Here is a 54,208-nt window from a genome sequence, read left to right on the forward strand (position 1 = left end):
TAGAAGATCGCAGTGTCGGCCTGGTTCGGGTCCATCACCTCGGCCTTGGGATCGAGCAGCGCCTGCACCGAGCCGGCGAGGCCCTTCATCAGCGCGATCTCGACGAAGATCAGCGGCTCCTCCGGCATGCGGGGGTGGAAGAAGGCATAGCAGCGGCGGTCGGAATCCAGCCGGTTCTTGAGGTCGTCCCAGCTTTCGATGCGATGGACCGCCTCGTAGCGGATCAGCTTTTCGAGCAGGGCCGCAGGCGAGTTCCAGTCGATCCGGCGCAGCTCGAGGAAGCCCAGGTCGAACCAGGAGGTGAGCAGCGTCTTGAGATCGGCCTCCAGAGCCTCCAGCAGCGGGTCGGTCTCGACGGCGCGCAGCAGGTCGGCGCGGAGGTCCACCAGCAGCTTCATGCCGTCCGGGATGGCGGTGAACTGGGTCAGCAGCCTGACACGCGGGCTCTCCAGCGCGCGCCGCAGCCGGACCTTGGCCGCGGCCTTGGCGGGGGCGTCGGCGGCCTGGGTCCATTCGGCGATGGCGCGCTCCACCGCCTTCGGGTCGGCGTCGAAGCCGGCCAGCACGCGCAGGAAGTTCACGCGCTCCGCCTCGGAGAAGCCGCGATAGGCGGCGGCAAGCTTGGCCGCGCGGGCCCGGGCCGAGACCTCGCCCCCGCGCGCGGCGAGGCAGGCCTGCATCTGCCCCGCGATGTCCTCCGCCTCGTCGCGCCCGCCGACGCGGTCGGCCATGTCCCGCCAGAGTCCGGTCACGCGGCGGAGCGCGCGGTCCACCAACGAATCCGACAATGACAAAGCGGCATCGGACATCAGCACTCTCCCAAGGTGGGATGGGATGCTACCGTGGAAACATTCGGAAATAAAGCGCGATCCACCGCGGACGGCGCATTTGCGCGAGGCGCAACATGTTCATCCGCCAAGGGATGCGGCCGCGCGGGCCGCTGCCTCCGGCAGGTCCTCGGCCACCAGACCGGGGCCCGCCAGCCGCGCGGCCTCGCCCTGCAGCCAGGCGGCGGCGGAGGCCGCCTCGAAGGGCGGCAGGCCCTGCGCGAGAAGGGCCGCGGCAAGTCCGGCCAGCACATCGCCGCTGCCGCCGGTCGCCAGCGTGGGCGGCGCATTGTGGTTGATCGCGGCCCGCCCATCGGGGGCGGCGATCACGCTGTCCGAGCCCTTGAGCAGCACGACCGCCCCGCTCTGCCGCGCCGCCGCCCGCGCCGCCGACAGGCGATCCCCGCCCGGCGCGCCGAAGAGGCGGGTGAACTCGCCCTCATGCGGCGTCAGGATGGCCGCCCCCCGCAGCGCCTCCGGCGCGCCCGCGCAGGCCGAGAGCGCGCCCGCATCCAGCACGAGCCGTCTGCCTGCGCGCAGCAGCATGGCGACCGCGCCGCGCGTCGTCGCATCCGGTGGCAGGCCGGGGCCGAGCAGGATCACCTCGCGCCGCGGGTCATCGGTCAGCGCCGCCAGCAGGTCCTGCATGCCCGCTGCCTGCAGCACCAGCGCGCCCGGCTCGGCCAGGCGATGCAGCAGGGCGCTGCGTCCATCGGCGCAGGCCAGCGTGACCAGCCCTGCGCCGATCCGCCGCGCCGCGCGGGCGGAGAGCAGCGCCGCCCCCGCCATCGCCGTGCCCGAGATGATCGTCACATGGCCACGGCTGTGCTTGTGGCTCCCCGCATCCGGCCGTGGCAGGCGCCAGAGCGCCGGGCCATTGGCGAAGCTGTCGGGCCGGATCCGCTCCAGCACCGCCGCGGGCAGGCCGATATCGGCGAGGACCAGCTCCCCGCAAAGGTCGCGCCCCGGCTGCAACAGGTGGCCGGGCTTGCGACGGAAGAAGGTCACGGTCAGCGCGGCCTGGGGCGCGAAGCCGCGCACCGCCCCCGTCGCGCCGCAGACTCCCGAGGGGACATCCACGGCGATGAGCGGCACGCGCACGGCGGCCAGGAGTTCCGCCGCCGCGCCTTCCACCGGGCGCGAGAGCCCGGCGCCGAACAGCGCATCCACCACCAGCCCCGCCCGCGCCACCTCCGCCACGGCGAAGGGGCGCATCGGCCCGCGCCAGGCGGCGGCGGCCAGCGCGGCGTCCACCTGGGGCGGGGCCAGCGCCGCCACGCCCACATCCCAGCCCGCGCGCTCCAGCAGTCGGGCCACGACATAGCCATCGCCGCCATTATTGCCCGGCCCGGCCAGCACCAGGACGCGGCAGGGCCGGAGGCGCCGCTGGATCGCCATTGCGACCGCCCGGCCCGCCGCGCGCATCAGCGCGGGGCCGTGACCGGCCAGGCGATCCGCCATCGCCATTTCGCGCGGCGACAACAGCTCAGGGGGGATTGCAGCGTTGAAAGGCATGGCGACATACTGGCTCAACAAAGGGAGACGTCACATGGTGCAGAAGCGGGAACGCTCGATCCAGGAACTCTATCGCGATGACCCCGAGCGGGCCGATGCCCTCGCATGGGGCCGGCGCGGCATGCTCAAGGGCGCGGCGCTGGCCTCGATGGGCGCGGCGCTCGGCGGCTCCATCCCCTTCGCGCGGCACATGCCGGGCGGCCTGCTTCCGGCCCTCTTCGCCCGCCCCGCCGCCGCGCAATCCGCCCCCGCCGTCTTCCGCATGGAAGGCAAGGCGGAGCTGATCCTCCAGGGTGACCGGCCACTGGTGGGCGAGACGCCGGAGCACATGCTGGACGAGGCGGTGACGAGCTACCGCTACTTCTTCGTCCGCAACAACGGTCAGATCCCCGAGCCGCTGACGACCGACCCGAATGCCTGGCGCCTGACCATTGATGGCGAGGTGAACACGCCCCTCACTCTGACGCTGGGCGAGCTGCGCTCGCGCTTCCCCAGCGTCACGCGGCAATTGCAGATGGAGTGCGGCGGCAATGGCCGCGCCTTCTTCACGCCGCAGACGCGCGGCAACCAATGGGGCAATGGCGCGATCAGCAATGGCGAATGGACCGGCGTGCGCCTGCGCGACGTCCTGGCCGCCGCCGGCCTCAAGCCCGGTGCCGCCTTCACCGGGCATTTCGGCGCGGACCCGCATCTCTCGGGTGCCACCGACCGGCAGGCGATCAGCCGCGGCATGCCCATCGCGAAGGCGATGGACGAGGACACGATCATCGCCTTCGCGCTGAACGGCCAGCCGGTGCCGCATATCCATGGCGCGCCGGTGCGCCTCATCGTCCCCGGCTGGCCCGGCAGCCTCAGCCAGAAATGGCTGACGCGCATCACCATTCTCGACAAGCCGCACACCGGGGCGGGCATGGGCGGCACCAGCTACCGCATCCCGGTGCGCCCGATCGTCCCGGGCAGCAACAACAACGGCGCCGATTTCGTGGACATGACGAGCATGCCGGTGCGCTCGATCCTCTCCTCACACGCGCATGGCTCGCGCCTCGCCGCCGGCACGCGCAGCCTCGATCTGCGCGGCGCGGCCTGGGCCGGCGACCTCAGCGTGCGCGCGGTGGATGTCAGCGTGGATTTCGGCGCGAGCTGGACGGCGATGCAGGTGGCCGCACCCGCCAATCGCCATGCCTGGCAGCGCTGGCAGGGCCGGGTGGCGCTGCCCTCGGACGGGTATTTCGAGGTGTGGTACCGCGCGACCGACAGCGCGGGGAAGATGCAGCCCTTCGCCGCCGCCAACTGGAACCCGCAGGGTTACGGCGCGAACCCGATCAGCCGCGCCGCCATCCTGGTGGGCTGATGCGGAACGTTCTTCTGCTGACCCTCGGCCTGCTTGGCGGCGCGCTGACCCTGGCCCAGGCCACCGAGGCGCCGGGCGGCGAGGAACCCTCCGTCCTCCCCGCCGGCCCGGGGCAGGAGGAGGTGTTCTACGCCTGCACCGCCTGCCACAGCACCGCGATCATCCGGCGGAGCAGTTTCCGGCGCGATCAATGGGACGGGCTGATGGACTGGATGACGGAGAAGCACGGGATGAACCCGCTGGAGGGGGCGGAGCGCACCCTTATCGTGGATTATCTCGCCCAGCATTACGGCCCGCGCACCGCCCCCGCGCGCGGCCGCAATCCTTTCCTGAACTGAGCATATGGCCGGGCGGCCCACCCCGCCCGGCCCCGGCACCCCTCAGGCGACGCGGCCCAGGCCGTAGCCCCGCCCGATCACATAGGCCTGCAGCGATTCCACATCGCTCTGCTGGCTGTTGATGCGATAGCGCACGAGGTCGCGGATGGAGACGATGCCGCAGAGCCGCCGCGCGCGATCCACCACGGGCAGGTGGCGGAAATAGCCCGCATCCATGATCTCCATCGCCTCATCCACCGAGGTCGAGGCAGTGACCACTTCGACCTCGCGCGTCATCAGCGCCGAGACCGGCAGGGCCAGCAGCCCCGCGCCATGCTGCGTCAGGCCGCGCACCACGTCGCGCTCGCTGAGGATGCCGACCAGCATGCCCTCGGCGTCGCAGACGACGACGGCGCCGATGCGCCGCTGGGCGATGATCTCCGCCGCCTCGGTCACCGGGGATTCCGGGAGGACGGAAATCACGGCGGCCCCCTTCTGGTTGAGCACGGCACCGACGGTCATGGCTGCATCCTTACGGCAAGGGAACGAACACGCGGGCTATAGCCGACGTATGCAGTCGGACATCACGAATTCCTTCAATCTGTCCAAGACTTCATGTTTCGCTCATGCAACGCGGGGGAGCGTGGCCGGTAGCATCCCGCATGCCCTTGACCCTGGCCTGCCTGCACACGGCGGAAAGCAACGCCACCCTCTTTCAGGCAGCGGCCGAGGCTTTGCCGGGCGGCGCGCTCACCCTCACCCACCGGATCCGTCCCGACCTGCTGCGCGAGCCGACACCCGCCACGCTGGAGGCCGTCGCCGCCCTGCTGCGCGAGATGGCGGAGGGGGCGGATGCCGTGCTGCTCACCTGCTCCACCATCGGGGGGGCCGCGGCGCGCGCCCAGGATGCGGCGCGGCCCGTGCTGCGCGCCGATGCCGCGCTGGCCGAGGCCGCGACGCGGCGCGGCGGCATGGTCGAGGTGCTCTACGCCGCCCCCACCACGGAGGGACCGACGCGCGCCGTCTTCGAGGCCGCGGCCGCCCGGACCGGCGCCCAGCTCCGGCTGCACTTGGTGGAGGGCGCCTGGCCGCTCTTCCTGGCCGGTGAGGCCGAGGCCTATCACGCCCGCATCGCCGAGGTGGCGCGCGGACTGTCCGGGCGGGTGGTGCTGGCCCAGGCCTCCATGGCCGGCGCCGCAGCGCTGCTCCCGGAGGCGCCGCCCCTCACCGTGCCGGCCATCAGCGTCATGGCGGCGGCCCGGGCCGCCCTCAAGGCGCGGGATTCGCGCTAGACTGCGCTTCCACGATTCGCCGGAGCGCGGAAATGGCCTTCATCATCGCCGTCGCACAGCAGAAAGGGGGGGCGGGGAAATCCACCCTCGCTTCCAATCTCGCCGTGGCCCTGCTGCAGGGGAACCGGCGCGTGGCCCTGCTCGACACCGACCCGCAGGCGAGCCTGACGCGCTGGCATGCGCTGCGCCCCGCCAGCGCGCCGCGTCTGATCTTCGACGCGCCCTCGGGCTGGCGCGTAACGGGCGCGCTGGACAAGCTGCGGCGCGAGGCCGATGTCATCGTGATGGACACGCCGCCGCATGCCGACACGGACAGCCGCATCGCCATCCGCGGCGCCGACCTTGTCCTGATCCCTCTGCAGGCCTCCCTGCCCGACCTCTGGGCGAGCGAGGCGACCATCGCGCTGGCCGAGGCGGAGAAGCGCGCCCATCGCCTCGTGCTCAACCGCCTGCCCGCCTCGGGCCGGCTGCGCGATGTGGTGATGGAGGAGCTGGCGCGCCGCAAGGCGCCCGTCATGGCACAGACGCTGGGCAACCGCTCGGCCTTCGGCGCCGCCTTCGCCCTCGGCCAGGGGGTGACCGAAAGTGCCGCGCGCAGCCCCGCCGCCGAGGAGATCCGCGCGCTCGCCGCCGCCATCGGCAAGCTCGCGGCTGGCAAGACGAAAGGGAAGTGATGGCGCATCTCGCCTTCGTGCTGCATGTGGGCTTCGCCGCGCTATGGGTGGGGGGCATGGCCTTCGCCATCCTGGCTCTCCGCCCCGCGCTCGCCGCGCTGGAACCGCCGCAGCGCCTGGCCCTGATGGGCCGGGTCCACAAGCGCTTCTTCCTGATCGTCTGGCATGCCATGCCGATCGTGATGCTGACCGGCTATTGGCTGCTCTTTGGCCATTTCGGCGGCTTCCGCGGCGCGGGCTGGCATGTGCACCTGATGCACCTGACGGGCCTGCTGATGTCCGCCATCTACCTCGCCATCTTCTTCGGACCCTGGCGCCGCATGCGCCAGGCGCTCTCGGCGGGCGACCTGCCCGCAGCGGCGGCGGCCAATGAGGGCATCCGCCGCCTGGTCACGGGCAATCTCCTGCTCGGCCTCTTCACGCTCGGCATCGCCGCCTGGGGACGCTTCGGTTGACCCACAACCTCACCATCCGCGACGACGACTATCCGGAGCTGGAGGCGGTGGCCGCCATCCAGCGCGGCCTGCACAGCTACAACCAGGAACGCGGCGGCCCCTATGACCGCGAGCCGGTGACCGTCCTGGCCCGCGACGAGGATGAAGTGGTGAAGGGCGGGCTGCTCGGCCTCACCTACTGGAACTGGCTCTTCATCGACTGGCTCTGGCTCGCGCAGGACCAGCGCGGCAAGGGGCTCGGCACCGAGCTTCTCGCCCGGGCCGAGGCGGTGGCCCGTGCGCGCGGCTGCACCGACGCCTATACCGACACCTTCAGCTTCCACGCGCCGCATTTCTGGACACGCAATGGCTGGGTGGAGGCGGGGCGGCTGGATGGCATGCCGCCCGGCCATGCGCGCATCTGGTATCGCAAGAAGCTCTGACCCCCCTCCTCAAGAGGCGTGACCCCGGCGCGAAAGCGGGACATGCTGGGCGCAATCAAAGCCCCGAGGAGGAAGTCCATGCCCATGATCGCCCGGCGTGCGGCGCTGGCCCTGCCCATGCTGCCGCTCGCCCTGCCGGCCCGCGCCGATGGCTGGAAGCCCGCCCAGCCCGTCCGCATCCTGGTTCCGGCGGCACCCGCGGGAACGACGGACATCATGGCCCGCCTGCTCGCGCCGCGCCTTCAGGCACGCTGGGGCGTGAACGTGGTGGTCGAGAACCGCGCGGGCGCGGGCGGCACCATCGGCACGCTGGAGCTGGTGCGATCCCGCCCCGACGGCTTCACCCTGATGTCGGGCAATATCGGCCCGCAGGCCATCGCCTATTCGCTGTTCCGCAACCTCGCCTACCGGGCGGAGCAGATCGCCTGCATCGCCGGCACCATCCGCGGCCCCAATGTGCTGGTGGTGAACAATGACGTTCCGGCGCGCAGCGTGGCGGAACTCGCGGCGCTGCTGCGCGCGCGGCCGGGGCAGATCCCCTACGCCTCCACCGGCGTCGGCCAGTCCACCCATCTCTCGCCCGTGCTCATGCTGCAGATGCTGAACGCCCAGGCGATCCATGTGCCCTTCCGCGGCTCGGGCCCCGCCCAGGTGGACCTGCTGGCCGGGCATGTGGCCTTCATGATCGACAACCTGACCGGCGTGATGGAGCACATCCGCGCCGGGCGCGTCCGCGCGCTCGCCGTCACCAGCGCTGAGCGCAGCCCGCAGCTGCCCGACATCCCCGCGATGCGCGAGACGCTGCCCGAGCTGGCCAGCTATGAGGTGAACACCTGGTTCGGCATCTTCGGCCCCGCCGCCCTGCCGCCCGCCATCGTCACCGCCGTGAACGCGGAGGTGAATGCCTGGCTCGACCTGGACGAGACCCGCGCCCGCTTCACCGAGCTGGGCGGCGTGCCGCTGCGCCTCAGCCCCGAGGAATTCGCCGCCTTCGTCGCCGCCGAGACGCGCAAATGGGGCGAGGTGATCCGCCGCGAGGGGCTGCAGATGGATGCGGGCTGAGGCGTGATCCGCCCGGCGGGGGCTGGTCCTCGCGGCCGGCCTCCCCCATCTGGGACAGCATCGCCACCAGGTGCCGGGACCACGCCACCGCATGACCGACGACAAGGAAGCCCGCCGCGCCGCCGCGCTGCGCGCGAATCTCCGCAAGCGCAAGGCGCAGCAGCGCGCCCGGGCCGAAGCGCCCGAGCCCGCCGCCCATGGACGCGAAGGGCTGAACGAGGCTAGACCCCCCTCCTCCGAGCCAGCGCCGAGGAAGCCCTGACATGCCCATCATGCCCGACCACTGGATCCGCCGCATGGCGACCGAGCACGGCATGATCTCGCCCTTCATCGAGGCGCAGAAGCGCGAGGGCGTGATCTCCTACGGCCTCTCCTCCTACGGCTATGACGCGCGGGCGGCGGATGAGTTCAAGGTCTTCACCAATGTGGACAACGCCGTGGTGGATCCCAAGGAATTCTCCGAGACGGGCTTCGTCACCCGCAAGGGCCCGGTCTGCATCATCCCGCCCAATTCCTTCGTGCTGACCCACACCGTCGAGTGGTTCAAGGTGCCGCGCGACGTGCTGGTGATCTGCCTCGGCAAGTCCACCTATGCCCGCTGCGGCCTGATCGTGAACGTGACGCCGCTGGAGCCCGAATGGGAAGGCCAGGTCACCATCGAGATCAGCAACACCACCCCCCTCCCCGCCAAGGTCTATGCCAATGAGGGGATCTGCCAGTTCCTCTTCCTGCAGGGGGCGGGCGCGCCGGAGGTGAGCTATGCCGACCGCGCCGGCAAATACATGGGCCAGCGCGGCGTGGCGCTGCCCCGGCTCTAGAGGCGCGGGCCCGCCCCGGAGCCGGAGGGACGCGTGACCCCTTACCCCTGGCGCAACGTGCTGATCACCGGCGCCGCCTGCGGCCTCGGTCGCGCCCTGGCCGAGGCCTGCGCCGCCCCCGGCGTATCGCTGCATCTGGGCGATGTGCAGGCTGAGGGGCTGGCGGAGGCCGCCGCGCTCTGCACCGCGCGCGGCGCCCGCGTCACCACGGCCGTGATCGACGTCTGCGATGCCGCCGCCATGGCCGCCTGGATCGGCGGCGCGACGCCGCTCGACCTCGTGATCGCCAATGCGGGCGTGCTGGGCGCGATCGGCGCGCCCTTCGAATGCCCGCACCAGGCGCGCCGCATCCTGGAGACGAATGTCACCGGGACGCTCAACACGGCGCTGCCCGCCATCGCGGTGATGGCGGCGCAGGCCCCCGGCGCCGGCGGGGTGCGCGGGCGCATCGCCGTGATCTCCTCCATCCTGGCCTTCGTGGCGGCGCCCATGTCGCCCGCCTATTCGGCCAGCAAGTCCGCCCTCCAGGCCTGGGCGGAGGCGATGGACGGCAATGAGCGCGCCCGCGGCATCCGCATCCATGCGGTGGCGCCCGGCTATATCCGCACCGAACTCAGCGCCGCCAACACCATGCCGATGCCGCTCATCATGCGGCCCTCCCGCGCCGCACGGCTGACGCTGGAGGGCATCGCGGCCGGCCGGACCCGCGTGTCCTTCCCGCGGCGCGTTCACCTCGGCGTGCGGCTGATCGGCGCCCTGCCGCCAGATCTGCGGAATGCGCTGATCAGTCGGGTGCAGCGTTGGCACCTCAAGCGGATGCGCAAGGGCAGCGCGGGCTGATGCGCGGCGGCAGGGCGGTGCGGGCCTTCCTGCGCCGATGCGAAGGCCATAGTCTCACCGGGGCGGCCTCCGCCCGACAGCACAAGAAAAGCCGCCCATGAGCACGCCGACCGCCATCCACCCGGCCGCCCCGCACCACCTGCCCATCTTCATCCCCGGCCCGGATGGGAGCGACGGGCTGATGTGGATCACGGCCGGCATCCTGCTGGTCTCGACCGTTTCCTTCGGCCTGCTCTTCCTCCGGCTGCACACCCTGCCCGAGCGGATGGCGCACCGCACCCACAAGCTGCAATTCGAGATCGTGGCGGTGCTGGGCCTGCTCGCGCTCTTCACGCATATCCATGCCTTCTGGGTGGCGGGGCTGCTGCTGGCCCTGATCGACATCCCGGATTTCCTCACCCCCATGCGGCGGATCGCGGGATCCAGCGAGCGCATCGCGGGCCTGCCGCCCGGCGGCGGGGACGACCCCGAGGCGCGCCCCCAGGCCATGGCCGCGAAGAAGCGGGGCCACTGAGCCATGCTGGAAATCCTGCTCTGCTCGATGGTCACGATCCTGCCGGACTACCTGTTCCGCCGCTATGTGCAGGGCAGGCGCTTCGGCCATGAGATCACGCTCTTCTCGGTCTGGTTCGAGCTGCGCTGGGGCATCGTCACCTGCCTGCTGCTGGCCATCAGCCTGATCACCGCCGTCTTCTACTTCCACCCGACCAGCGTGCATGTCAGCTCGGTCTTCCGCACCGTGCCCATCGTCCCGCAGATCAATGGCCGCGTCGCCGAGATCCATGTCCGCGGCAGCGAGGCGGTCGAGGCCGGCACCCCCCTCTTCCGCCTGGCCGACGAGACGCAGCGCACCGCCGTCGAGACCGCCCGCCGCGCCGTAGCCGAGGTGGATGCGGCCCTGCTCGTGGCACGGGCCGATCTCGCGGCCTCCGAGGCACGGATCCTCGAAGCCCAGGGCGCGCTGCAGCAGGCGGCCGACGAACTGGCGACAAAGCAGGCGCTGCGCGACGTGGCCGCGCGGCGCGAGGTGGAGCGGCTGCAGGTGATGGTGCAGACGCGCGAGGCGGGTGTCGCCGCCGCACAGGCCGCGCGGCAGGCCGTCGCCGCCCGCATCTCCGACCAGCTGCCGGCCGAGCGGGCGAGCGCGCTGGCCGCCCTCGCCCAGGCGGAGGCGGAGCTGGACAAGACCATCATCCGCGCCGGCGTCTCCGGCCGCGTCGAGCAGTTCCTGCTGCAGGTGGGCGATGTCGTGAACCCCTTCGCCCGGCCCGCCGGCGTGCTGGTGCCCGAGGATCTGGGCGCGCGCAGCCCAAGGCTGGCGGCTGGCTTCGGCCAGATCGAGGCGCGCGTGCTGCGCCCTGGCATGCTGGCCGAGGCGAGCTGCGCCTCCCTGCCCTGGACCATCATCCCCATGGTGGTGACGCAGGTTCAGCCCTTCGTGGCGAGCGGCCAGATCAGGGGCGGCGACGTGCTGCTGGACGCGCAGCAATTCAGCCGCCCCGGCACGGTGCTCGCCATCCTGGAGCCGCTTTACCCCGGCGGGCTCGACAAGGTCATCCCCGGCAGCAACTGCATCGCCAATGCATATACCTCCAACCATGAGGCGCTGAGCGACCCGGCCACCGGCTCCCTCCAAGCGGTCGCCCTGCACGCGATCGACGCGGTGGGGCTCGTCCATGCCATCCTGCTGCGGATCCAGACGATCCTGCTGCCCTTCAAGGCCCTGGTGCTCTCCGGCCACTGACGTCCCTGGCGGGGGCGGGCCATGCGGCGGGCGCGGTTGTCTTGGGCGGGGGCTGGTGGCAGATGATCCGGGCTCCAGGCGGGTATTCAGGTTAGGCAGGGATCGAGATGGACCGGATTCGCATCCGCGGCGGCGTGAAGCTGAACGGCACCGTGCCGGTCTCGGGCGCCAAGAACGCGACCCTGCCCCTGATGGCAGCCGGCCTGCTCTGCGACGGCCCGCTGACCCTGACCAATGCGCCCGACCTCGCCGACATCGCGACCATGCGCGCCCTGCTGGTCCAGCACGGGCTTGAGGTCGCGCATGACAGGCAGGCGCGGACGCTGACCATCAGCGGTGCGGCCACCAACCTGGAGGCGCCCTACGACATCGTCCGCAAGATGCGCGCCTCCGTCCTCGTGCTCGGCCCGTTGCTCGCGCGCTACGGCCAGGCGCGCGTCTCCCTGCCCGGCGGCTGCGCCATCGGCACCCGCCCGGTGGACCTGCACATCAAGGGGCTGGAGCAGCTCGGCGCCGAGATCGAGATCAATGCCGGCTACATCGAGGCGCGCGCGCCTCGCGGCAAGCTGCGCGGGGCCAAGATCATCTTCCCCCAGGTCAGCGTGGGTGCGACCGAGAACCTGCTGATGGCCGCCTGCCTCGCCGAGGGCGAGACCGAACTGGTCAACGCCGCGCGCGAGCCCGAGATCAGCGACCTCGCCATGTGCCTGATGCGCATGGGCGCGCGCATCGAGGGCATCGGCACCGGCACGCTGCGGATCGAGGGCGGCGCCACGCTGATGCCGGCCACCCACCCCATCGTGCCCGACCGCATCGAGGCCGGCACCTATGCCTGCGCGGCGGCCATCACCGGCGGCACGCTGCACCTGCAAGGTGCGAAAATGGAGCATCTGGGCGCCGTCGCCCGCGTGCTGCGCGATGCCGGCGTGGATGTGGCGGAGACGCATACCGGTCTCACCGTCAGCCGCCTCAATGGCCTGCGCGGCGTGGATGTGGTGACCGAGCCGTTCCCGGGCTTCGCCACCGACATGCAGGCCCAGTTCATGGCGCTGATGTGCGTGGCCGAAGGGGCCGCCATGATCACCGAGACCATCTTCGAGAACCGCTTCATGCACGTGCCCGAGCTGATGCGCATGGGGGCCCGCATCAATTTCCACGGCACCTCCGCCATCGTGCGCGGCGTGCCGAAGCTGGCCGGCGCGCCCGTGATGGCGACCGATCTGCGCGCCTCGGTCAGCCTCATCCTGGCGGGCCTCGCCGCCGAGGGGGAGACCATCGTGAACCGCGTCTATCACCTCGACCGCGGCTATGAGCATGTCGAGCAGAAGCTCGCAGCCGTCGGCGCCGACATCGCGCGGCTGCCGGCGTGATGGACATGCCCATGCCGCTCACCGCGACCGAGGCCGGCACCGGCCTGATCCTCGCACTGCCCAAGGGCCGTATCCTGAAGGAGCTGCGCCCCGTCCTGGCGCGCGCCGGCATCGTGCCGGCGGAGGATTTCCTCGACGAGGACAGCCGCCGCCTGCGCTTCGAGACCAATGACCCGATGCTGGACGTGGTGCGCGTGCGTCCCTTTGACGTCGCGACCTTCGTCGCCCATGGCGGCGCGCAGATCGGCGTCTGCGGCGGCGACGTGCTGATGGAATACGACACGGACCAGATCTACGCGCCGCTCGACCTCGGCCTCGGCCGCTGCCGCGTCTCGGTGGCCGAGCAGGCGGTGACGGCCGGGCAGGATGATCCCTCGCGCTGGTCGCGCATCCGTGTCGCCACCAAGTATCCGAACATCGCGCGGCGGCACTTCTCGGCGCGCGGCGTGCAGGCGGAGGTGGTGCACCTGAATGGCGCGATGGAGCTGGCGCCCTCGCTCGGGCTCTCGCGCGTCATCGTTGACCTGGTGCAGACCGGCTCCACGCTGAAGGCGAATGGCCTCGTCGAGACGGAAGTGATCGCGCATGTCACCTCGCGCCTCATCGTGAACCGGACGGCGCTGAAGACACGGCCGGAGGAGATCGCCGGCTGGATCGCGCGGTTCCGGGCCGCCTTGACCTGAACCCAGGGGCGCTGCCCCTGGACCCCGCCAAAGGCCCAGGCCTTTGGAAACCAAGAGTGGAACATGCAGTTCATCCGCACGAGTGACGCCGGCTTCGAAGCCGCCTTTGCCGCCATCCTGGAGGATGGACGCGACACGACGACGCGCGTGGATGCCGCCGTCGCCGAGATCATCCAGGCCGTCCGCAGCGAGGGCGACGCCGCCCTGCTGCGGCTGACCAGCCGCTTCGACGGCTGGACGCCGGGCGACACCATCGCGCTGCAGGTCACCGCGGCCGAGATCGACGCGGCCATCACGACCGTGGAGCCCGGGCTCCTGGAGGCACTCGACCTCGCGGCCATGCGCATCGAAGCCTTCCACCGCGCGCAGATGCCGGCCGACCTCGTCGTGCCGGGCGCGGATGGCGTGGCGCTGGGGCTGCGGTGGAACGCGCTTGATGCGGTGGGCCTCTACGTGCCGGGCGGCAAGGCGGCCTACCCCTCCTCCGTGCTGATGAACGCCATCCCCGCGCGCGTCGCGGGGGTGGCGCGCCTCGCCATGGTGGTTCCCACGCCAGGGGGCGCGCTGAACCCGCTGGTCCTGGCGGCGGCGCGCCGCGCGGGCGTCACGGAGGTCTGGCGCATCGGCGGCGCGCAGGCGGTGGCGGCCCTCGCCTGGGGCACGCAGAGCATCGCCCCGGTGGACCGCGTCGTCGGTCCCGGCAACGCCTATGTGGCCGAAGCCAAGCGCCAGGTCTTCGGCCGCGTCGGCATCGATTCCATCGCCGGCCCGTCGGAGGTGCTGATCCTCGCCGATGGCAACAACAACCCCGCCCATGTGGCGATGGACCTGATGGCCCAGGCCGAGCATGACGAGGCCGCGCAATCCATCCTCATCACCGATGATGCGGCCTTCGCCGAGGCCGTGGTGCGCGAGGTGGAAAAGGCCCTGCTCACCCTGCCCCGCCGCGCCATCGCCGGCGAGAGCTGGGCGAAGCATGGCGCCGTGATCCTCGTGCGGAACTGGGAGGAGGCGGTCGGCCTCACCAACCGCCTGGCGCCCGAGCACCTGCAGATCATGACGCCGGACCCGCAGGCGCTGTTTGCCCGCATCCGCCATGCGGGCGCCGCCTTTCTCGGCCGCTACACGCCCGAGGCCATCGGCGACTACGTGGCCGGCCCCAACCATGTGCTGCCCACCGGGCGCACCAGCCGCTTCGCCTCGGGCCTCTCGGTCTATGATTTCCTGAAGCGCACCACCTGGGTGGAGGCCGATGCCGCGGGCCTCGCCGCCATCGGCCCGGCCGCCGTGAAACTGGCCGAGGCCGAGGGCCTGGGCGCCCATGCGGCGAGTGTCGCGATCCGCCTGTAAAAGCCGGCTCCGCGCGGCGACGCGGTGTTCGCGATCGCGCCGCGCGTCCTGGTCGGTCGGAACCTATGGCACCGATCGCATGCGCCGATTGGGCAGCCCCATGAGAGACCGTAAGATCGAGGGCGAAGGAGATCCGAAATGACCCGTCACGCCCTGGTCACCGCATCCGCATTGGCCGTCGCGGCCCTGGCCTGGGTGCCCCCGGCGCAAAGCCAGCGTCCCGCGTTCATCCTCTATTGCGTGGAGCTCCAGACCAGCTGGGCCGCCAACATCATGATGGATACGCGCGACAGCGCCGGCAACTGGAGCAACATCTACTACGTCACCACGGACCCCGGCCGGCGATGCCAGCGCGCGCCACAAGACGTGACGCAGGTGCGGTTCACCATCCGCGGCAATGTGGGTGGCCCCCTGCGCAATGTCTGTCAGGTCACGGGGCATGGCGACCGGGCGGCCACGCTCCAGGTCTCTGGCTCGCAGGAAAGCCCCGCCTGCGTGTTGGTGCAGTAGCTGGCTTGCCTCCAGGGCCGTGCCGTGGCTTGTCAGCACGAAGGATTTGAACAGGTGTCCCGTCCATGAACCTCTCCCGCCTCCTCGCCGCGCGCGCGGCCGCCGGCAGGCCTGTTACGGTGGGCGTCATCGGTGCCGGCAAGTTCGGCGCCATGTTCCTCGCCATGGCGGCGCGCTCGCCCGGCATCCATGTGGCGGTGATCGCCGATCTTGCGCCCGCCCGCGCGCGCGAAAACCTGACGCGCATCGGCTGGGAGGCCGAGCGCTCCGCCGCCACCAGCCTCGATCACGCGCTGGCCGGCGGCGCCACCTTCGTGACGGACAACGCCGCGCTGGTGAATGACCCGCGCATCGAGGTCGTGGTGGAATCCACGGGCAACCCGGCCGCCGGCATCCGCCATGCGCTCGCCGCCATCGCGGCTCGGCAGCATGTCGTGATGGTGAATGTGGAGGCCGATGTGCTCGCCGGCCCGCTGCTCGCCGCCAAGGCCACCCAGGCGGGCGTCGTCTACTCCATGGCCTATGGCGACCAGCCGGCCCTGGTGTGCGAGATGGTGGACACCATCCGCGCCATGGGCCTGCCTGTCATCGCTGCCGGCAAGGGCACGAAATACCTGCCGGTCTTCCACGCCTCCACGCCCGAGACGGTCTGGGGCCATTACGGACTGACGCCGGAGCAGGCGAAGGCCGGCGGGATGAACCCGCAGATGTTCAACTCCTTCCTCGACGGCACGAAGTCGAGCATCGAGATGGCGGCCATTGCCAATGCAACGGGCCTGCTGCCGCCCGAGGACGGGCTGGCCTTCCCGCCCTGCGGCGTGCAGGACCTGCCGCATATCCTCCGCCCGCGCGCCGAGGGCGGCATCCTGCCGCAGAAGGGCATGGTGGAGGTGATCAGCAGCCTGGAGCGCGATTCCCGCCAGGTGGTGGGCGACCTGCGCTGGGGCGTCTATGCCGTCTTCGAGGGCGAGACCGACTACATCCGCCGTTGCTTCTCCGAATACGGCGTGCACACCGACAGCACCGGCCACTACGCCGCCCTCTGGCGCCCCTATCACCTGATCGGCCTGGAGCTTGCCGTCTCCGTCGCTTCCGTGGCCCTGCGGCGCGAGCCGACCGGCATGAGCGAGGCCTGGCGCGGCGATGCGGTGGCCACCGCCAAGCGCGCGCTGAAGGCTGGCGAGATCCTGGATGGGGAAGGCGGCGCCATGGTCTGGGGCAAGTGCATCCCCGCCGCGCGCAGCCTCGCCGCGGGCGCGCTGCCCATCGGCCTCGCGCACGGCGTGAAGCTCCTGCGGGACATCCCTGAAGGCGCGGTGCTGCGCCAGGCCGATGTCGCGCTGGACGCAGCACAGGACGCGGTGCGGCTCAGGCACGAGATGGAAAGCCAGGCCCGCCCCCTGTTGGCCGCCGAATAGGCCCGCTACGCTTCCTCCAAGCAAAACGGAGGAAGCCCGCGTGCAAAACCTGTTCGACCTGACCGGCAAGGTCGCCATCGTCACCGGCGGCAGCCGCGGCATCGGCCGCGCCATCTGCGAGCGCCTGGCGCAACACGGCGCCAAGGTCGTCGTCAGTTCCCGCAAGCTCGATGCCTGCCAGGAGGTGGTGGACGGCATAACGGCCCATGGCGGCACCGCCATGGCGGTGGCCTGCAACATCGGCCGCAAGCCCGAACTGCAGGCGCTGGTGGACGCCACCGTCGCAGCCTATGGCCAGGTGGACGTGCTGGTCTGCAACGCGGCGGTGAACCCCTATTTCGGCCCTTCGCAGGACATCCCCGACGAGGCCTATGACCGCATCATGAACTCCAATGTCCGGAGCAACCTCTGGCTCTGCCAGATGGCGATCCCGGGCATGGCGGAGCGCGGCGGCGGCTCGGTCATCATCGTCAGCTCGATCGGTGGCTTTCGCGGCTCGCCACGGCTGGGCATCTACGGCGTCTCCAAGGCTGCGGACATGCAGCTGGCCCGCGCGTTGGCCACCGAATGGGGCCCGCGCGGCGTGCGGGTGAACGCCATCGCCCCCGGCCTGGTCCGCACCGATTTCGCCCGCGCGCTGTGGGAGGACCCGGTGAACCTGAAGAAGCGCACGCGCGACACGCCGCTGCTGCGCATCGGCGAGCCGGACGAGATCGCCGGCGCTGCCGTCTTCCTCGCCAGCGCCGCCTCCGGCTTCATGACCGGCCAGAGCATGGTGATCGACGGCGGCGTGCTGGCCGGCCCGCCGCTTGTCGAGGACTGAGCGGCCATGGCACCGCTGACCCGGCGCGCGGCCCTGGCGCTGCCCGCCACGCTGGCGGCCCCCGCGCTGCGCGCGCAGGAGGCTTGGCCCGCCCGCCCGCTCCGCCTCGTCGTGCCCTATGCGCCGGGGGGGGTGACGGACCAGCTCGGACGCTTCATCGCCGAACGGCTTTCGCGCGAGTTGGGCCAACCCGTGGTGGTGGAGAACCGGGCGGGGGCCAATACCATCATCGGCACCCAGGCGGTGGCCACGGCCGCCGGCGATGGCTACACCCTGCTCATGGCCTCGGGCGCCAGCATGGTGTTGAACCCGCTGCTTTATCGCCGCCTGCCTTATGATGCCGACCGCGACCTGACACTCCTGGCCGCGATGGTCGAGACGCCGCTGCTCATGGTCGTGCCGCCCACGCTGCCGGCCGCAAACCTCGGCGAGTTCGTCGCCCTGGCTCGGCAGCGGCGCCTCAACGTCGCGAGTGTCGGCGTCGGCAACCCGATCCATCTCGCCGCCGAACTCTTCCGCAGTGCGGCGGGGATTGAGCTGGAAAACGTCGTCTATCCCGGCAGTGCCCCGGCGCTGACCGCGCTGATGGCGGGCGACGTGCAGGTGATGTTCGACGTGATCCTGACAGCCCTGCCGCTGGTGCAGGCCGGTCGCCTGCGCGCGCTGGCGGTGACGACGCGCGAGAGAGTGCCCGTGCTGCCGCAGGTGCCCGCCATCGCCGAGCTGGGCTTCCCGGATTACGAGGCCACCACCTGGTTCGGCGTCGCCGCGCCGCGTTCCACGCCTCAGCCGGTCCAGGCCCGGCTGCGCGAGGGGCTGGCCGCCGTGCAGCGGGATTCGGCCTTCCAGGAGCGCTTCGGCGGCCTGGGGTTGCTGATCCAGCCCCTGCGCGACGAAGCCGCCCTGACCCGCATGATCGAGACGGAGCGGCGGCGCTGGTCGCAGATCATCCAGGCGCGCGGGATCGTGCTGGATTGAGGGGTGATCCGGCCTTGCCGGATCACCCGCGCCTTCCTCAGCTGTTCGGGCCGCGGCCGAGGCCCACGGGCTGCCAGCGCTGCAGCTTGGTGTTCTGCAGCACCGCCGGGTTCACGCAGCTCATCGGCCACTTGCCCTGCAGCACCAGCGAAAGCTCGCTGCCGACGCGGCGCTTGCGCGCCTCGTCGAAGCGCGCCGAGGCCGAGGCCGTGTGCGCGGAGAGGATCACATTGTCCATGCTGAGGATCGGGTTGTTGTGGGAGGGCGGCTCTACCTCGAGCACGTCGAGGCCCGCATAGGCGATCCAGCCTTCGCTCAGCGCCTTGATCAGCGCCGCCTCATCCACCGTGGGGCCGCGGCCGACATTGAGGAAGATCGCGCTCTTCTTCATCAGGCGGAAGTGCTTCTCCTGCAGCATCTTCGTGCATTCCGGCCGCGCCGGCGCGTGCATCGAGACGAAGTCCGACTGGCTCATCACCTCATTCAGCGTCGCCGGCAGCACGCCGTGCTCGCTCATCAGCGTCTCATCGAGGAAGGGGTCATAGGCGATCATGCGCAGGCCGAAGGGCGCGGCACGCTTCGCCACGGCGCGGGCCACACGGCCGAAGCTGATGAAGCCCAGCGTCTGCCCCATCAGGCGCGGGATCTGCAGCAGCGCGGGGCGGCCTTCCTTCCAGCGATGCTCGCGCACCATGCGGTCCTGCTCGATGGCGCGGCGGAAGGTGGCCAGCAGAAGCATCATGCAATGATCCGCCACCTCCTCGATGAAGGTGTCGGGGACGTTGGTCACGGGGATGCCGGCGCGCGTGGCCGCCTTCACATCCACGCTGTCCACGCCGACGGAGCCGAGGCTGATCACCTTGCAGTTCTTCAGCGCGCCGATGATCTCGGCGGTGATGGGGATGCCCTTCGCGTAGATCGCATCGGCCGTGGAAGCAGCGGCGATGAAGCCCGCCGTGTCGGTCGGTGCCTCCACGATCTCGGCGTCGAGGCCCTGAAGCGCCTCCATCTCGAGCTCGTAGCCGCCACCGGCGGTGGTGAAACTGGCGCCCGCGGGCGTCACGATGCGGAACTTCGCCATTGGCGTTGGCCTCCCTGGATTGTGCCGCAAGCCAAGCATGCGCCCCGGCAGGCGGCAAGGCCGCGGGCTTGCCAGCGGGCGGGCTTGCGGCAGACTGCTCAGCACCAATCAAAGGGAGGAAATCGCCATGACCAAGGTTGCATGGGTGACGGGTGCGGGCAGCGGCATCGGCGAGGCAGCCGCCGTCGCCCTCGCCGAGATGGGCATGACCGTCGTGCTGACCGGCCGCACCAAGGCGAAGCTCGACGCCGTCGCCGCCCGCATCAAGGCGATCGGCGGCACCGCCCACGTCAAGGCGGCCGACATGGGCAAGGCCAGCGCCGTCCAGAAGGTGGCGGACTTCATCCAGCAGAAGCTCGGCCGCCTCGACGTCATGGTGAACAATGCCGGCGTCAACATCACCGAGCGCCGCTGGAGCAACCTTTCGCCCGAGGGCGTGAAGGAGTTGGTGGACGGCAACCTCACCTCCGCCTTTCACGGCGTGCTGGCAGCCCTGCCCATCATGCGCGCGCAGAAGGACGGGCTGTTCATCCACACCGCCTCGATGGCCGGGCGCTTCGTCAGCCCGCTGAGCGGCGCCGGCTACACCGCGAGCAAGCACGGCGTGGTCGCGATGAGCCATTCGCTGAACATGGAGGAATGCGGCAACGGCATCCGCAGCACCGTGATGTGCCCGGGCGAGGTCCGCACGCCCATCCTCGACAAGCGCCCCAACAAGCTCTCGGAAAAGGAACTGGCCGAGATGGTGCAGCCCGAGGATTGCGGCGCACTGATCAAGTTCCTGGCCAGCCAGCCGCCGCATGTCTGCATCAACGAAGTGCTGATCACGCCCACCCGCAACCGCGCCTATCTGGCGCAGATGCAGCGCAAGCTGTGACGCGGTGAGGTGCCCTGGGGAGGAGGCCGGCCCTCCCCAACCGCAACCCGCCAAGGGCCGAGAGGCCCTTGGAAGCTGGGACTGGGCCTTGGGAGGGAGGGAGCATGGCGCTCCCGTGTCACGGGAGCAGCCGCCACGCCCCCTTCCCGCCCAAGGCCGAACTGTCGGCGGGTCCAGGGGCGACACGCCCCTGGCGGGAGGGTCCGGGAGGGCAGCGCCCTCCTCGGGGCAACCCTCACCGCCCCACGGCATACCCCTGCATGCCGCGCGGGTTGGCGCCGGCGAAGATCTGGCCGTCGGCCTCGCGGCGGGCGCCGGTCAGGCGGCCTTCGCTCCAGTCACCGCCCATTTCGGCGCGATGGCCGCGCGCCCGGAGGGCGGAGAGCACTTCGGGGGCAAAGCGGCCTTCCAGGACGAGCTTCCCGGGCTTCGCGCCACGCGGCCAGAAGCTGCTGACCCAATGCTCGGAGTGGAAGGACGGCAGGTCGATCGCCTCCTGGATGTTGAAGCCATGCGCCAGCATGCGGGTGAGCATGATGGGCTGCCACTGGTCCTGCTGCTCGCCACCGGGGGTGCCGAAGCTCATCCAGGGCTTGCCCTCGCGCAGCACGAGGGAAGGCGAGAGGGTGGTGCGGGGCCGCTTGCCGGGCTTGAGGCCATTGGGCAGCGTCTCGTCCAGCCAGAACATCTGGCAGCGCGTGCCCAGGCAGAAGCCGAGTTCGGGGATGGCGGGCGAGGATTGCAGCCAGCCGGCGGAAGGCGTGGCACTCACGAAATTGCCATCGCGATCGATGATGTCGATGTGGCAGGTGTCGCCGCCCGCGGCGCCGAGGCGCGAGACGGTGGGCTCGCCCGTGCCGGCGGCCATGGCCATCTGCTCGGAGCGGCGGACGGCGGCTGCATAGTCCACGCCGCGCACCGGCAGGCCATCCGGGTTGCCCGGCCGGAATTCCACCGAGGCGTCATGGCCGATCAGCTTCCGGCGCAGCGCCGCGTATTCGGGCGAGAGCAGCGTGGCGAGCGGCACCTCCACGAAGTTCGGGTCGCCGTAGAACGCCTCGCGATCGGCGAAGGCGAGCTTCATGGCCTCGGTCACGTGGTGAACATAGTCGGGGCCCACCGGGTCCATGGCGGTGAGGTCATAATCCGCCAGCAAGGCAAGGGTCTGCAGCATGGCCGGCCCCTGGCTCCAGGCGCCGCATTTCAGGACGGTGGTGCCCTGGTAGTCGAGGCGCACCGCCTCTTCGATGCCGGCGCGCCATTGCGACATGTCATGCGCGGTGATCACGCCGGCATGGCGCTGGCCGGAGGTATCCATGGCGGGCTGGCGGGCGAAACGCTCGACGGCCTCGGCGACGAAGCCGCCGTACCAGGCCCGCCGTGCGGCCTCGATCTCCATCTCGCGCGAGCGGCCGGGGGCCTCGGCCTCGCGCAGCACGCGCTCATAGGTGTCGGCGAGAGTCGGGTTCGCGTAGAGCTGGCCGGGCTGCGGGCCGCCATTGCGGAGCCAGAGCGCGGCGGAGCTGGTCCACTCCGCCTCGAAGAGCGGGCGGACGGTGGCGACCGTCTGGCAGATGCGCGCCACCATGTGCGCGCCGTTGCGGGCATAGGAGATGGCATAGGCCAGCACGTCGCGCAGGCGCCAGGTGCCGTGGTTCTGCAGCATGGTGGCCCAGGCGTCGAAGGCGCCGGGGATGGGGGCGGGCAGGAAGCCGGTGCCCGGCATGATGTCGAGGCCGAGTTGGCCCTTGATGAGGCCGACGCTCAGCCCGGCCGGCGCCGGGCCCTGGCCGCAGATGACAATTTCGCGACCCTGCTTGGCATCGTGCAGGATGATGGGACAATCGCCCCCGGGACCGTTCAGGTGCGGTTCCACGATCTGCAGGGTGAAGCCTGCCGCGGCGGCCGCGTCGAAGGCATTGCCGCCGCGCTCGAGCACGGCCATGCCGACTTGGCTCGCCAGCCAATGGGTGGTGGCGACCGCGCCGAAGGTGCCGGCGATCTCGGGGCGGGTGGTGAACATGGGATGACCTTTTTGGATGCTGTGTGATCTGGGGGAAGTTGCCGGCTTCGGTCAACCGGGAGGGCCGCGCCCCTGGGTGGCGCTGGCCGGCCCCTCAGGCGCTGGCAAGGACACGCTGCTGGCGGCGGCGCAGGCCGAGCTTGCGGGCGACCCGCGCTTCCATTTCGCCAGGCGCAGCGTGACCCGCCTGCCCACCCCGGGCGGCGAGGCGCATGAGCCGCTGACGCCCGCGGCGTTCGAGGCGGCACTGGCGGCCGGCCAGTTCCTCCTGCACTGGCGCGCCCATGGGCTGGGCTACGGCATCCGCCATGCCGAGGCTCCGGGCGGCTGCGTCGTGGTGCTCAGCCTCTCGCGCGCGGTGCTGCTCGAGGCGGCGGCGCTGCGCCCGCTGACCGTGATCGAGGTGACGGCCCCCCCTGCCCTGCTGGCCGCGCGCCTCGCCGGGCGCGGGCGGGAGGATGCCGCGGCCATCGCCGCGCGGCTTGCCCGGGAAGTGCCCCTGCCCCCCGCGCTCGACGTGCGCCGCGTGGTGAATGATGGGACCGTGGAGGCCGGCACGGCGCGCCTCAGATCCGCACTGGAAGCGGTGGCCGCTGCTTGCCTTCCGGGCGGAATTCGGCCATAGCCCGGGCACCGCAGGGCATGGGCCCGGCGGAAATCCACACGCGGTGCTCCCTTCCTCACGGCAAGGGTCCGGTCTCGGCTTCGGCCGAGGTTTGCACCGCGGAGGCTCAACCGGACTGAATCGGAAGGAAGTTCGACATGGCGATGCCAGAAGTTTCCCTGCGCCAGCTGCTCGAGGCGGGCGTGCATTTCGGCCACCACACGCGGCGCTGGAACCCGCGCATGGCGCCCTACATCTTCGGCGTGCGCAACCAGGTCCACATCCTGGACCTGCAGCAGACCGTGCCGATGCTGGAGCGCGCGCTGCGCACGGTGCGTGACACGGTGGCCGGCGGCGGCCGCGTTCTCTTCGTGGGCACCAAGAAGGCGGCGGCCGAGTATGTGGCCGAGGCCGCGACGCGCTGCGGCCAGTATTATGTGAACCACCGCTGGCTCGGCGGCATGCTGACCAACTGGAAGACCATCACGGGCTCGATCAAGCGCCTGAAGGAAATGGACGCGCGCCTGCAGGGCGACATCCAGGGCCTGACCAAGAAGGAAATCCTGATGCTGACGCGCGAGCGCGACAAGCTCGACCGCGCTCTGGGCGGCATCCGGGAGATGGGCGGCCTGCCCGACATGATCTTCGTGATCGACGTCGTGAAGGAGAAGCTCGCCATCCAGGAGGCCAACACGCTGGGCATCCCCGTGGTGGCCGTGGTGGACAGCAACTGCGATCCCACCGGCGTGACCTTCCCGATCCCGGGCAATGACGACGCGATCCGCGCCATCAACCTCTATTGCGACCTGATCGCCGCCGCCGTGTTCGACGGCATCTCGGCCGAGATGCAGGCCTCGGGCCGTGACGTCGGCGCGCTGGCCGAGCCGGTGGCCGAGGAAGTGGCGATCGAGGTCGCCGCCGAAGAAGCCCCCGCGGCCCAGGCCTGAGCGACCGCAAGAAGGAGCAAAACGATGGCTGAAATCACGGCTGCCCTGGTCCGGGACCTTCGCGAAGCGACGGGTGCCGGCATGATGGACTGCAAGAAGGCGCTGGTGGAAAGCGGTGGCGACATCGAGGCCGCGATCGACTGGCTGCGCAAGAAGGGCCTCTCCGCCGCGGCGAAGAAGTCCGGCCGCGTGGCCGCCGAGGGCCTGGTGGGCGTTGCCTCCGGCCCGCACGTCGCCGCGATGGTGGAAGTGAATGCCGAGACGGATTTCGTTGCGCGCAATGAGAGCTTCCAGAACTTCGTCGCCGAGGTGGCGGGCCTGGCCCTTTCCGTGGGCGAGGACATCGAGGCGCTGAAGGCCGCGACCTATCCGGGCACGCAGCACAGCACCCAGGAAGAGCTGACGAAGCTCATCGCCACGATCGGCGAGAACATGACGATCCGCCGCGCCAGCGTGCTGCGCGTGAGCAAGGGCGCCGTCGCCACCTACATGCACAACGCCGTGAAGCCGGGCCTCGGCAAGATCGGCGTGCTCGTCGCCCTCGAGGGCGAGAACGAGATGCAGGTGATGGAGACCCTGGGCCGCCAGATCGGCATGCATGTCGCGGCGACCCGCCCCGCCGCGCTCGACATCACCGCCGTCGAGCCCTCCGCGCTCGAGCGTGAGAAGGCCGTGCTGACCGAGCAGGCCCAGGCCTCTGGCAAGCCGCCCGCCGTCATCGAGAAGATGGTGGAAGGCCGCATCCGCAAGTTCTACGAGGAAGTGGTGCTGCTGGAGCAGGTCTGGGTGCATGACGGCGAGAGCCGTGTGAAGGCCGTGGTGGAAAAGGCTGGCCTGAAGCTGACCGGCTTCACCCGCTTCCAGCTCGGCGAGGGGATCGAGAAGCAGGTCTCCGACTTCGCGGCCGAAGTGGCCGCCACCGCCGGCGTTTCCTGACGGTGACGGGGGCGGCCGGGCCACATGGTCCGGCCGGCCTCCCTTTTTCGGCGGGCCCGCCCTTCCGGTGGCCGCGAGCGCTTGCGGCGACCCGCCCCCCTGCTATCGTCGCACCAACCGCCAAGGAACCGGCCCCAAGATGAGCGAACCGCCCCGCTACAAGCGCGTCCTGCTGAAGGTCTCGGGCGAGGCCCTGATGGGCGACCGCGCCTATGGGCTGGATGTCACCACCGTGAAGGCCATCGCGCAGGACATCAAGGGCGTGGTGGACCTCGGCGTCGAGGTCGCGCTGGTGATCGGCGGCGGCAACATCTTCCGCGGCATCGCCGGTGCCGCGACAGGCATGGACCGCGCCCAGGCCGACTACATGGGCATGCTGGCCACCGTGATGAACGCGCTCGGCATGCAGTCCGCGCTCGAGAAGATCGGCGTGCAGACGCGCGTGCAGTCCGCCATCGAGATGAGCTCGATCTGCGAGCCCTATATCCGCCGCCGCGCCATGCGGCACATGGAGAAGGGCCGCGTCGTGATCTTCGCGGCTGGCACAGGCAATCCCTTCTTCACGACCGACACGGCCGCGGCACTGCGTGCGGCCGAGATGGGCTGCCAGGCGCTGCTCAAGGGCACGCAGGTGGACGGCGTCTATGACAGCGACCCGCGCAAGAACCCGGACGCCTCCCGCTACACCACGCTGAGCTACCTCGAGATGCTCTCGCGCGACCTGGCCGTGATGGATGCCGCGGCGATCTCGGTCGCGCGCGAGAACCATCTGCCCATCATCGTCTTCAACATCCACGAACCCGGCGCCTTCACCGCCGTGATCCGCGGCGAAGGCCGTTTCACCACCGTCACCGACACGCCCTGAAAGTCCGACAATCATGGCCGCTCCCCCACCCGACCGACAGGTCCTGAAGACCGACCTGGTGCGCCGCATGGATGGCGCCCTGGAGACGCTGAAGAAGGAGTTCAGCGGGCTCCGCACCGGCCGCGCCAGCCCCTCGCTGCTGGAGCCGATCCGCGTCGAGGCCTATGGCAACAACCAGCCGCTCGCCCAGGTGGGCAACGTCTCGGTCGCCGGCCCCTCCATGCTGCAGGTGCAGGTCTGGGACCGTTCGGTGGTGAAGGCGGTCGAGATCGCGATCCGCGATTCGGGCCTCGGCCTGAACCCGCAGGCGGAGGGCCAGACCATCCGCGTCATGCTGCCGCCGCTGACCGAGCAGCGCCGCAATGAGCTGGCCAAGACGGCATCCAAGTATTCCGAGGGGGCCAAGGTCGCGATCCGCGGCGTGCGCCGGGATGGCATGGAGCAGATCCAGGCCTGGAAGAAGAAGTCCGAGATCGGCGAGGATGACGCCAAGCGCTGGTCCGACGAGGTCCAGAAGCTGACCGACGAATACGTGAAGAAGATCGATGTCCTGCTCGCCGAAAAGGAAAAGGACATCAAGACCGTTTGATGAGCGCGCACCCGGCTCCAGTGGCGGGTGCGGGGGCGGAGACGCCCCAGCATGTCGCCATCATCATGGATGGCAACCGCCGCTGGGCCCAGGCGCGTGGGCTTCCCGTCGCCCTCGGCCACCGCGCCGGCGCGGATGCGGCGCGCCGCGCCATCGAGGCCGCGATCCGGGGCGGCGTCTCCTGGCTGACGCTCTTCGCCTTCTCCTCCGAGAACTGGTCCCGCCCCGCGGATGAGGTGCAGGAGCTCACGCTGCTGCTGCGCCACTACCTTCGCGCCGAGGTGAACCAGCTGACGAAGGAGGGCGTGCGCCTGCGCGTCATCGGCGACCGCACGCGCTTCGGCGAGGAGACGCAGAAGGCGATGCTCGCGGCCGAGGAGGTCACGGCCGGCGGCCAGCGCCTCAACCTCACCATGGCGATCTCCTACGGCGCGCGGGCCGAGATCCTGGCCGCCGCCCGTGCCGTGGCCGCGGCCGCGCAGCATGGCGAACTGGACCCGGCCCAGCTGGACGAGGCGGCCTTCGAGCGGCACCTCTTCACCGCCGGCATGCCCGACCCGGACCTGATCATCCGCACCTCGGGCGAGCAGCGCATCTCGAACTTCCTGCTCTGGCAGGCCGCCTATGCGGAGCTGATCTTCCAGCCCGTCCTCTGGCCGGATTTCGGCATCGAGGATTTCAACGCGGCCCTGGCCGCCTATGCCGCGCGGGAGCGGCGCTTCGGCGCGCGCACCGGCTGATGGCCCAGCTCGCGGACCTGCGCGCGCGCGTCCTGACCGCCTCCATCATCGCGCCCGCGGCCTTGTTCTGCGTCTGGGTGGGCGGCGCCTGGTGGTCGGCCCTCATGCTGCTCTGCGTGGCGGGACTTGGCTGGGAATGGGTGCGGCTCTGCGGCGGCTCCTCCCGCCGCCTGCCGGGCGCACTGGTGCTAGGGCCGGTGCTTGTGGGCGCGTTTTGCGCCGTGGTGAACCTGCCGCTGGCCGGCCTCGCCGTGGTGGCGGTGGGCGCGGTGCTGGCCTGGCGGATGGCCGGCGCCCTGCCCGCGCATTGGCTCGGCTTCGGCGTGCTCTACATTGGGATCGCCGGGATCGCCCTGCTGGAATTGCGGCATGACGGGGCGGCGGGGCGCGGCAATGTGCTGTTCCTCTTCCTGGTCGTCTGGGCTTCCGACATCTCCGCCTACTTCACCGGGCGCTTCCTGGGTGGCCCCAAGCTCGCCCCCCGCATTTCCCCCAACAAAACCTGGTCGGGCGCGTTGGGCGGGCTGCTCGGGGCCATGCTGGTGGGGCTCGGCGCCGCTCTCGCGCTCGGCGGGCCGGCGCCGCTCGGCACCATCGCGATGGTCGCCGTGCTGCTGGGCCTTGCCACCCAGACCGGCGACATGTTTGAGAGTTGGATCAAGCGGCGCTTCGGCGTGAAGGATTCGTCCGGGCTCCTGCCCGGACATGGCGGCCTGCTCGACCGGCTGGACGGCGTGCTGGCCGCCGCCCCGGTCGCGGCCCTGATCGGCCTGGCCTCCGGGCCGGGAATTCATGTGTGGAGATGGGTGTGACGGAGACTTCGGCGCGCAGCGTCACCGTGCTCGGCAGCACGGGTTCGATCGGGCGCAGCACCATGGCGCTGCTGGATGCGGCCCAGCCCGGCCAGTTCCGGGTCCGCGCCCTGGTGGCGGGGCGCGACGTGGCGACGCTCGCCGCCCAGGCGCGCGCCCACCGGGCCGAGCTGGCCGTGGTGGCGGATGAGAGCTGCCACGCCGCGCTGAAGGAGGCCCTGGCCGGCACCGGCATCGAGACCGCGGCCGGCGCCCAGGCGGTGATCGAGGCGGCGCGCCGCCCGGCTGACTGGACGATGGCCGCCATCGTCGGCGCCGTCGGCCTCAAGAGCACCATGGCGGCGCTGGAACGCGGCGGCACGCTGGCGCTCGCCAACAAGGAGAGCCTGGTCTGCGCCGGGCAGCTCGTGCTCGACCGCGCCGCGGCCCATGGGGCGACGCTCCTGCCGGTGGATTCCGAGCACAACGCCATCTTCCAGGCGCTCGACCCGCGCGACCCGCGCGTGATCGAGAAGATCATCCTCACCGCCTCGGGCGGGCCCTTCCGCGACTGGCCGCTGGCCCAGATGCGGGGCGTGACGCCCGAGCAGGCGGTGCGCCACCCGGTCTGGTCCATGGGGGCGAAGATCAGCGTGGACAGCGCCACCATGTTCAACAAGGGGCTGGAGCTGATCGAGGCCGCGCGCCTCTTCCCCGTGCCCTCCGAGCGGATCGAGGTGTTGGTCCATCGCCAATCCACCGTTCATGGCATGGTGCAATACAGCGACGGCTCGCTGCTCGCGCAGCTTGGCTCGCCGGACATGCGCACGCCCATCGCCCATTGCCTGGCCTGGCCCGCGCGGATGGCGGTGGACGTGCCGCGCCTCGACCTCGCGGCACTCGGCCGGCTGGATTTCGAGGCGCCCGATCCCGCGCGATTCCCGGCGCTGCGCCTCGCCCGCGAGGCGCTGGCAGCCGAAGGCGGGGCGCCCTGCGTGCTGAACGCGGCCAATGAGGTGGCTGTCGGCCTCTTCCTCGAGAAGCGCCTGGGATTCCTGGATATTGCCGCGGTGGTCGAGGACACGATGACGGCCCTGGCCGGGCGCGGCGTGCCGGATCTTGATGCCGTGCTGGAATTGGACCGTGCGGCACGCCACATCGCCACTGGCCTGGCCGCCCATCGCGCGGCCGCCTGACGGAGTTGACCTTGCTGGATTTCCTGCCCGACGCCGCGCGGACCATCATCGCCTTCCTGGTGGTGCTGGGCGTGCTGATCTTCTTCCACGAGCTCGGCCACTACGCCGCCGCGCGTTGGCGCCGGGTGCATGTGGATGCCTTCAGCATCGGATTCGGCCGCGCGCTGCTGCGCTGGACCGATAAGCGCGGCACGGAATGGCGCCTCGCCTGGATTCCGCTGGGCGGCTACGTCAAGCTGCACGGCCAGTCGCCGCTGGACGACACGCCCGAGGCCGAGCGCGTGCCCGAGCGCGCGGGCGAGACCTTCCACGACAAGCCGGTGCGGGACCGTGCGATCATCGTGGCCGCCGGCCCTGTCGCCAATTTCGTGCTGGCCATCCTGCTCTTCGCCGGCCTCTTCGCCACGCACGGCGTGCCGCGCGGCCTCGCCACCATCTCCGCCGTGGTTCCCGCCTCGGCGGCCGAGCGCGCCGGGCTGCAGCCGGGCGACGTGGTCCTCTCCCTCGATGGGCAGCGCATCACCCGCTTCGACCAGGTGCAGCGCCACATCCAACCCCGCGCGGGCCAGGAGGTGCAGGTGCGCGTGGACCGCGAGGGGCGCGAGCTGACCCTGACCGCGATCCCGGCAGCCCAGGCGCGGGGCGATTCGCCGCCGGTCGGCGTGCTCGGCATCCAGGGCGGGCGCGCGCAGTTCGAGCGGCTGGGCCCGCTCGAGGCCCTCTGGGCCGGCACCACCCAGACCGTGGATGTGAGCTGGCAGACGCTGGTGGGCATCGGCGAGATGTTCGCCGGCACGCGCAGCCCGAAGGAGCTGGGCGGGCCGATCCGTATCGCCGAGGTCTCAGGCGAGGCCGCGACCCTTGGCATCGTGCCGCTGGTGAACCTGATGGCGCTGCTTTCGGTCAGCCTGGCCCTGCTGAACCTCTTCCCGATTCCCCTGCTGGATGGTGGTCACCTCATGTTCTATGCGGCGGAAGCGATTCGCGGCCGTCCCTTGCCGCCCCGGGCGCTCGAATATGGCTTCCGGGCCGGTTTCGCCGTGCTGATCGGGCTTTTTCTGTTTGCAACCTGGAATGATATTGCCCATGGCGGCATCGGTCGCTGGGTTGCGGGGTGGATCGGATGAAGAAGACGAAACTCCCGGGGTGGCTTCCCCAGGCGCCTGAGGGTATGGTCCGGCCGCTTTCCCGTGGCCGAAACAGGGTGGGTTCCCGTTTGACAATGAAACTGCATCCGATCCTGCTGGTGGCGGCCGGCCTCACGGTCCTGGCGCCCGTCCCTGCCGATGCGCAGAACCGCCCGCGCAGTGCGCCGGCGCGCGCCGAGCAGCCCGGCGGCGTGATCACCGCCGTCGAGATTCGCGGCAACCAGCGCATCGAGATCGACACGATCCGCAGCTACATGCTGCTGGGCCCGGGCGACCAGTATGACAGCGACCGCGCCGACCGCTCGCTGCGCAGCCTCTTCGCGACCGGCCTGTTCCGCGACGTCAACATCGCGCGCGACGGCTCGCGCCTCATCGTGACGGTGGCGGAGAATCCGCTCGTCAACCGCGTCGCCTTCGAGGGCAACCGCCGCGTCTCCGACGACAACCTGCGCCCCGAGGTGCAACTGCGCTCGCGCTCCGTCTTCACCACGCAGATGGTGCAGGCCGACCGGCAGCGCATCCTTGATCTCTATGCCCGCCGCGGCCGCTTCGCCGCGCGCGTCGAGCCCAAGATCATCGAGCTCGACCAGAACCGCGTGGACGTGGTCTTCGAGATCACCGAGGGCGAGGCCGCGCTGGTCGCGCGGGTGAACTTCGTGGGCAACCGCGCCTATTCCGATGCGCGCCTGGCCGACGTGATCTCGACCAAGCAGTCGGCCTGGTATCGCTTCCTCTCCTCCTCCGACACCTTCGATCCGGACCGCCTGAACTTCGACCGCGAGTTGCTGCGCCGCTACTACCTCCGCACCGGCTATGCCGACATCCAGGTCGGCACCGCGACGGCGGAGCTGGCGCCGGACCGCAGCGGCTTCTTCCTGACCTACAACGTCAATGAGGGCCCGCGTTACACCTTCGGCACGGTCGAGATCACTTCGGCCTTCCCGAACCTGAATCCGGCGGACCTGCAGCGCTTCCTCGAGATCAGCCCGGGCGGCGTCTACAATGGCGACGCGGTCGAGCGCAGCGCGCAGGCCATCGCGGATGGCGCCAACCTCCGCGGCTTCCCCTTCGTGGACGTGCAGCCGCGCGTGACGCGCGACACCGAGAACAGCACGATCAACATCACCTTCGCGGTGAACGAGGCGCCGCGCGTCTTCGTCGAGCGCATCGACATCAACGGCAATACCCGCACGCAGGACCGCGTGATCCGCCGCGAGTTCCGCCTCGCCGAGGGCGACGCGTTCAACGCGGCGCAGGTCCGCCGCTCGCGCGAGCGGCTGCGCAACCTGGGCTATTTCTCGGATGTGCAGATCACCAACTCGCCCGGTTCAGCACCGGACCGCACGATCCTGAACACCCAGGTCGTCGAGCGCGCGACGGGTGAGGTGAGCATCGGTGGCGGCTACTCGACCGATGCGGGCTTCCTGGCTGATGTGGGCCTGCGCGAGCGCAACCTCTCGGGCACGGGCATCGATGCGCGCATCAACGCCACGCTCGCACAGCGCCGCAGCCAGCTGGACATCTCGGCCACCAACCCGCAGTTCATGGACCGCAACCTCGCGGTCGGCGCGGATGTCTTCTACATCCAGCGGAACCTGCAGAACATCTCGCAGTTCAGCGAGCGCCGCGGCGGCTTCGCGGTCCGTGCGGGCTACGAGTTCAACGAACGCCTGCGGCAGTCCTGGTCGTACAGCCTGATCAACCGCGAGGTGTACAACATCCAGCCGGGCGCCTCGATCTACATCCAGGAGCAGGCCGGCACGACCCTGCTGAGCCAGGTCAGCCAGACCATCGCTTATGACACGCGCGACAACCTGATCGAGCCGCGGCGCGGCTACCTGATGCGACTGGGCACGGATTTCGCGGGCCTGGGTGGCGATGTCGCCTTCTTCCGCGCCCGCCTGGACGGCGCGCTCTTCCTGCCCTTCGAGCAGGTGTTCGGCCACCCCGACTACGTGCTGAGCATCACAGGCAGCGTCGGCTACATCGAGCCCTGGAACGGCAACGGAAACCAGGAGCGCATCGTGGACCGCTTCTTCCTGGGCGGCGAGAACCTCCGTGGCTTCGCGCTGGCCGGCGCGGGCCCGCGCGACCTGACCACCAATGACGCCCTGGGCGGCCGCCGCCTCTGGACGCAGAGCACCGAGATGCGCTTCCCGCTGCCCGGCATCCCCTCCGAGATCGGCCTGCTGGGCCGCGCCTTCGTGGATGTGGGCGCGCTCTGGGACACGGTGCAGGGACCCAACATCGGCACCAGCTCCTCGCCGCGCGTCGGCACGGGCGTGGGCATCTCCTGGCGCAGCCCCTTCGGCCTGATCAACATCGACCTGGCGCAGGCGGTGGTGAAACAGTCCTATGACCAGACCCAGGTATTCCGTTTCGGCTTCGGGACGCGCTTCTAGGCGCGCAGACAGGTACACGACATGACATCCTTCCGATACGCGCTCGCCTCGCTGCTCGTGGCGTCCGGCCCCGCCCTGGCGCAACAGAACCAGGAATGGTTCGTGCCCGGCCAAGGCGGGCAGCGCCCGCAGGGCCAGCAGCAGCAGCGCCCGCCGCAGCAGCAGGGGCAGCCGCAGCGTCCGCCGCAGGGCCAGCCGGCCCGTCCGGCCGCGCTGCCTCCCGGCTCGCCGCCGCCGACGGCCGTCATCGGCATCGTGGACATCCCCGAGATTCAGCGTCTCTCCACCGCCTTCAACCAGGTGCGTGAGGAGATCGAGCGCCGCCGCACCCGCCTGAATGACGATCTCCAGCGCGAGCAGAATGGCTGGCGCGAAGCGCAGCAGGCGCTCTCCGTGCAGCGCACACAGATGACGCCGGATCAGATCCGCGCCCGCGAGCGCGAGTTGCAGGACCGCATCACCGACAGCCAGCGCATCTTCCGCAACCGCAGCCAGGCGATCGAGCAGGCAGCGCAGCAATCCCTCATGCAGATCGAGGAAGCGCTGGCCGGCGTGGTGCGCCAAGTGGCCGCCAGCCGCTCGGTCAACATCGTGGTGCCGCGCCCGCTCGTCATCATGAACGACCCCGGCTTCGACCTGACGGAGGAGGTGGCGCAGCAGTTCAACCGCACGCTCCGCCAGGTGAACATCGCCCCCGATTCCGATGGCGCCAACCCACCCGCCCCGCCGACGCCGCCCGCCCGCCCGGCCGCGCCCGCGCAGCAACCCCGCCGCAACTGAGTTCCGGCGGCACGGGGCCCGCATGGCGGACGACAGACGATTCCTCGGGCCACCGCGCCTGACACCTCTCGCCGCCATCCTCACGGCCGCCGGCGGCGAGGCCGATGGCGACCGTGAGCGCATCTTCGAGGGCGTGGCGCCGCTGGATTCCGCGACGCCCTCGCAGGTGAGCTATTGCGAGGGGCGCGCCTACAAGGATGCGCTGGTGCAGACCGCGGCCGGGCTGGTGCTGGTCGCGCCGGACCTCGCCGAGTTCGTGCCCGCATCCAGCATCGCCGTCATCTGCCGGGATACGGCCCTCGCCTTCGGGCGCGTGGCCGCGCTGTTCCATCCCGCACCGACGCCGAGTGGGCAGATCCATCCCTCCGCCGTCATCCACCCCGATGCCATCATCGGCGCGGGCACGGAGATCGGCGCGAGCGCCGTGATCGGCGCCGGGGCCGAGATTGGCCGCAACTGCCGCATCGGCCCGCTGGTTCTGATCGGCGAAAAGGTGGTGCTGGGCGATGACTGCGTCATTCACAGCCATTGCAGCGTGACCCATGCGGTGCTGGGCCGCGGCGTGGTGCTGCATCCGGGTGCGCGCATCGGTCAGGAGGGCTTCGGCTTCAACACCACCGCCGATGGCCGCTTCGTCACCGCCCCGCAGCTCGGCTCCGTCCGCCTGGGCGATGCGGTGGAGGTCGGCGCCAACAGCTGCGTGGACCGCGGCGCGCTGGGCGAGACTGTGCTGGGCGCCGGCTCGCGCATCGATAACCTCGTGCAAATCGGCCACAATGTCCGCACCGGGCGGGGCTGCGTCCTCGTCTCGCAGGTCGGCGTGTCGGGCTCGACCACGCTTGGCGACTTTGTGATGGCCGGCGGCCAGGCGGGTCTCACCGGCCATCTCAAGATCGGCAGCAAGGTGCGCATCGGCGCCCAGGCCGGCGTCATGAACGACGTGCCGCCGGGGCTCGAGGTGCTCGGCTCGCCCGCCGCCCCGAAGAAGGAGGCGATTCGCGCGATGTTGGTCCTGAAGCGTCTCGGCAGCGATTCCCGCCCCGCGGCCAGGCAAAAACCGGAGTGATGGAGATGGATGAGGCCGCCCCGCCCAGCACCGTGATCAACAGCTACAACATCGCGCAGATCATGCGGGCCATCCCGCATCGCTATCCCTTCCTGCTGATCGACCGCGTGGTGGACATCGTCATCGGCGAATCCGCGGTCGGCGTGAAGAACGTCTCGATCAACGAAAGCTTCTTCCAGGGCCATTTCCCGACCGAGCCGGTGATGCCCGGCGTGCTGCTGATCGAGAGCATGGCGCAGACTGCCGCCGTCCTCGTCGTCGCCACGCTGGGCCCGGACGCCGAGGGCAAGCTCGTCTATTTCATGTCCATCGAGGGGGCGAAGTTCCGCCGCCCCGTGGTGCCCGGAGACCAGGTGATGGTCCATGTGACCAAGGTGCAGCGCCGGGCGAATGTCTGGAAATTCTCGGGCCAGGCCCGGGTTGACGGCCAGGTCGTGGCGGAAGCGACCTACGCCGCCATGATCCGGGACCGGTGAGCCCCGTGGACCGCATCTCCGGCACGGCGCAGATTCACCCCTCCGCGATCATCGAGCCCGGCGCCCGCATCGGGGCGGGCTGCCGCATCGGCCCCTATTGCGTCATCGGCGCCTCGGTCGTGCTGGAGGAGGGCGTGGAGCTCGCCTCCCACGTCGTGATCGAGGGCATGACGACGATCGGCGCGGAGGCGAAGCTCTCGCCCTTCGCCTCCGTCGGCCTGCCGCCGCAGGACCTGAAGTACAAGGGTGAACCCACCGGCGTCGTCATCGGCCCGCGCAGCCAGCTGCGCGAGCATGTGACGGTGCATCGCGGCAGCGTGGGCGGCCAGGGCATGACGCGCATCGGCGCCGACTGCCTGCTGATGGCCTGCAGCCATGTCGGCCATGACTGCCGCCTGGGCGACCGCGTGATCCTCGCCAACAACGTGATGCTCGGCGGGCACGTCCAGCTTGGCGAGCAGTGCTTCCTGGGCGGTGGTGCGGCGATCCACCAGATGGTCCGCGTGGGCCGCCACGCCATGGTGGGCGGCCTCGCCGGCGTCACCAACGACATCCCGCCCTTCGGCAATGTCTTCGGCCTGCCCGCGCGCCTCGTCGGGCTCAATGTGGTGGGCCTGCGCCGCCGCGGCTTCTCGCGCGAGAACCTGCACGCGCTGCGCTCGGCCTTCCGGCTGCTGTTCCGCGACCCCGGCACCTTCGCCGCACGCATGGATGCCGCCGAGCAGCGCTTCGCGGGCGACGCTTTGGTGGAGGAGGTGCTGGCCTTCCTCCGCTCCGACGAGCGCAAGCGCGAGCTGATCCGCCCCGGCCGCATGGCCGCCGAACTGGGCGGGGACGAGGAAGAGGCTTGAAGCTCGGCCTGCTGGCCGGCGGAGGCCCCTTCCCCGCGCGCGTGGCCGAGGCCGCGCTCGCCCGCGGGCATGAGGTCTTCGTCGTCCTGCTGCGCGACTTTCACGACGACCCCGCGCTGCGCGCCTTCCCGCATATCGAGGAACGCGTGGGCGCGGGTGGCACCATCATCCAGCGCCTGCGGGCCGAGGGCATCACGCATCTCGTGCTCTGCGGCAAGGCGAAGCGGCTCTCGCCGCTGACGCTCTGGCCCGATGCCTGGATGGCCAAGGTCATCGCGCGGCTGGGCAAGGCGGTCTTCGCGGGTGACGACACGCTGCTGCGCAACTTCATCGGCATTCTGGGCGAGGAGGGCTTCGAAGTCATCGCGCCGCAATCGCTGCTTCCCTCCAGCACCGCGGCGGCTGGCCTCCTGTCGGGCGAGGCGCCGGACGAGATGGCACGCGCCGACATCCTCCGCGGCATCGGCGTGCTCCGTGCCCTGGCGGACCAGGATGTGGGCCAGTCCGTCGTCGTGCAGCAGGGGCTCGTCCTCGGCATCGAGGCGGTGGAGGGCACGGATGCGCTGCTGGCGCGTGCGGCGAGCCTTCGGCGCGACGGCCCTGGCGGCGTGCTGGTGAAGCTCGCCAAGCCGCAGCAGGAACTGCGCGTGGACGCGCCAGTGGTGGGTTCCATCACCGTGCGCCACGCGGCGGAGGCCGGGCTGCGCGGCATCGCCGTCGAGGCGGGCCGCACCATCCTGGCCGATGGCGAGGGGCTGCTGGCGGAAGCGCGCAAGCGGGGCCTCTTCGTCATCGCGATCGAACCAGAGACCTTCGCGCGCTCAGCCTGAGCGCGCCTACCCAGGAGAGAGACGATGGACCATCCCTTCCGCTACCTGCACACCATGCTGCGCGTGGGCGACCTCGAGCGCAGCATCGCCTTCTACACGACGCATCTCGGCATGCGGGAACTGCGCCGCAACGACGTGCCGGACGGCAAGTACACGCTCGTCTTCCTCGGCTATGGCGATGAGAAGAGCGAGACGGTGCTGGAGCTGACCTACAACTACGGCGTCAGCAGCTACGAGATGGGCGGCGCCTTCGGGCACCTCGCCATCGGCGTCCCCGACATCTACGGTGTCTGTGAGAAGATGCGCGCGGCCGGGGTGAAGATCACGCGCGAGCCGGGCCCCGTGAAGTTCGGCACGACGCTGATCGCCTTCATCGAGGACCCGGACGGCTACAAGATCGAGCTGATCCAGCGGAAGTGAACGAAATGCTGGCCCGGCCAGGGCCGGGCCAGCATGACGCTCAAAGGTACTCCACCAGGAATTCGGCCGTGCGGCCATTCGCGATGGTGGCCGCGCGCGCATCCCAGGCGTGGCCACCCATCCGCGCGAAGGCGTGGTCCACGCCCGGATAAACATGGCAGGTCACCTTCGGGTGGCCGGCCAGGCCTTCCAGGATCGCCTTCTGCGCCGCCGGTGGCACGAACTTGTCGAGCTCGGCGATGTGCATCAGCAGCGGGCCGCGCATGCCCGGCGCATCGCCCAGCATGCCCTCGATGCCGACGCCGTAGTAGCTGACATTGCAATCCGCATCAGTGTGCGCCGCCGTCTTGAAGGCCATGCGGCCGCCCAGGCAGAAGCCCATCGTGCCAACCTTGCCGTTGGCGCCGGGCAGCTTGCGCGCGGCGGCGATGGTGGCCTTCAGATCCTCCAGCCCCTTCTCCTGGTCGAAGCCATTGAACAGGGCGAAGGCGCGGTCCCATTGGGCCTGGCCGGCATCTGGATCGAGCTGCACGCCGGGCTCCTGGCGCCAGAACAGGTCGGGCGCGATGGCGATGAAGCCCATATCGGCCACCCAGGCCGAGAGCGAGCGCATGGCGGCGTTGATCCCGAAGATTTCCTGGATCATCACGACCACGCCGGTCGGCTGCTGTGTCTTCGGGGTCACAACCAGGCAATCAAATGAACCGCTGCCGTCGGTTGCGGCGATCTTGATGGTGGACATGGCGTCATCTCCCTTGGCGCAAACCTCGATGGCCGCCATGTAACCGAGGATGGATCGCCGCGCCATGCTTGCCTCCGTGACCCTGGGCCTCGGCGCCCCCGCCGTCGCGCGGGCGGCGACGGAGCCCGGCCTCGCGGCCGCCGGCTGGACCCATGGCGAGTATGACGGCCTCCGCCCCGCGAATTTCCGCAGCCTGCCCGATGGCGTGGCGATCGAGGGCCAAGGGGCGGGCAGCTTCGTCTGGCGCCGCGTCGAGGGCGCGCCCGCCTGCCTCACCTGGCGCTGGCGCGTGGATGCCGCGCCGCCGCCGACCGACCTCACGCGGCGCGGCGGGGATGACCGGGCCGTGGCGATCGCGGTGGGCTTCCAGGGCTGGCCCAGCCGCTCCACCGTCTGGCAGCGCATGCAGCATGGCGTGGCGCAGGCGCGGGCAGGCAGCCACGCCCTACCCCGCAGCGTGCTGATCTACGCCTGGGGCGGCACCGGGCAGGAGCCCCAGAGCTTCTACAGCCCCTGGCTCTCCGGCCTTGGCAAGGTGCGAATCCTGCGCCCGGCGCAGACGCCGACCGGCCGCTGGTACGAGGAGCGCGTCGACCTGGCGCGCGACTGGCGCGAGGCTTTCATCGGCGATCCACCGCCCTTGCAGGAAATTGCCATCGGCACCGATGCCGACGATACACAAGCGCGGATTTCCGCCATGGTGGAGCGCATCCGCTTCACCCGCTGCGCCTAGGAGACACGATGCCGATCGAACGCAAGGAATTCCGCGACGCCATGGCGCGGCTGCCGGCCGCGGTGAACATCGTCACCACCGATGGCCCGGCGGGTCTGGGCGGCTTCACCGCCAGCGCCGTCTGCAGCGTCACCGACAGTCCGCCAACGCTGCTGGTCTGCATGAACCGCAGCGTCTCCTCCTGCGAGGCCTTCCGGCAGAATGGCGTGCTCGCGGTCAACACGCTCTGCGGCTCGCACCAGGACCTCTCGACGGTCTTCGCGGGCTTCACCGGCGTGGATGGGGCGGCGCGCTTCAACTCCGGCGTGTGGCGCAAGCTGCATACCGGCGCGCCGGTGCTGGAAGGCGCGCTTGTCGCCTTCGATGCCCGCATCACCGATGTGGTGGAGAAGGGCACGCACCTGGTCATGTTCGCCGAGATCGAGGCCATCCGCACCGCCGAGGGCGTGGAGGCGGCGCTGCTGTATTTCGCGCGCGACTACCACCTGGTCGGCAAGGCGGCCTGAGACACGGCAGGGCGCACTACCACTCCCCGTAGAACACGCCGGCCGCCTTGTGACGGTCGGTGCGGAACTCCGCCTCCGCCCAGGTCAGCGTCGTCCGGCATTTCAGCGCGGTGGCCCAGGCCAGCAGCTTCTCGCGCATCCTGATCCGCACCTCCTCCAGCGCCGGGTCCGCGCCCAGGTCGAAGAACTCCTCCGGATCGGCATTCAGGTCATAAAGCTGCGGGCGCAGGCCGCTGGTCCAGTGGATGTATTTCCAGCGCGCGTCGCGGATCATGAAGGCGCGGTGCTGTCCGGTTGGCAGGCCGAGGCGCCGGCGCGCGCCACGGAAGGTCCAGTCCAGCTCACTCACCACGCAATCCCGCCATCCGGTCGCCGTCCCCCGCGTGAGGTCGAGGAGCGAGCGCCCTTCCAGCACATGCGGCTGGGCCTCCAGACCCAGCACGTCGAGGATGGTGGGCACCACGTCGATCGCCTCGACGAAACGCTCCTCCACCGTGCCGCGCGTGGCATCCGCAGCTTCCGCAGGATCGTAGAGCAGGAAGGGGACGCGCTGGATGCAGTCGTGAAACAGCTCCTTCTCGCCCAACCAATGGTCGCCGAGATAGTCGCCATGGTCGCTGGTGAAGATCACCATGGTGTCACGCCAGCGGCCCGTTTCCTCAAGCAGCGCCCAGAGGCGACCGAGATGGGCGTCCACCTGGGCGATCAGCCCCTGATAGGCGGGGCGGACGGTGGCGATGCATTCATCCAGCTGGAAGCTCTGCGCCACCTCCTCGTTCTGGAACTCGCGCAGCATGGGGTGGATGTCGGCGCTCCGCTCGGCCACGTGGCGCTGGACGGGCAGGCATTGCGCGGGCGTGTACATGGCGTGGTAGGGCGCGGGCGCGATGTAGGGCCAGTGCGGCTTCACGTAGGAGAGATGCAGCACCCAGGGATTCTCGCCCTGCGCCGTGATGAAGCGCAGCGCCTGGTCGGTCGTATAGGCGGTCTCGCTGTGTTCCTCGCGCACGCGGGCGGGGTGGCGGGCATTGCGCATCTTCCAGCCGTTCAGCACCTCACCCTCCGGGGTCTCCACCGCGATGACGTGCTCGGTCCAGGGGTCGGGGCTGTCATAGCCCTGGGCGCGCAGCCAGTGGGCATAGGCATTGTCCGTCTCGGCATGGTGGCCGTCATGGCGGTCGAGCAGGGTGAACCAGCCCTCGCGCAGCAGCACGGCCAGCTCATCCTGGCCGTCGAGCAGCAGGCGCTTCATGCCGCGCGCATCGGGCAGCATGTGGGTCTTGCCGGCGAGCGCCAGCGTGCGGCCCGCCTCGCGCAGGTGCCAGCCCAGCGTCACCTCCCCCACGCCGAGCGGCACGCGATTGTGCGTGGCGCCATGGCTCGCGACGTAGCGGCCCGTGTAGAAGCTCATCCGCGAGGGGCCGCAGATGCCCGACTGCACATAAGCCTGGCTGAAGCGCACCCCGCGCGCGGCCAGCGCGTCGATGTTGGGTGTCTTGAGGAAGGGATGGCCCGCGCAGCCGAGGTGATCCCAGCGCAGCTGGTCGCACATGATGAAGAGGACGTTCTTCGCGGGGCTGGGCTGGGCGGGCATTGGCGTTTCCCTGAGACACGGCCATCCTAGCCTGAACACAGCCTGAGGAAACGCCATGCCCCGCTTCACCGCCCTCACCCCCGAAGCCATGACGCCGCGTCAGCGCGAGGTGGCGGAGGCCATCGGCGCAGGCGCGCGCGGCGGGCTGCGCGGCCCCTTCCCCGCCTGGCTGCACAGCCCCGACATGGCGGATGCGCTGCAGCGCGCGGGCCGCTTCATGCGCTGGGGCAGCAGCTTCCCCGCGCGCCTTTCCGAGCTTGCCATCCTCATCACCGCCAAGCGCTACCGCGCGCGCTACGAGTGGTTCGCGCACCACCCGCTGGCGATCGAGGGCGGCCTGAAACCCGAAATCGCCGAGGCGGTGCGCCTGGGCCAGCAGCCGCAGGACATGGCGCCGGACGAGGCGGCGGTGCATCGCTTCTGCACCGAACTGCACGCCGATGGCGATGTGAGCGATGCCGCCTTCGACACCGCCAAGGCGATGTTCGGCGAGACCGGCGTGGTCGAGCTGCTGGGCATCTGCGGTTACTACACGGCGGTCGGCCTCACGCTGAACGTGGCCCGCGTGCCCCTGCCCGACGGCACACCCGATCCCTTCGCGGCGTGAGGCTTCCAACGCGCGCTGCCTTCGGCTAGGAAGACAGCGGCGTGGACCCGTAGCTCAGCTGGATAGAGCGCTGCCCTCCGAAGGCAGAGGTCGATGGTTCGAATCCATTCGGGTCCGCCAAATTTCCCAGCCGCAATCTGGTCGCCCATTCCGCCAGACGCCGATGATCGGCATAGGTCCGGCCGAATGGACGCGCCGTCCCACCGGGCTCATTCTTTGGACGTTTCAATTCCGGCATCACAACGAAAAGATGAACGTCCATGCAACACAAGACGATGCTTCTCGGCGCGCTGTTCGCCGTCAGCTCCTCCGCCGCCTTCGCGCAGCAGCACCCCGCCGCAACTGCCCCTCGAAGGCCCGTGCAGCGGCCGCGTCGTGATCGAGACGGTCCGCCCCAAGGTCACGCTGCCCCATGGCTTCACCTATGAGCTGCTGCTGCAGAACCAGACCTCCTCCGAGCGCCTGGGCTACCGAGTGACGGTGGTGTTCGAGAATTTCCCGGCACTCGCCACGCAGACGGGCACCACCATCACGATCCCGAGCCAGCAGATCACGATGGTCGTGCCGCCCGGCTTCGGCTCGCGCTCGACCGAGACGCAGTTCGGCACCGTCTCGCGTAACATCCAGCAGATCTATTTCCAGGCCGGCGTCGGCGCCCGCTACGATTCGGGCCCGCTGATGAGTGGCGGCCCGGCGGCGGTGCGGCTGGCCAATTGTGCGCCCTTCCGGGGCTGACGCGCCGCCGCGGGCCTGGCGGACCGCCGATCTCCGGCGGTTCGTCCCCGCGGCCGGGCCTCGTTCGGGCCCTTCCACACTTCCATGCGGCACGGCGGCGGCCAGGCGGGCCTGACCGCGCCGGCGCCGCGACGGAGCAGCACGAGGCGGGCAGCCGGGCCCACGCCCGGCCGGCCACCTCAATGCGTTACGCGGCGCGGCGGCGCCGTGGCGCGGGCATCAGCGCCGCCGCCTTGTCCTGCTTGCCATCGTGCAGGGCTGTGGCCATCAGCTCCTTCTGGGTGAGCGTGGTGAGCTTCACATCCGTCGCCTTCTCCTCGGCCAGGATGCCCTTGAGCAGGTTCACCACCTCATCCTCGCCGAGCGCCTGGGCCACCGCGATGTCGGTGCCATAGGCTGCGATCTCGTAATGCTCGATGCGCTGCATCCCGGCCACGATCACGAGGTCGAGCAGCGGGCCCTTCTCATGCTCGGCCGCGGCTTCCGTCGCTTCCTCGACCAGGCCCTTCATTGCCATGCAGGTCTTGCGGCCCGACTTGGCCTTGAGCAGCCCCAGCGCCTCCTCCACCCGACCGATCTGGTCCGTGGTCTGCCGGATATGCTCCTCGATCCCGGCCTTCAGCGTGGGCGCGGATGCGAGTCGCGCGGATTTCTTCATGCAGGCCAGCGCCTGCCGCTCCGCACTGTGGGCATCCTTCAGTTCGTCAACGAGCCAGTCGCGCACATCCTGTTCCATCATCCTGGTCCCTTCGGGGTTGATGCCGGGGGAACGTCACCTTGGGCGGCCCGTTGCGGACGCCCGGAAAAATGACTGCGGCGACCCGCCATGGGGCCATGCCCGATGCATCCGCGGTTCCGTCCTCGCGTTGTTCCGCTGTCCCACGCACCAGCCGCGTGGGTGGATTCAACACGGGACCCGCCGACCCGCGGCCCGGCAGAGGAGAAGCCCGTCATGGATGTGATTTCCTGGATCATCACGCTCGTCGTGATCGCCGTCATCGCCGGCGCGCTCGGCTTCGGAGGGGTGGCGAGCGCCGCGAGCGGCGGTGCCGGCATCCTCTTCTGGGCGCTGATCGTCTTCGTGCTCGTCGCGCTCGTGGTGGGCGTGGCCCGCCGCAACTGAGCCTGCGGAACCCGCCCTCGTGAAGAGGGCGGGTTCCTGCTCGTCAGACGCGCACGGTATCGCGCCGGCGGGCCAGCGCCGCGCGGCCGGGATGCGTGCCGGAACGCGCGCCCAGCACCGCCGCGCCAAGGCCGAGCAGCAGCGCGGCGAAGGCCCAGAAGGCACCGACCGCGGTCGCGCGTGCCGCCGCATCAGCGGCCCGGCGTGCCGTCTCTTCCGCGCGCTGCAGCGTGGCCTGCACCGCCGCCTCGGTCTCGTTGATGCGCGTCGCCGCCTCAGGCTGCGGGATGCCCGCGATGGCGGCGATCAGCACCTCGATGCGCGCCCGGTCCTGCGGCACCCACTGCCCGTCCCGCATGCGGCGAAGGAAGATCTGGCTGGCCTCCGCCATGGCCTCCTCGCGCGGCGTCGCCGCCGCATTGCCCTGGCCGAAGAGGCGGCCGCCCAGGCCATCCAGCGCATCCTCGGGCGTCAAGGCCGGCACCGCCGCGCCCATGGCATTCGCGGCGCCCCCGGCCGCCGCGCCCACGCCGCGCACGCCGGCCGCGACACCGCCACTCATCGCCGATCCGAGCAGCGCGGCGGCGAGCAGCGTCGCAACGCCCCACACCGCCAGGCCGTGCAGCGCGGAATCCGTCATGTCCCAGCGGTGCGCGAGGCGGGCCGCTGCGAGCGCGCCGAGAAAGAGGGAAATGGCGGTGCTGAGCGCCAGCCAGACGCCCGAGCCGACGGCCATGCTCTGCGTCGTCGGCGTTTCGCGCGTCAACGTCTCGACGAGGCTCGCCGCGGCCGCGAGGCCCAGCGTGTTCAGCATCGTGCCGAGGCTGACGGCCACGACGGCGCCGACCATGATCGCACCCCAGCTCACATTCGGGTGAATCTGCGTCTCGACCACCCTCCCCACCGCATAGTCGTCCACTGATGTACTCATCGCCCATCCTCCGTGCGGTCCCAGGCCCGATGCCTGATGTCCCTGACCGCACCGCAACGGCGCAGGCGCGTTTGCGCTGCAACGCCGCCATGGGTGATTTGCGCGAGGCCGCCCGCGCGCCCGCCGGAAGCAGCATAGCGCCGGCAGGTTGAAGCGGCGGAAATGCCGGCCTCGCCGCGCAACCACGGCATGGCGCGCCAGTTCTTTCCTCAGCAACACGGCAAGCAAGGACAAAGCATGATGAGCACGACAGGTTTCTCCGGCGACGGCGAGCGTCCCAGCAGCCAGGTCCTGATTTCCTCCGATCGCGTGGAGGGGACCAATGTCTATGACCAGGCGGGCAACCACCTGGGCTCGATCGAGAGCCTCATGATCACGAAGGTCGAGGGGAAGGTCGCCTATGCGGTGCTGTCCTTCGGCGGCTTCCTCGGCCTCGGCTCGGAGCACTACCCCGTGCCCTGGTCCGGCCTCAGCTACAGCGAGGAGCGGGGCGGCTACGTCACCTCCCTTACCGAGGCGGAGCTTCGCGGCGCGCCGCGCTACGGCGCCGAGGCGGGTGCGGACTGGACTGACGCGACCTGGCGCGGCTCGGTGGACCGTCACTATGGCGGGGGCGGCACCGGCCTTGGCGAGGCTTCGCTGACAGGCCCGCGCGTCCATCGCTGACGGCGCCGGCGCTTGGCGCCCAAACATGCGGCGCGGCGTGGCAACACGCTGCGCCGCAATGCGTTTGCCCGCCGGAAGGCCAGTCTTCCCGCCGGTTTCGGCGTTTGTCCGCACCGCCGCCGAAACCCTGAGGGGTCCAGCGCGTTACGGAGCCACATGCCAGCCTCGTCCTTGACCGGCTTCCGCGTTGTGTCGCCCCCGCGACACAACGCGAAACGGAGGGGATCGGCCGGCGCAACCCGAAGCGGGGAACCACCAGATCATGGCCTTCGACAGCACCTCCCTCACGAAGTTCCCGGCGCCCGAGGCGACTGCGCCCCTGATCTGCTTCTCCCATCTGCGCTGGAACTCGGTGTTCCAGCGGCCGCAGCAGATCATGGCGCGCTTCGCGCGCCAGCGTCCCACCTGGTTCTTCGAGGAGCCGCTGGCGCATGAACGCGCCATGCTGAGCACGACCACCTGCCGCAAGACCGGCGTGCATGTGGTGACGCCCCTGCTGCCCGACCCGGGCGACAGCGAGGCCCTCGCGCGCCTGCTCGACCAGCTCCTCGTCACCACGGGCCGGGCGGCCGCCTGGTACTACACGCCGCTCGCGCGCAAGTTCTCGGACCATGTCTCCTGGCGCTCCATCGCCTTCGACTGCATGGACGAGCTCTCGGCCTTCCGCTTCGCCTCGCCCGAGCTGAAGGCGCTGGAGCGCGAGCTGATGCGCGCGGCCGATGTCGTCTTCGCCGGCGGCACCAGCCTCTACGAGGCGCGGCGCGACCGGCACGACAACATCCATTGCCTGCCGAGTGGCGTGGATCTCGCGCATTTCATGGCGGCGCGCGTGCCGCTGGAAGAACCCGATGACCAGGCCCGCCTTTCGCGCCCCGTGCTCGGGTATTTCGGCGTGATCGACGAGCGCCTGGACCTCGACCTCGTCGCCGGCATCGCGCGGCTGAAGCCGGAGTGGCAGATCGTGATGATCGGCCCGCTCGCCAAGCTGACGCCCGATGAACTGCCCAAGGCGCGCAACATCCATTGGCTCGGCCCACGCGAATATGCCGAGCTGCCCGCCTATCTCTCGCACTGGAACGTGGCGCTGATGCCCTTCGCGCTGAACGAGGCGACGCGCTTCATCAGCCCGACCAAGGCGCCGGAATATCTCGCCGGCGGCAAGCGCGTCATCTCGACGCCGATCACCGATGTGATCCACCGCTTCGAGGGGATCACCGCCGTCACCATCGCGCGCGACGCCGAGGGCTTCGTCGCCGCCGCCGTGGCCGCGATGCGCGAGGGCGATGATTCCGACTTCGTCGCCGTGGATGACCTGCTGGCCACCATCTCCTGGGATGGCATCCATGACCGGATGGCCGCGCTGCTGTCGGCGGCCGAGATGCGCCGCATGGCCGCCCCCGTGGTGCACATGCGCGCCGCGTCCATCGCCGACACGCTGGTGGTGGGTGCCGGCTTCGCCGGCGCCGTCATGGCCGAGCGCCTGGCCTCGGCCGGGCAGAAGGTGATGGTGGTGGACCGCCGCCCGCATCTCGGCGGCAATGCCTATGACGAGCATGACGATGCGGGGCTGCTGGTGCATCGCTACGGCCCGCACATCTTCCACACCAACAGCGACGACGTGCTGCGCTACCTCTCGCGCTTCACCGCCTGGCGCCCGTATGAGCACCGCGTGCTCTCGCTCACCGAGCGCGGCCTCGTCCCCATGCCGATCAACCGGACCACGCTGAACCGCATGTTCAGCCTGCGCCTCGCCGATGAGGAGACGACGCAGGCCTTCCTGGCCAGCCTCGCCGAGGAGGTGGGCGAGGTGATTTCCGCGCGGGACTTCGTCGTCGCCTCGGTGGGCAGCCGGCTCTATGAGGCGCTTTTTCGCGGCTACACGGTGAAGCAGTGGGGCGTGGACCCGTCCGAGCTCGACCGCTCGGTGACGGCCCGCGTGCCGACGCGGACCTCGGCCGATGACCGCTACTTCCTCGACCGGCACCAATGCATGCCGGCCGCCGGCTACACGCGGATGTTCGAGAACATGCTGGACCATCCGAACATCGTCTTCATGCCCTCGACCGACCATGCCGATGTGCCGCGCGCTCGCTTCCGCCACACGGTCTTCACCGGGCCGGTGGATGCCTATTTCAACCACCGCTTCGGCGCGCTGCCCTACCGCTCACTCATCTTCGAGCATGAGACGCGCGACGTGGAATTCGCGCAGCCGGTGGCGACGATCAACTATCCCGCCCTCGACACGCCCTACACGCGCTGCACCGAGTTCAAGCATCTGACCGGCCAGAGCCATCGCCGCACGAGCCTGTGCCGCGAGCGTTCCTCGGCCGAGGGCGAGCCCTACTACCCGGTGCCCAACCTCGCCAACCAGGCGCTGTACAAGCGCTATGAGGCGCTGGCGGACCAGGAGCCGGACATGACCTTCCTCGGCCGCCTCGGCACCTATCGCTACCTGAACATGGACCAGGTGGTGGGCCAGGCGCTGGCGGCGGCGCGACGCCTGACGGAGGGCAGCCTGGCCCGGGTGCGGGCGGCGGAGTAGGGCGCCCGATCCGTGTTCGCGGATTTCGTCTGGGGTGGCTTCGAGGGCGCCAGCCATCGGCGCCATGACGGCAAGCGGGTGGATTCCATCGCGGGCACGCAGCATGACCGATGGGCCATGCTGGACCACGCGATCCTCCGCTCGCTCGGCGTCCGCTGCGCGCGGGAATCGCTGCGCTGGCACCTCATCGAGCGGCGGCGCGGGGAGTATGACTTCACCTCCGCGCTGGAGCAGGTCCGTGGCGCGCGCGCGGCCGGCATGCGCGTCGTCTGGGGCCTGTGCCACTGGGGCGTGCCGGATCACCTCGACGTGATGTCGCCCGAATTCCCGCGCGCGCTGGCGGATTTCGCGCGCGCCTGCGTGCGGATGCTGCGGGCAGAGGGTGCTGATGTCGCGGGCTGGGTGCCGGTGAACGAGATGGCCTTCTGGGCCTGGGCGGGCGGAGAGACCGGCGGCTTCGGACCCTATCTGATGAAGCGTGGCGACCAGCTGAAGCACCAGCTCGTGCGTGGCCACCTCGCCGCCGTGCGCGCGCTGCGGGAGGCGGGCGCGCTGGAGCCGATCATGGTGTGCGAGCCGCTGATCTGGGTGGTGCCCCGGGAGGGCCGGAACGAGGAAGCGCAGGCCCGTGCGGAGGTCGAGGCCTCCTTCGCCGCGCTGGACCAGATCCTCGCGGAGGATGCCTCGGCGATCGATGTCGTGGGCTTCAACTACTACCCGCACAACCAGTGGACGCTGCTGCGCCGCACGGTGCGGCAGGGCAGCCGGGCGTATCGCCCGTTGCGCGAATTGCTGCGTGACGCCGCCCGCCGCTTCGACCGGCCCATCATCATCAGCGAGACGGGCGCAGAGGATCCGATGGGCGATGCCTGGCTCGGCTACATTGCGGCGGAAGCCCAGGCGGCGCTCGACCTCGGCGTGGATCTGCAGGCCCTCTGCGTCTATCCGATCCTGGATTATCCGGGCTGGGACAATGGAAGGCACTGCCCCTGCGGGCCGATCGGCACCGAAGACGGGCGGCGCTTCGTCCGGCCCGGACAGCGCGCGGCCCTGCAAAGGCTCGGCGCGCTGCGGGCGCGCTCCCCCGTCCGATAAGGCGTGTTGCGGAAGCCCCCCGCGCGGGGAATGATGGCACATGGCCACGAACCTCCGCCCCGACATCGCCCTCGCCCAACGCCTCTTCGATGCGCTGCGCGAGACCACCTTCGACGGCGTGGGCGTCACGCGCGAGGCCTATGGGCGGGGCGAGGAAATCGCCCATGCGCTGGTCCGCGCCGAGGCGGAGCGGCTCGGCCTCGAGATCAGCGTGGATTTCGCGGGCAACATGTACATGACGCTGCCCGGCACCGATCGCAGCCTGCCGCGCATCATCCTGGGCAGCCACCTCGATTCCGTGCCGCAGGGCGGCAATTACGATGGTGCGGCCGGCGTGCTCTGCGGCATGGCGGTGGTGGCCGGCATGCGCCAGGCGGGCTTCACGCCGACGCGCGACGTGACGGTGATGGCGATCCGCGCCGAGGAGGGCGGCGCCTGGTTCAACGGCTTCCCTGGCAGCCGCGGCGCGCTGGGCAGCTTCCCGCCCGAGAACCTCTCGATCCTGCGGCCCGACACCGGCCTTTCGCTGGAGCACCACATGCGCGAACTGGGCTTCGACCCGGACGCGCTGCGCCAGGGCCGTAAGCACCTCCTGCCCGAAGCGGTCGCGGCCTATGTCGAGCTGCATATCGAGCAGGGGCCGGTGCTGGACGCGGAGGAGATCCCGATGGGCCTCGTCACCGCACTGCCGGGCAACCGCCGCATCCGGCGCGGCATCGTGCGCGGCGAGTGGAATCATTCGGGCGCGACGCCGCGCGCCTATCGCCATGATGCGGCGCTGGCGCTCGCGGAATTCGCGCACCGGCTGGACCAGTTCTGGGGCGCGCTGGAGGCGGAAGGCGTGCCGCTCGTCATCACCTTCTGCACCATCACGACGACAGATCAGGCGGGGTTCGGCAAGGTGCCGGGCGAGATCACCTTCAGCCTTGATGTGCGCGCGCCGGAACTCGCCACGCTCGATCGCGCCTATGCCGAGATCGAGCGGCTGATCGCCGAGATCAGCGCCGCGCGCGGCGTGAGCTTCGCGCTGGAAGGCCGGCAGGCCAGCGTGCCCACGCCGATGGATGCCAAGCTGCGCGAGGCGCTGCGGCAATCGGCCGAGGCGATGGGCATCGCGCACAAGATCATGCCCTCCGGCGGCGGGCATGACGCGGCGGCCTTCGCCCAGGCCGGCATTCCGGCCGCCATGGTCTTCGTCCGCAACCAGAATGGCAGCCACACGCCGCTGGAGGACATGCGGATGGAGGATTTCGCCGCCGCCACCGCCGCCATCACGCATTGGTGCGCGAAGGCCGCGGCGGCGTAGTTCGCGTCACACGTTGAACCGGAACAGCATCACGTCGCCGTCGCGCACGACGTAGGTCTTGCCCTCGACGCGCATCTTGCCCGCTTCCTTGGCACCCTGCTCGCCGTTCAGCGTGATGTAGTCGTCATAGCCGATGGTCTCGGCCGCGATGAAGCCGCGCTCGAAATCGCCATGGATCACGCCCGCCGCCTGCGGCGCCGTCATGCCGCGGATGATGGTCCAGGCGCGCGTCTCCTTCGGCCCCACGGTGAAGTAGGTGATCAGGCCGAGCAGGCCGTAACCCGCGCGAATGACGCGATCGAGCCCGCTGTCGGAGAGGCCCAGCGTCTCCAGGAACTCGCCGCGATCGGCCTCGGCCATCTGCGCAATCTCGGCCTCGATGGCGGCCGAGACGACGACGGCACTGGCCTTCTCGCGTGCCGCGAATTCCAGCACGCGCTGGCTGTGGGCATTGCCGGTGGCGGCGGCACCCTCCTCCACGTTGCAGACGTAGAGCACGGGCTTCGTCGTCATCAGGCCGAGGCGCTTGGCCGCCTCCTCCTCGCCCTTGGGCACGGCAGTGCGGGCAGCACGGCCGGCCTGAAGCGCAGGCAGCAGCGCCTCGACGAGGGCGAGTTGCGCCTGCGCCTCCTTGTCATTGCCGCGCGCCTTCTTCTGCAGCGCGGGCACGCGCTTCTCGAGGCTGTCGAGGTCGGCCAGCATCAGCTCGGTCTCGATCGTCTCCATGTCGCGCAGCGGGTCCACGCTGCCCTCGACATGCGTCACGTCGCCATCCTCGAAGCAGCGCAGCACGTGCACGATGGCATCCACCTCGCGGATGTTGCCGAGGAACTGGTTGCCCAGCCCCTCGCCCTTGGAGGCGCCACGCACCAGGCCCGCGATATCCACGAATTCCAGGCTGGTCGGAATGATCTTCTGGCTCTTGCCGATGGTGGCGAGCTTGGAGAGGCGCTCATCCGGCACGGCCACGCGGCCGATATTGGGCTCGATCGTGCAGAAGGGGTAATTCGCCGCCTGCGCCGCCACCGTCTGCGTCAGCGCGTTGAACAGGGTGGACTTGCCGACATTGGGCAGGCCCACGATTCCACAATTGAAGCCCATGTCTTCCGTTCCGTCTGAAGGGGGTCAGGCCAGCAGGTTGGCCAATTCCTGCACGCGCACCGAGGCCGCGATGCGGGCCGCGGCGTCATCCGTGGGCAGGGAAAGTGCGGCCGCGCGCAGCAGCGGCACGAGCACGCCGGGCGCCAGCCCCGCGCGCCGGGTGGCGTTGCCGAGCGCGGTGGCGATCTCGGCCGCCGTGCCGCCAGGGGCGAGCAGATCCGCCGCCTCCAGCAGCAGCGCGGCGCGGCTTGCGGCCTCGGCCGCGGCCAGTGCCACGGCCTTGCCGCGGCGAATGTCGCTGATCGGGCCCGGCTCGCCCGCGCGGGGCAGGCAGGCGGTGAGGCCCGCCGCCGCCTGCGCCTCGGTCGCGGCGAACTGGCGCAGCGCCTGGGCGATGGCGGCCGCCGCGTTCAGCAGATCCTCGGGGCCTGGGCCACCGAAGAATTCCTCGACCACGACCGGTTCCATCAGGCTTTCTCCTGGGTGAGCAACGCCACCCGCGTCATGAATTCCGCCGGCTTGCCCTCGGCCAGCAGGGGCGCCGCATCGGCCAGCGCATCGACCAGCGGGCCAACCCAGCCTTCATCCTTGGCGAAGCCGCCCAGGACATAGCCGCTCACGCGGTCCTTTTGGCCGGGATGGCCGATGCCCAGCCGCACGCGGCCGAATTCCGGCGTGCCCAGCGCGCGCTGCATGTCACGCAGCCCGTTATGCCCGGCCGTGCCCCCACCCTGCTTCACGCGCATCTTGCCCGGTGCGAGGTCGAGCTCGTCATGCCAGGCGGTGATGGCGGCGGGCGGGATCTTGTGGAAGGCGCTGGCGGGCTTCACCGCATCGCCGCTGAGATTCATGTAGGTCTGCGGCTTGAGGAGGAAGACCTTCTCGCCGGCGAGGGTTCCCTCGGCCAGTTCCGCCTTGAACTTGGACCGCCACGGGGAGAACCCGTGGCGGCGTTGAATGGCGTCGAGCGCCATGAAGCCGATATTGTGGCGCTGCCTTGCGTGTTCGGGCCCGGGATTGCCGAGACCCACCCAGAGCAGCGCCAAGCCGGCTTACTTCTTCTTCGCGGGGGCCTTGGCGGCGGCAGCGGCGGCGGGCGCCTTCTGCTTGGTCGCCTGGACCTCGGCCGGCGGCGCGGCCACCGCATCCTCGACCACGGTCGGCGCGGCGATGGTCGCCACCACGAAGTCGCGGCCGGTGATCACGGGCTTGGCGCCGAAGCTGTCCTTCACGGCGGACCAGCGCAGGCTGTCACCGATCTTCGCTTCCGCCAGATCCACCTCGAAGCGCTCGGGCACCGTGTCCACGTCGGCCATCACCTCGATCTCGCGGCGGACGACATTCAGCACGCCGCCCGTCTTGATGCCGGGGCAGGTCTCTTCGTGCAGGAAGGCGACGGGCACCTTCACGCGGATGCGCGCGCCGGGGGCGAGCCGCTGGAAATCGATGTGCAGCGGGCGGTCCGTGACCGGGTCGAACTGGACGTCGCGCATCAGGGCGCGCTCCGTCGGGCCGTCCTTCACCGCCACCTCATAGAGGTGCGACTGCCAGCCGCCCTTGTGCATTTCCTTCATGATGTCGCGGGGGTCGAAAGCGACCAGCGTCGCCTCCTTCTTCGCCCCATAGACAACACCGGGGACAAGCCCCTCTCGCCGGGTCGCGCGCGCCGCCCCCTTACCGGCACGCCCGCGCGCCGCGGCCTCGATCCTGATGGTTTGGACCATGCCACTTGCTCCTTAACGGGTGTGATTCCGCACGGCGCGATGGGCGCACGCACGGAGGCGGCCTCCAGGGGTGCCACCGTGCGAGGGGGTTTAGGGGAAGCGCGCGGCGCCGCCAAGCCCCGATCCGCCGCCGCATGCCAGGGATGCGGCGCTCACGCCGCGGCGCGCGCCCCCGGCACGCCACGCACGCGCCCGCCCGGCATGGCGCCCGCGATGCCGGCGGCGAGGTCGGCCGCTTCCAGCAGGCGCTGCCAGTTCACCCCGGTCTCGACCCCCATGCGGTGGAACATCCAGACCGCATCCTCCATCGCCGTATTGCCCGTGGCCCCCGGCGCATAGGGGCAGCCGCCGATCCCGCCCGATCCAGCATCGAAGACGCGGCAGCCCGCCTCCCACGCGGCGGCCATGTTGGCGAGGCCGAGGCCATAGGTGTCATGCCCGTGATAGGCGAAGCGGTTGCCGAAATGCTCGATCGCCTGGCGCATCAGGCGTCGCACCTGGTCGGGTGCGGCATTGCCCGTGGTGTCGCAGAGCGAGATCTCCATCTCCGGATTCAGCGCGGCGACACGCTCCACCCAGGAGAGCGCCTCCGCCTCATCCACCACGCCCTCGAAGGGGCAATGGAAGGTGCAGGAGAGGTTGAAGCGGATCTTCTGGCCGGGCGGCGCATCGCGCACGATGGAGGAGAGATCATCGAAGCTCGCCTGGCGCGAGCGGTTGAGGTTGGCCTGGTTGTGCCCCTCGGTGAGCGACATGAAGAGGCCGAGGCGATCGGCACCCGCCGCGATCGCCGCGTCGAAACCGCGGCGGTTGGGCACCAGCACAGTGCATTCCAGGCCATCCAGCTGCTTCGCCGCCTGCAGCACCTCGCCCGTATCCGCCATCTGCGGGATGGCCTTGGGGCTGACGAAGCTGCCCACCTCCATGCGGCGGATTCCGGCGGCATGCAGCGCGCGGACAAGGGCGATCTTCGTCTCGGTCGGCACGAATTGCTTGATGGGCTGCAGCCCGTCGCGCGGGCTCACCTCGGAGAGGGTGACGTTCATCGGGCTTCTCCCAGCAATTCATGGAACACATGGTCATTGTCAGCACCGGCGGCGCGGCCCGTCCAGCGCACCATCTCGGCCGGTGTCACGCCATCGAGGCGGAAGGGCGGTGCGGGGTGCAGCACCTCGCCCAGCAGCGGGTCCTGCACCGGCAGCACCGTGCCGCGCGCCCGGAAGTGCGGGTCATTCGCGCAATCGGCCATGTCATAGAGGCGCGAGCAGGGAACCTCGGCCTGCTCCAGCAGCGCCTCGGCCTCGCGCGCCGGCAGGGTCTTCGTCCAGGCGGCGATGGCGGCGTCGAGTTCGGCCGCGTGTTCGCAGCGGCCGCCATTCGTCGCCATGCGGGGATCGGCCGAAAGCTCCTCACGGCCGATCAGCGTCATCAGGCGGCGGAAGATCAGGTCCGAATTGCCAGCGACGCAGAGCCACTTCCCATCGGCGCAGGGATAGGTGTTGGTGGGGGCGGCGGTCGGAATCGCCGCGCCCGCCGGCTGGCGGATGGCGCCAGTGAGCCCGTATTCCGGCAGCATGCCCTCCATCAGCGAGAAGACGCTGCTGACGAGGTCGAGATCCAGGATGCGCCCCTTGCCGTCGGGGGTGCGGTCCCGCCCCCAGCAGGCGGAGACCAGCGCGAGCGCCGCATACATGCCGGCCAGATCGTCGCTGATGGAGACGCCGCAGCGCGG

At 70.4% G+C, this 54,208-nt stretch carries 60 protein-coding genes and 1 tRNA gene (2 of these 61 only partly in view); 46 read left to right on the plus strand and 15 right to left on the minus strand.

Annotated elements, in window-relative coordinates:
• Nucleotides 1-809 carry the 5' portion of a malonyl-CoA decarboxylase gene (locus R9Z33_RS18425; protein ID WP_318648018.1) on the minus strand. It extends 592 nt beyond the left edge of the window, so the window shows 809 of its 1,401 coding nt (coding positions 1-809); its start codon is at nt 807-809; its stop codon lies beyond the left edge, outside the window.
• Between the two features lie 99 nt (nt 810-908).
• Nucleotides 909-2,294 (minus strand): NAD(P)H-hydrate dehydratase, encoded by a 1,386-nt coding sequence (locus tag R9Z33_RS18430; protein WP_318648019.1) that lies wholly within the window; start codon nt 2,292-2,294, stop codon nt 909-911.
• Between the two features lie 82 nt (nt 2,295-2,376).
• Between R9Z33_RS18430 and R9Z33_RS18435 the strand changes: the two genes are divergently transcribed.
• A complete protein-coding gene (locus R9Z33_RS18435; protein WP_318648020.1) occupies nt 2,377-3,693 on the plus strand; it encodes a sulfite oxidase in 1,317 nt (438 codons plus the stop codon).
• Nucleotides 3,693-4,031, plus strand: coding sequence for a hypothetical protein (locus tag R9Z33_RS18440; protein WP_318648021.1), 339 nt, complete (start codon nt 3,693-3,695; stop codon nt 4,029-4,031). Before R9Z33_RS18435 ends, R9Z33_RS18440 begins: the two co-directional genes overlap by 1 nt.
• Nucleotides 4,032-4,073: 42 nt before the next feature.
• Here the strand turns inward: R9Z33_RS18440 and R9Z33_RS18445 are convergent, their stop codons facing one another.
• Entirely contained in the window at nt 4,074-4,532 is a 459-nt protein-coding gene (locus R9Z33_RS18445; RefSeq protein ID WP_318648022.1) for a CBS domain-containing protein, read from the minus strand.
• Between the two features lie 140 nt (nt 4,533-4,672).
• Here R9Z33_RS18445 and R9Z33_RS18450 point away from each other — a divergent pair, with 140 nt between their 5' ends.
• The 17 genes from R9Z33_RS18450 (at nt 4,673) to R9Z33_RS18530 (ending at nt 18,449) form a co-directional block, all read left to right on the plus strand.
• Nucleotides 4,673-5,302 (plus strand): hypothetical protein, encoded by a 630-nt coding sequence (locus tag R9Z33_RS18450; RefSeq protein ID WP_318648023.1) that lies wholly within the window; start codon nt 4,673-4,675, stop codon nt 5,300-5,302.
• 32 nt (nt 5,303-5,334) lie between these two features.
• Nucleotides 5,335-5,976: a ParA family partition ATPase gene (parA, locus tag R9Z33_RS18455; protein WP_318648024.1), complete on the plus strand. Its 642-nt coding sequence runs from the start codon at nt 5,335-5,337 to the stop codon at nt 5,974-5,976.
• Nucleotides 5,976-6,431: a CopD family protein gene (locus tag R9Z33_RS18460; RefSeq protein ID WP_318648025.1), complete on the plus strand. Its 456-nt coding sequence runs from the start codon at nt 5,976-5,978 to the stop codon at nt 6,429-6,431. The genes parA and R9Z33_RS18460 overlap by 1 nt, the downstream gene beginning before the upstream one ends.
• Entirely contained in the window at nt 6,428-6,853 is a 426-nt protein-coding gene (locus R9Z33_RS18465) for a GNAT family N-acetyltransferase (RefSeq protein WP_318648026.1), read from the plus strand. The genes R9Z33_RS18460 and R9Z33_RS18465 overlap by 4 nt, the downstream gene beginning before the upstream one ends.
• Nucleotides 6,854-6,931: 78 nt before the next feature.
• Nucleotides 6,932-7,915, plus strand: a complete 984-nt coding sequence (locus R9Z33_RS18470) for a Bug family tripartite tricarboxylate transporter substrate binding protein (RefSeq protein WP_318648027.1) — start codon at nt 6,932-6,934, stop codon at nt 7,913-7,915.
• A gap of 91 nt (nt 7,916-8,006) precedes the next feature.
• Nucleotides 8,007-8,177: a hypothetical protein gene (locus R9Z33_RS18475; protein ID WP_318648028.1), complete on the plus strand. Its 171-nt coding sequence runs from the start codon at nt 8,007-8,009 to the stop codon at nt 8,175-8,177.
• Between the two features lies 1 nt (nt 8,178).
• Nucleotides 8,179-8,733 (plus strand): dCTP deaminase, encoded by a 555-nt coding sequence (gene dcd, locus R9Z33_RS18480; protein ID WP_318648029.1) that lies wholly within the window; start codon nt 8,179-8,181, stop codon nt 8,731-8,733.
• A 33-nt stretch (nt 8,734-8,766) separates the two neighbouring features.
• Nucleotides 8,767-9,573 carry an SDR family NAD(P)-dependent oxidoreductase gene (locus R9Z33_RS18485; protein WP_318648030.1) on the plus strand — a complete coding sequence of 269 codons (807 nt, stop codon included), beginning with the start codon at nt 8,767-8,769 and terminating at the stop codon, nt 9,571-9,573.
• 97 nt (nt 9,574-9,670) lie between these two features.
• Nucleotides 9,671-10,087 (plus strand): hypothetical protein, encoded by a 417-nt coding sequence (locus R9Z33_RS18490; protein ID WP_318648031.1) that lies wholly within the window; start codon nt 9,671-9,673, stop codon nt 10,085-10,087.
• 3 nt (nt 10,088-10,090) lie between these two features.
• Entirely contained in the window at nt 10,091-11,317 is a 1,227-nt protein-coding gene (locus R9Z33_RS18495; RefSeq protein WP_318648032.1) for an HlyD family secretion protein, read from the plus strand.
• 107 nt (nt 11,318-11,424) lie between these two features.
• The gene (gene murA / locus R9Z33_RS18500; RefSeq protein ID WP_318648033.1) at nt 11,425-12,687 is read left to right on the plus strand and encodes a UDP-N-acetylglucosamine 1-carboxyvinyltransferase; all 1,263 of its coding nucleotides are present in this window, start codon (nt 11,425-11,427) and stop codon (nt 12,685-12,687) included.
• An 11-nt stretch (nt 12,688-12,698) separates the two neighbouring features.
• Complete coding sequence (gene hisG, locus R9Z33_RS18505) at nt 12,699-13,370, plus strand: ATP phosphoribosyltransferase (protein WP_318648034.1); 672 nt, start codon at nt 12,699-12,701, stop codon at nt 13,368-13,370.
• Nucleotides 13,371-13,433: 63 nt separating this feature from the next.
• On the plus strand, nt 13,434-14,720 hold the full coding sequence (hisD, locus tag R9Z33_RS18510) for a histidinol dehydrogenase (RefSeq protein WP_318648035.1): 1,287 nt from the start codon (nt 13,434-13,436) through the stop codon (nt 14,718-14,720).
• Between the two features lie 138 nt (nt 14,721-14,858).
• Complete coding sequence (locus R9Z33_RS18515) at nt 14,859-15,230, plus strand: hypothetical protein (protein WP_318648036.1); 372 nt, start codon at nt 14,859-14,861, stop codon at nt 15,228-15,230.
• A 65-nt stretch (nt 15,231-15,295) separates the two neighbouring features.
• Nucleotides 15,296-16,648: an NAD(P)H-dependent oxidoreductase gene (locus tag R9Z33_RS18520; protein ID WP_318648037.1), complete on the plus strand. Its 1,353-nt coding sequence runs from the start codon at nt 15,296-15,298 to the stop codon at nt 16,646-16,648.
• Nucleotides 16,649-16,688: 40 nt separating this feature from the next.
• Nucleotides 16,689-17,471: an SDR family NAD(P)-dependent oxidoreductase gene (locus R9Z33_RS18525; protein ID WP_318648038.1), complete on the plus strand. Its 783-nt coding sequence runs from the start codon at nt 16,689-16,691 to the stop codon at nt 17,469-17,471.
• A 6-nt stretch (nt 17,472-17,477) separates the two neighbouring features.
• Nucleotides 17,478-18,449 (plus strand): Bug family tripartite tricarboxylate transporter substrate binding protein, encoded by a 972-nt coding sequence (locus R9Z33_RS18530; RefSeq protein ID WP_318648039.1) that lies wholly within the window; start codon nt 17,478-17,480, stop codon nt 18,447-18,449.
• Nucleotides 18,450-18,486: 37 nt separating this feature from the next.
• On the opposite strand, the gene R9Z33_RS18535 is transcribed toward R9Z33_RS18530, so the two are convergent.
• Nucleotides 18,487-19,530, minus strand: coding sequence for a C-terminal binding protein (locus tag R9Z33_RS18535; protein ID WP_318648040.1), 1,044 nt, complete (start codon nt 19,528-19,530; stop codon nt 18,487-18,489).
• Nucleotides 19,531-19,657: 127 nt separating this feature from the next.
• On the opposite strand from R9Z33_RS18535, the gene R9Z33_RS18540 reads away from it, so the two are divergent.
• Nucleotides 19,658-20,407 (plus strand): SDR family oxidoreductase, encoded by a 750-nt coding sequence (locus R9Z33_RS18540; protein ID WP_318648041.1) that lies wholly within the window; start codon nt 19,658-19,660, stop codon nt 20,405-20,407.
• 235 nt (nt 20,408-20,642) lie between these two features.
• Here the strand turns inward: R9Z33_RS18540 and R9Z33_RS18545 are convergent, their stop codons facing one another.
• Nucleotides 20,643-22,430 carry a gamma-glutamyltransferase family protein gene (locus tag R9Z33_RS18545; RefSeq protein ID WP_318648042.1) on the minus strand — a complete coding sequence of 596 codons (1,788 nt, stop codon included), beginning with the start codon at nt 22,428-22,430 and terminating at the stop codon, nt 20,643-20,645.
• A 76-nt stretch (nt 22,431-22,506) separates the two neighbouring features.
• Between R9Z33_RS18545 and R9Z33_RS18550 the strand changes: the two genes are divergently transcribed.
• From R9Z33_RS18550 to gloA, 16 genes are all read left to right on the plus strand, one after another.
• A complete protein-coding gene (locus R9Z33_RS18550; RefSeq protein WP_318648044.1) occupies nt 22,507-23,055 on the plus strand; it encodes a phosphonate metabolism protein/1,5-bisphosphokinase (PRPP-forming) PhnN in 549 nt (182 codons plus the stop codon).
• A 137-nt stretch (nt 23,056-23,192) separates the two neighbouring features.
• The gene (gene rpsB / locus R9Z33_RS18555; RefSeq protein ID WP_318648045.1) at nt 23,193-23,981 is read left to right on the plus strand and encodes a 30S ribosomal protein S2; all 789 of its coding nucleotides are present in this window, start codon (nt 23,193-23,195) and stop codon (nt 23,979-23,981) included.
• Nucleotides 23,982-24,005: 24 nt separating this feature from the next.
• Entirely contained in the window at nt 24,006-24,917 is a 912-nt protein-coding gene (gene tsf / locus R9Z33_RS18560) for a translation elongation factor Ts (RefSeq protein WP_318648046.1), read from the plus strand.
• Nucleotides 24,918-25,056: 139 nt separating this feature from the next.
• A complete protein-coding gene (gene pyrH, locus R9Z33_RS18565) occupies nt 25,057-25,782 on the plus strand; it encodes a UMP kinase (protein WP_318648047.1) in 726 nt (241 codons plus the stop codon).
• Nucleotides 25,783-25,795: 13 nt separating this feature from the next.
• A complete protein-coding gene (gene frr, locus R9Z33_RS18570; RefSeq protein ID WP_318648048.1) occupies nt 25,796-26,371 on the plus strand; it encodes a ribosome recycling factor in 576 nt (191 codons plus the stop codon).
• Nucleotides 26,371-27,111 (plus strand): polyprenyl diphosphate synthase, encoded by a 741-nt coding sequence (gene uppS / locus R9Z33_RS18575; protein WP_318648049.1) that lies wholly within the window; start codon nt 26,371-26,373, stop codon nt 27,109-27,111. The genes frr and uppS overlap by 1 nt, the downstream gene beginning before the upstream one ends.
• Nucleotides 27,111-27,923 (plus strand): phosphatidate cytidylyltransferase, encoded by an 813-nt coding sequence (locus R9Z33_RS18580; protein ID WP_318648050.1) that lies wholly within the window; start codon nt 27,111-27,113, stop codon nt 27,921-27,923. The genes uppS and R9Z33_RS18580 overlap by 1 nt, the downstream gene beginning before the upstream one ends.
• A complete protein-coding gene (gene dxr / locus R9Z33_RS18585) occupies nt 27,914-29,098 on the plus strand; it encodes a 1-deoxy-D-xylulose-5-phosphate reductoisomerase (RefSeq protein WP_318648051.1) in 1,185 nt (394 codons plus the stop codon). The genes R9Z33_RS18580 and dxr overlap by 10 nt, the downstream gene beginning before the upstream one ends.
• Before the next feature lie 5 nt (nt 29,099-29,103).
• Nucleotides 29,104-30,225, plus strand: coding sequence for an RIP metalloprotease RseP (gene rseP / locus R9Z33_RS18590; RefSeq protein ID WP_318648052.1), 1,122 nt, complete (start codon nt 29,104-29,106; stop codon nt 30,223-30,225).
• A 95-nt stretch (nt 30,226-30,320) separates the two neighbouring features.
• Nucleotides 30,321-32,648, plus strand: coding sequence for an outer membrane protein assembly factor BamA (bamA, locus tag R9Z33_RS18595; RefSeq protein ID WP_318648053.1), 2,328 nt, complete (start codon nt 30,321-30,323; stop codon nt 32,646-32,648).
• Nucleotides 32,649-32,669: 21 nt separating this feature from the next.
• The gene (locus R9Z33_RS18600; protein ID WP_318648054.1) at nt 32,670-33,428 is read left to right on the plus strand and encodes an OmpH family outer membrane protein; all 759 of its coding nucleotides are present in this window, start codon (nt 32,670-32,672) and stop codon (nt 33,426-33,428) included.
• Between the two features lie 22 nt (nt 33,429-33,450).
• Nucleotides 33,451-34,494, plus strand: coding sequence for a UDP-3-O-(3-hydroxymyristoyl)glucosamine N-acyltransferase (gene lpxD, locus R9Z33_RS18605; RefSeq protein WP_318648055.1), 1,044 nt, complete (start codon nt 33,451-33,453; stop codon nt 34,492-34,494).
• Nucleotides 34,494-34,970 (plus strand): 3-hydroxyacyl-ACP dehydratase FabZ, encoded by a 477-nt coding sequence (fabZ, locus tag R9Z33_RS18610; RefSeq protein WP_404830616.1) that lies wholly within the window; start codon nt 34,494-34,496, stop codon nt 34,968-34,970. Before lpxD ends, fabZ begins: the two co-directional genes overlap by 1 nt.
• Nucleotides 34,967-35,821: an acyl-ACP--UDP-N-acetylglucosamine O-acyltransferase gene (lpxA, locus tag R9Z33_RS18615; RefSeq protein ID WP_318648057.1), complete on the plus strand. Its 855-nt coding sequence runs from the start codon at nt 34,967-34,969 to the stop codon at nt 35,819-35,821. The genes fabZ and lpxA overlap by 4 nt, the downstream gene beginning before the upstream one ends.
• The gene (locus R9Z33_RS18620) at nt 35,818-36,651 is read left to right on the plus strand and encodes an LpxI family protein (RefSeq protein ID WP_318648058.1); all 834 of its coding nucleotides are present in this window, start codon (nt 35,818-35,820) and stop codon (nt 36,649-36,651) included. Before lpxA ends, R9Z33_RS18620 begins: the two co-directional genes overlap by 4 nt.
• Before the next feature lie 24 nt (nt 36,652-36,675).
• Nucleotides 36,676-37,071, plus strand: a complete 396-nt coding sequence (gloA, locus tag R9Z33_RS18625; protein WP_318648059.1) for a lactoylglutathione lyase — start codon at nt 36,676-36,678, stop codon at nt 37,069-37,071.
• 40 nt (nt 37,072-37,111) lie between these two features.
• On the opposite strand, the gene R9Z33_RS18630 is transcribed toward gloA, so the two are convergent.
• A complete protein-coding gene (locus R9Z33_RS18630; protein ID WP_318648060.1) occupies nt 37,112-37,813 on the minus strand; it encodes a dienelactone hydrolase family protein in 702 nt (233 codons plus the stop codon).
• Nucleotides 37,814-37,877: 64 nt separating this feature from the next.
• Between R9Z33_RS18630 and R9Z33_RS18635 the strand changes: the two genes are divergently transcribed.
• Both R9Z33_RS18635 and R9Z33_RS18640 read left to right on the plus strand, forming a co-directional pair.
• On the plus strand, nt 37,878-38,546 hold the full coding sequence (locus tag R9Z33_RS18635) for a DUF3047 domain-containing protein (RefSeq protein ID WP_318648061.1): 669 nt from the start codon (nt 37,878-37,880) through the stop codon (nt 38,544-38,546).
• Between the two features lie 8 nt (nt 38,547-38,554).
• Nucleotides 38,555-39,052, plus strand: coding sequence for a flavin reductase (locus tag R9Z33_RS18640; protein ID WP_318648062.1), 498 nt, complete (start codon nt 38,555-38,557; stop codon nt 39,050-39,052).
• A gap of 16 nt (nt 39,053-39,068) precedes the next feature.
• Here the strand turns inward: R9Z33_RS18640 and R9Z33_RS18645 are convergent, their stop codons facing one another.
• Nucleotides 39,069-40,646: a sulfatase-like hydrolase/transferase gene (locus R9Z33_RS18645; protein ID WP_318648063.1), complete on the minus strand. Its 1,578-nt coding sequence runs from the start codon at nt 40,644-40,646 to the stop codon at nt 39,069-39,071.
• A gap of 55 nt (nt 40,647-40,701) precedes the next feature.
• Between R9Z33_RS18645 and R9Z33_RS18650 the strand changes: the two genes are divergently transcribed.
• The 3 genes from R9Z33_RS18650 (at nt 40,702) to R9Z33_RS18660 (ending at nt 41,988) form a co-directional block, all read left to right on the plus strand.
• Nucleotides 40,702-41,253 (plus strand): carboxymuconolactone decarboxylase family protein, encoded by a 552-nt coding sequence (locus R9Z33_RS18650; protein ID WP_318648064.1) that lies wholly within the window; start codon nt 40,702-40,704, stop codon nt 41,251-41,253.
• Between the two features lie 43 nt (nt 41,254-41,296).
• Nucleotides 41,297-41,373: transfer RNA gene (locus R9Z33_RS18655), tRNA-Arg, on the plus strand.
• Nucleotides 41,374-41,628: 255 nt separating this feature from the next.
• Nucleotides 41,629-41,988 (plus strand): hypothetical protein, encoded by a 360-nt coding sequence (locus tag R9Z33_RS18660; protein ID WP_318648065.1) that lies wholly within the window; start codon nt 41,629-41,631, stop codon nt 41,986-41,988.
• Between the two features lie 187 nt (nt 41,989-42,175).
• Here R9Z33_RS18660 and R9Z33_RS18665 read toward each other — a convergent pair whose 3' ends face one another.
• The gene (locus R9Z33_RS18665) at nt 42,176-42,727 is read right to left on the minus strand and encodes a YciE/YciF ferroxidase family protein (protein ID WP_318648066.1); all 552 of its coding nucleotides are present in this window, start codon (nt 42,725-42,727) and stop codon (nt 42,176-42,178) included.
• A 213-nt stretch (nt 42,728-42,940) separates the two neighbouring features.
• Between R9Z33_RS18665 and R9Z33_RS18670 the strand changes: the two genes are divergently transcribed.
• Entirely contained in the window at nt 42,941-43,111 is a 171-nt protein-coding gene (locus tag R9Z33_RS18670) for a DUF1328 family protein (RefSeq protein ID WP_318648067.1), read from the plus strand.
• A gap of 43 nt (nt 43,112-43,154) precedes the next feature.
• On the opposite strand, the gene R9Z33_RS18675 is transcribed toward R9Z33_RS18670, so the two are convergent.
• Nucleotides 43,155-44,042, minus strand: a complete 888-nt coding sequence (locus tag R9Z33_RS18675; protein ID WP_318648068.1) for a hypothetical protein — start codon at nt 44,040-44,042, stop codon at nt 43,155-43,157.
• Between the two features lie 240 nt (nt 44,043-44,282).
• Between R9Z33_RS18675 and R9Z33_RS18680 the strand changes: the two genes are divergently transcribed.
• The 4 genes from R9Z33_RS18680 (at nt 44,283) to R9Z33_RS18695 (ending at nt 49,651) form a co-directional block, all read left to right on the plus strand.
• Nucleotides 44,283-44,708 carry a PRC-barrel domain-containing protein gene (locus R9Z33_RS18680; protein WP_318648069.1) on the plus strand — a complete coding sequence of 142 codons (426 nt, stop codon included), beginning with the start codon at nt 44,283-44,285 and terminating at the stop codon, nt 44,706-44,708.
• Nucleotides 44,709-44,970: 262 nt separating this feature from the next.
• Entirely contained in the window at nt 44,971-47,250 is a 2,280-nt protein-coding gene (gene glf, locus R9Z33_RS18685; RefSeq protein ID WP_318648070.1) for a UDP-galactopyranose mutase, read from the plus strand.
• Between the two features lie 12 nt (nt 47,251-47,262).
• Nucleotides 47,263-48,345 (plus strand): family 1 glycosylhydrolase, encoded by a 1,083-nt coding sequence (locus tag R9Z33_RS18690; RefSeq protein WP_318648071.1) that lies wholly within the window; start codon nt 47,263-47,265, stop codon nt 48,343-48,345.
• Nucleotides 48,346-48,385: 40 nt separating this feature from the next.
• Complete coding sequence (locus tag R9Z33_RS18695; protein ID WP_318648072.1) at nt 48,386-49,651, plus strand: Zn-dependent hydrolase; 1,266 nt, start codon at nt 48,386-48,388, stop codon at nt 49,649-49,651.
• A 6-nt stretch (nt 49,652-49,657) separates the two neighbouring features.
• Here the strand turns inward: R9Z33_RS18695 and ychF are convergent, their stop codons facing one another.
• The 6 genes from ychF to R9Z33_RS18725 form a co-directional block, all read right to left on the minus strand.
• Nucleotides 49,658-50,752: a redox-regulated ATPase YchF gene (ychF, locus tag R9Z33_RS18700; RefSeq protein WP_318648074.1), complete on the minus strand. Its 1,095-nt coding sequence runs from the start codon at nt 50,750-50,752 to the stop codon at nt 49,658-49,660.
• Nucleotides 50,753-50,776: 24 nt separating this feature from the next.
• A complete protein-coding gene (locus tag R9Z33_RS18705; protein ID WP_318648075.1) occupies nt 50,777-51,220 on the minus strand; it encodes a hypothetical protein in 444 nt (147 codons plus the stop codon).
• Entirely contained in the window at nt 51,220-51,792 is a 573-nt protein-coding gene (pth, locus tag R9Z33_RS18710; RefSeq protein ID WP_318651673.1) for an aminoacyl-tRNA hydrolase, read from the minus strand. The genes R9Z33_RS18705 and pth overlap by 1 nt, the downstream gene beginning before the upstream one ends.
• A 12-nt stretch (nt 51,793-51,804) precedes the next feature.
• Nucleotides 51,805-52,476: a 50S ribosomal protein L25/general stress protein Ctc gene (locus R9Z33_RS18715; RefSeq protein ID WP_318648076.1), complete on the minus strand. Its 672-nt coding sequence runs from the start codon at nt 52,474-52,476 to the stop codon at nt 51,805-51,807.
• Nucleotides 52,477-52,628: 152 nt separating this feature from the next.
• Nucleotides 52,629-53,522: a hydroxymethylglutaryl-CoA lyase gene (locus tag R9Z33_RS18720; RefSeq protein ID WP_318648077.1), complete on the minus strand. Its 894-nt coding sequence runs from the start codon at nt 53,520-53,522 to the stop codon at nt 52,629-52,631.
• Nucleotides 53,519-54,208, minus strand: the 3' portion of a protein-coding gene (locus R9Z33_RS18725) for a CaiB/BaiF CoA transferase family protein (RefSeq protein WP_318648078.1). Its footprint extends 480 nt past the window's final position; the window shows 690 of its 1,170 coding nt (coding positions 481-1,170); its start codon lies beyond the right edge, outside the window; the stop codon is at nt 53,519-53,521. Before R9Z33_RS18725 ends, R9Z33_RS18720 begins: the two co-directional genes overlap by 4 nt.

It is taken from the genome of Sediminicoccus rosea, assembly GCF_033547095.1.
GTDB classification, from domain to species: domain Bacteria; phylum Pseudomonadota; class Alphaproteobacteria; order Acetobacterales; family Acetobacteraceae; genus Roseococcus; species Roseococcus rosea.

Bases quoted from the DNA above. Each gene is read 5' to 3' on its own strand.
- R9Z33_RS18430 (WP_318648019.1), bottom strand. From the start codon at position 2,294: ATGGCGATGGCGGATCGCCTGGCCGGTCACGGCCCCGCGCTGATGCGC.
- R9Z33_RS18495 (WP_318648032.1), top strand. From the start codon at position 10,091: ATGCTGGAAATCCTGCTCTGCTCGATGGTCACGATCCTGCCGGACTAC.
- rpsB (WP_318648045.1), top strand. From the start codon at position 23,193: ATGGCGATGCCAGAAGTTTCCCTGCGCCAGCTGCTCGAGGCGGGCGTG.
- murA (WP_318648033.1), top strand. From the start codon at position 11,425: ATGGACCGGATTCGCATCCGCGGCGGCGTGAAGCTGAACGGCACCGTG.
- R9Z33_RS18640 (WP_318648062.1), top strand. From the start codon at position 38,555: ATGCCGATCGAACGCAAGGAATTCCGCGACGCCATGGCGCGGCTGCCG.
- pyrH (WP_318648047.1), top strand. From the start codon at position 25,057: ATGAGCGAACCGCCCCGCTACAAGCGCGTCCTGCTGAAGGTCTCGGGC.
- R9Z33_RS18450 (WP_318648023.1), top strand. From the start codon at position 4,673: ATGCCCTTGACCCTGGCCTGCCTGCACACGGCGGAAAGCAACGCCACC.
- R9Z33_RS18540 (WP_318648041.1), top strand. From the start codon at position 19,658: ATGACCAAGGTTGCATGGGTGACGGGTGCGGGCAGCGGCATCGGCGAG.
- R9Z33_RS18440 (WP_318648021.1), top strand. From the start codon at position 3,693: ATGCGGAACGTTCTTCTGCTGACCCTCGGCCTGCTTGGCGGCGCGCTG.
- glf (WP_318648070.1), top strand. From the start codon at position 44,971: ATGGCCTTCGACAGCACCTCCCTCACGAAGTTCCCGGCGCCCGAGGCG.
- frr (WP_318648048.1), top strand. From the start codon at position 25,796: ATGGCCGCTCCCCCACCCGACCGACAGGTCCTGAAGACCGACCTGGTG.
- R9Z33_RS18470 (WP_318648027.1), top strand. From the start codon at position 6,932: ATGCCCATGATCGCCCGGCGTGCGGCGCTGGCCCTGCCCATGCTGCCG.
- R9Z33_RS18520 (WP_318648037.1), top strand. From the start codon at position 15,296: ATGAACCTCTCCCGCCTCCTCGCCGCGCGCGCGGCCGCCGGCAGGCCT.
- R9Z33_RS18665 (WP_318648066.1), bottom strand. From the start codon at position 42,727: ATGATGGAACAGGATGTGCGCGACTGGCTCGTTGACGAACTGAAGGAT.
- R9Z33_RS18675 (WP_318648068.1), bottom strand. From the start codon at position 44,042: ATGAGTACATCAGTGGACGACTATGCGGTGGGGAGGGTGGTCGAGACG.
- R9Z33_RS18695 (WP_318648072.1), top strand. From the start codon at position 48,386: ATGGCCACGAACCTCCGCCCCGACATCGCCCTCGCCCAACGCCTCTTC.
- lpxD (WP_318648055.1), top strand. From the start codon at position 33,451: ATGGCGGACGACAGACGATTCCTCGGGCCACCGCGCCTGACACCTCTC.
- R9Z33_RS18630 (WP_318648060.1), bottom strand. From the start codon at position 37,813: ATGTCCACCATCAAGATCGCCGCAACCGACGGCAGCGGTTCATTTGAT.
- R9Z33_RS18580 (WP_318648050.1), top strand. From the start codon at position 27,111: ATGGCCCAGCTCGCGGACCTGCGCGCGCGCGTCCTGACCGCCTCCATC.
- R9Z33_RS18490 (WP_318648031.1), top strand. From the start codon at position 9,671: ATGAGCACGCCGACCGCCATCCACCCGGCCGCCCCGCACCACCTGCCC.
- tsf (WP_318648046.1), top strand. From the start codon at position 24,006: ATGGCTGAAATCACGGCTGCCCTGGTCCGGGACCTTCGCGAAGCGACG.
- bamA (WP_318648053.1), top strand. From the start codon at position 30,321: ATGAAACTGCATCCGATCCTGCTGGTGGCGGCCGGCCTCACGGTCCTG.
- R9Z33_RS18535 (WP_318648040.1), bottom strand. From the start codon at position 19,530: ATGGCGAAGTTCCGCATCGTGACGCCCGCGGGCGCCAGTTTCACCACC.
- R9Z33_RS18445 (WP_318648022.1), bottom strand. From the start codon at position 4,532: ATGACCGTCGGTGCCGTGCTCAACCAGAAGGGGGCCGCCGTGATTTCC.
- R9Z33_RS18720 (WP_318648077.1), bottom strand. From the start codon at position 53,522: ATGAACGTCACCCTCTCCGAGGTGAGCCCGCGCGACGGGCTGCAGCCC.
- R9Z33_RS18635 (WP_318648061.1), top strand. From the start codon at position 37,878: ATGCTTGCCTCCGTGACCCTGGGCCTCGGCGCCCCCGCCGTCGCGCGG.
- R9Z33_RS18530 (WP_318648039.1), top strand. From the start codon at position 17,478: ATGGCACCGCTGACCCGGCGCGCGGCCCTGGCGCTGCCCGCCACGCTG.
- uppS (WP_318648049.1), top strand. From the start codon at position 26,371: ATGAGCGCGCACCCGGCTCCAGTGGCGGGTGCGGGGGCGGAGACGCCC.
- R9Z33_RS18600 (WP_318648054.1), top strand. From the start codon at position 32,670: ATGACATCCTTCCGATACGCGCTCGCCTCGCTGCTCGTGGCGTCCGGC.
- R9Z33_RS18705 (WP_318648075.1), bottom strand. From the start codon at position 51,220: ATGGAACCGGTCGTGGTCGAGGAATTCTTCGGTGGCCCAGGCCCCGAG.
- ychF (WP_318648074.1), bottom strand. From the start codon at position 50,752: ATGGGCTTCAATTGTGGAATCGTGGGCCTGCCCAATGTCGGCAAGTCC.
- gloA (WP_318648059.1), top strand. From the start codon at position 36,676: ATGGACCATCCCTTCCGCTACCTGCACACCATGCTGCGCGTGGGCGAC.
- fabZ (WP_404830616.1), top strand. From the start codon at position 34,494: ATGGAGATGGATGAGGCCGCCCCGCCCAGCACCGTGATCAACAGCTAC.
- R9Z33_RS18650 (WP_318648064.1), top strand. From the start codon at position 40,702: ATGCCCCGCTTCACCGCCCTCACCCCCGAAGCCATGACGCCGCGTCAG.
- parA (WP_318648024.1), top strand. From the start codon at position 5,335: ATGGCCTTCATCATCGCCGTCGCACAGCAGAAAGGGGGGGCGGGGAAA.
- dxr (WP_318648051.1), top strand. From the start codon at position 27,914: ATGGGTGTGACGGAGACTTCGGCGCGCAGCGTCACCGTGCTCGGCAGC.
- hisD (WP_318648035.1), top strand. From the start codon at position 13,434: ATGCAGTTCATCCGCACGAGTGACGCCGGCTTCGAAGCCGCCTTTGCC.
- hisG (WP_318648034.1), top strand. From the start codon at position 12,699: ATGCCGCTCACCGCGACCGAGGCCGGCACCGGCCTGATCCTCGCACTG.
- R9Z33_RS18515 (WP_318648036.1), top strand. From the start codon at position 14,859: ATGACCCGTCACGCCCTGGTCACCGCATCCGCATTGGCCGTCGCGGCC.
- dcd (WP_318648029.1), top strand. From the start codon at position 8,179: ATGCCCATCATGCCCGACCACTGGATCCGCCGCATGGCGACCGAGCAC.
- R9Z33_RS18645 (WP_318648063.1), bottom strand. From the start codon at position 40,646: ATGCCCGCCCAGCCCAGCCCCGCGAAGAACGTCCTCTTCATCATGTGC.
- R9Z33_RS18670 (WP_318648067.1), top strand. From the start codon at position 42,941: ATGGATGTGATTTCCTGGATCATCACGCTCGTCGTGATCGCCGTCATC.
- R9Z33_RS18680 (WP_318648069.1), top strand. From the start codon at position 44,283: ATGAGCACGACAGGTTTCTCCGGCGACGGCGAGCGTCCCAGCAGCCAG.
- R9Z33_RS18475 (WP_318648028.1), top strand. From the start codon at position 8,007: ATGACCGACGACAAGGAAGCCCGCCGCGCCGCCGCGCTGCGCGCGAAT.
- R9Z33_RS18435 (WP_318648020.1), top strand. From the start codon at position 2,377: ATGGTGCAGAAGCGGGAACGCTCGATCCAGGAACTCTATCGCGATGAC.
- R9Z33_RS18545 (WP_318648042.1), bottom strand. From the start codon at position 22,430: ATGTTCACCACCCGCCCCGAGATCGCCGGCACCTTCGGCGCGGTCGCC.
- R9Z33_RS18460 (WP_318648025.1), top strand. From the start codon at position 5,976: ATGGCGCATCTCGCCTTCGTGCTGCATGTGGGCTTCGCCGCGCTATGG.
- R9Z33_RS18715 (WP_318648076.1), bottom strand. From the start codon at position 52,476: ATGGTCCAAACCATCAGGATCGAGGCCGCGGCGCGCGGGCGTGCCGGT.